Genomic DNA, 56,367 nt, shown 5'->3' with positions numbered 1-56,367 from the left:
CTGGGCGCGCTGCGCTCCATTCCCAACTACAACACCATGGGCCTGGCCAAGGCCTCGCTGGAAGCTTCCGTGCGCTACCTGGCCGAAGCCGTGGGCCGCACCGCCGACGGCCGTGCCATCCGCGCCAACGGCATTTCCGCCGGCCCCATCAAGACCCTGGCTGCCTCCGGCATCAAGGACTTCGGCAAGCTGCTGGGCCGCGTGGCCGATGCATCCCCCCTGCGCCGCAACGTGACCATCGAAGACGTGGGCAATGTCGCCGCCTTCCTGCTGTCCAACCTGGCTTCGGGCGTGACCGCCGAGATCACCTACGTGGACGGCGGCTTCAGCCAGACCGCAGGCCTGTCGGCCGACCAGGTGTAAGCAGCGTTTTGCCCCCACCGCCAAGCCCCGCAGGTTCACCGCCTGCGGGGCTTTTTCATCCCCGGCACGGGGCCATTAGCCCTTTCAATTCATATGGATATTAGCGTGAACTGCTGGTGATATGCATCAATTTGAATGAGAATAATTCTCAATCAAATTGTTTTTGGAGTATCTCCCATGGCCCAGGAGCACCACGGCGATGCGGATCCCAACGCCCCCCCCGCCCCTCCTACGCCCTTGCAGGCCTGGGAACAGCGCATGCAGCGCGCGCAAGCGCTGTGGCAAAACGGCGAACAGGAATTTGCCCTGGCCCAACTGGTGCAGGCCATTCCGCTGGCCCACCAGCTGCTGCGCAGCCCCTATCTGACCGTACAGCCCGACGACTACCTGGCCGCCTGGGTCGTGACCCACCTGTGGATTGCCGAGCTGCTGGCCGAACGCCAGCAGCTGCCTGCCGCGCTGGACTACCTGTGCGATGCCCACACCGCCTTGCTGGGCCTGGGGGACAGCACCGAAGTGAGCCTGCTGCAGCAGGCCGCCTGGCGCCACCAGCGCGAAACGGTGCAAGCGCTGCTGCGGTGGCAGCGCCAGCACGGGCCCAGCGCCCGCGTGACGCAGTTGCTGCAGTCCACGCTCTGCGCCCCTCCGGCAGCGCCGCCGCCCACGGCTCCCACCGCGGCGGCGCTGCAACCCGAACCGCTGCAACGCTGCCCGTTGCCCGCCGACCGGCTGCACTGACCAGCCCCCACGCACCTGCCTTTTTGCCACCCCTTGACTGGAAAAAACGGAATGACCCAACACACGCTGCCCCCCCTGCCCTATGCCTATGACGCCCTGGCTCCGCACATCGATGCGCACACCATGGAAATCCACCACAGCAAGCACCACCAGACCTATGTGAACAACCTCAACGCCGCCGTGCAAGGCACGCCGTTTGCCGAGGTGCCGGTGGAACAGCTGATCGCCGACCTGGACCGTCTGCCCGAAGCCATTCGCCCTGCCGTGCGCAACAACGGCGGCGGCCACGCCAACCACAGCCTGTTCTGGACCGTGATGGCGCCAGCTGGCCAGGGCGGCGGTGGGACCCCCTGCGGTGCGTTGGCCCAGGCCATTGAGCGCGATCTGGGTGGCATGGAAGCCTTCCAGAAAGCCTTCACCCAGGCCGCGCTGACACGCTTTGGCAGCGGCTGGGCCTGGCTGGTGGTCAACGCCCAGGGCAAGTTGGCCGTGGAAAGCAGCGCCAACCAGGACAGCCCGCTGATGGCCGGCATCGGCTCGGGCAGCACGCCCATCCTGGGGCTGGACGTGTGGGAGCACGCCTACTACCTGCAGTACCAGAACCGCCGCCCGGAATACATCGCCGCCTTCTTCCAGGTCATCCGCTGGGACGAAGTGGCCCACCGCTACCAGCTGGCGCTGGGCTGATCCCCGCCAGCGCACCGCTCTATGGCTTTGCCCCCGCACCAGGACCCCTCCATGAAAAAAGCCAGTGCCAGCCTGTCCTCGGCCCCTTCACCTGCCTCCCGCCTGCATGCCGCCACCGGTGTGCGCCACAGCGCCCGGCTGTGGCTGGGGCTGACCATCACCATGGCCGGTGTCTGGGCCCTGTGCAGCCAGTTCTGGCTGTACGCCCAGCACCACCCGGTGGTGTGGCAGGCCCTGCTGGGCGGCAGCATGGCGGCGCTGGCCACGGCCCTGGGCACCCTGCCCGTCATGCTGTCTCAGCGCATGTCCGAACGCACCCAGGACACGCTGTTCGGCTTTGGCGCCGGCGTCATGCTGGCAGCCTGTGCCTTCTCGCTGATCCTGCCCGGGCTGGAAGCCGCCAAGGCCCAGTCGCTGTGGGGCGGTGGCGGCTGGGGCGCCGGTGGGGTGATGGGCACCTCCATCCTGCTGGGCGCTGCGGCACTGATGGCCATGGACAAGCTGCTGCCACACGAGCATTTCATCAAAGGCCGTGAGGGACTGGACGGCAACGCCGCCCGCAAGCTGCAGCGCACCTGGCTGTTTGTGATTGCCATTGCCCTGCACAACCTGCCCGAAGGCCTGGCCATTGGCGTGGGCTATGCCGGCAATGACGGCCTGCGTGCCAACGCCCTGGCCACCGGCATTGCCATCCAGGATGTGCCCGAAGGCCTGGTGGTGGCCGTGGCCCTGCTGGCCGCCGGCTACCGGCGCCGCTTTGCGGTACTACTGGGCATGGCCAGCGGCCTGGTGGAGCCGGTGGGCGCCGTCATCGGTGCCGCCGTGGTCAGCAGCTCGGCCGTGCTGCTGCCCTGGGGCCTGGGCTTTGCCGCAGGCGCCATGCTGTTTGTCATCAGCCACGAAATCATCCCAGAGTCCCACCGCAAAGGGCACGAGGCCTTTGCCACCGGCGGGCTGATGCTGGGCTTTGTGCTGATGATGGTGCTGGACACCGCCCTGGGCTGAACCAGCCCCGCACCACCAGGACACGCCGCCCCGGCGTGTCCGCTTTCCGAGAACCCTTTGCTGCAGCTCCCTGTGGGTGTCCCGTGGGGCTAGGTTGCATCGTGAAAGATGATGCCCAGCGTATGGCGCCGGCCGGAGCGGATACGGGACACCCCGTGCCGCATGGTGACCCGGTAACTGCCCCGGCTGCCCTGGACAGGCCGCTGCTGCACCGCAAACACGGCGGCATCGCCCTGGCGCAGCGCCAGCACCTCGGCGCGCGACTGCATGCGCGGCCGCTGCTCGGTCAACACCAACTCCCCTCCCGTGAAGTCCTGCCCCGGCTGCGCCAGCAGCACCACCATCTGCAAGGGAAAGACATGCTCGCCATACAGGTCCTGGTGCAGGCAGTTGTAGTCACCGGCCTCGTACTGCACCAGCAACGGGGTCGGGCGCCGCTGCCCTGCGGCATGGCACCGCGCCACAAAGGCAGCATGCTCCGCCGGAAAACGCGGCGACAGGCCCATCTGTTCGTACCAGCGGTTGGCCACCGGTGCCAGGTAGGGATAGACGCTGGTGCGCAGCCCCTGCACCAGATCCGGCAAGGGGTAGCCGAAATACTGGTACTCGCCATTGCCAAAGCCATGGCGCTGCATGACGATGCGGCTGCGGAACACCGCAGGCTGGGCGTACAGGGCTGCCAGGGCACGGCAATCCTGTGGCGTCAGCAGTTGCGGAATCACGGCGCAGCCGCTGTGGTTCAGGCCGTCGCTGACCTCCTGCCAGTCCACCGCCGCCAAGCGCTGTGCCAGACCGCCATGGTCCAGCCCGCTCATGCCTGGGCCTCCCGCTCCAGCAAGGCACGCTTGCGTTCCACCCCCCAGCGGTAGCCGGACAAATTGCCGTCGGTTCGCACCACGCGGTGGCAGGGAATCGCCACTGCCAGTGCATTGGCGGCACAGGCCCCCGCAACGGCACGCACCGCCTTGGGCGCACCGATGCGCCGGGCAATGTCCGTATAGCTGACGGTCTGGCCTGCCGGCACATCACGCAAGGCTTGCCAGACGCGCTGCTGAAACGCGGTCCCGCGCACATCCAGCGGCAGGTCCAGACCCCGCTGCGGCATTTCCACCCACCCGACCACGCGGGCCACCAACTGCTCGAACCCGGCATCTCCGCCAATCAGCTCGGCCTTCGGAAACCGATCCTGCAGGTCCCTCACCAGCGCATCGGGATCGTCTCCCAGAAGAATGGCACAGATGCCCCGTGCGCTGGCAGCGACCAGGATCGCCCCCAGCGCGCATTGGCCGACCGCAAAACGGATGGTGACCTGCGCTCCTCCCCCACGGTAGGTGGAAGGCGTCATGCCCAGCAACTGGTCCGATTGCTCATAGAAACGGCCATGGGAGTTGTAGCCCGCCCCATAGATCGCCTCCGTGACCGAGCCGCCCCGCACCAGTTCCTCCCGGACCTTGTGGGCGCGGTGGGCCGCCGCGTAGGCCTTGGGCGTGACCCCGGTCACGGACTTGAACACCCGGTGCACGTGGAAAGTGCTCATCTGCGCTGCCTCTGCCAGCGCTTCCAGGCTGGGCGGGGTTTCGGCGGAGGCAATGAAGCGACACAGCCTGGCCACCAGTTCGGCATGCTGTCCCAGCCGTGCGGGCTGGTCCGGCTTGCAGCGTTTGCAGGGACGAAAGCCCGCCTGCACCGCCGCCGCCGGCGTCGGAAAAAACCGCACATTCTCCGGGCGCGGCGTACGGGCACCGCAGGAAGGGCGGCAGTAAACCCCGGTCGTCCTGACCGCATAGAAGAACTGCCCGTCTGCCTGGGCATCGTGTGCCACCACTGCGGTCCAGCGGGGATCGGACAACACCGCCTGCGCGTGCGCTTCAGTCTGCTTCGACATGGTGGAGCCTCTCATCAAGGATTGCATGCCCCCAATGTAGGTGCCGCGCCATTTTTTGGCACTCCGTGTCTTGCTCTGGAATTCGGAAGGAAAGAAGCCATTGCGCACACCCTGGCCGGCGCGGACAACGCAGACAGCCTGCCCTCCCCGATGGGGCTCCTCCCCCTTGCATGCGGCTCTGTACAGGTCAAGGCGCTCCACTTCCCGCTTCCGGAGCGATGGCCGCGGGGCGCCCCCCTCAAGCCAGGGCACAAAGCATGCCCACCGGCAGCCATACGGGAACGCAACCCCCGGTCACAAGCACATCGCGGTCATCAGGAGTGACACGGTAGTCGCCTGCTCACCGACAGGTGATGGGGAAGAGATAGTCCGCGGCTGGTCGGCCACGGGCGATTTACACCACCATGGTCGATTCACATACCATTTTTTGATGTGACAACATCAATGCAAGCAAGGCCAAGGCATACAAATTCAAGCCTTGGCCCCAAGTCTTATCGAGCCAGGAAGTTCAAAAGATCCTGGTTCAGACGGTCCTTGTGCGTATCGGTCAAACCATGCGGTGCACCCGGGTAGACGATCAGCTGTGCGCCCTTGATCTGCGCAGCTGCTGCCTTGCCAGCGGCGTCAATCGGCACCACCTGGTCGTCATCGCCATGGATCACCAGGGTAGGCACATCGAACTTCTTGAGGTCCGCACGGAAGTCCGTGGCCGAGAACGCCGCGATCGAGTCGTAGGTGTTCTTATGGCCACCCTGCATGCCCTGCGCCCAGAAGGACTGGATCAGGCCCAGATTGGGTGTGGCGCCTGGGCGGTTAAAGCCAAAGAAGGGGCCGGAGGCAATGTCCAGATACAGCTGCGAGCGGTTCTCCAGCGCGGCCTTGCGGATGCCATCAAACACTTCGATGGGCAGACCGCCAGGGTTATCGGCCGTCTTGAGCATCAGCGGTGGCACGGAACTGACCAGCACAGCCTTCTTGACACGGGCCGTACCGTGGCGACCGATGTAGCGTGCCACTTCGCCGCCGCCTGTAGAGAAGCCCACCAAGGTCACCTCCTTCAGATCCAGTGCATTGATCACGGCAGCCAGGTCGTCGGCATAGTGGTCCATGTCATTGCCATCCCATGGTTGACTGGAGCGGCCATGGCCACGGCGGTCGTGCGCCACCACACGGTAACCTTTGGATGCCAGGAAGATCATCTGTGACTCCCAACTGTCCGAACTCAAGGGCCAGCCGTGGCTGAAGGTGACGACCGGGCCGTTCTTGGGACCCCAGTCCTTGTAATAGAGCTGCACGCCATCGACCGTGGTGATGGTGTTCGCCGTGCGGGCAAAGGCTTCGACCGGCGCAGGCGCGGCGTGGGAGGTAGTGGGCGCAGCCTGGGCCACGAGTTGGGCGGCTGCGGCAAGCAGGGCAATCGCAGAGGTACGGACAATCGCGTTCATGGTGATCTCCTGAAGGTGTGAGGTCAGGGTGAGGACGTAATGGATAGACAGGGAGGCTGCTTAGTCGGCGATCACCAGGGTGACGTCAATGTTTCCGCGGGTGGCATTGGAGTAGGGGCAGACGACGTGCGCCTGCTCCACCAGGTCTTCGATCACGGCACGTTCCATCCCGGGGGCGCGGATGGTCAGCTGTACCTGGATGGCAAAACCCGTGGGGATGGGGCCGATACCGACTTCGCCGGTGATGCGGGTGTCAGTGGGCAAGGCCTTCTTGTTGCGCAGGGACACAAACTGCAGTGCGCCCAAGAAGCAGGCCGAGTAGCCAGCGGCAAACAGCTGCTCGGGGTTGGTGCCGCTGCCGCCGGCACCGCCCAGTTCACGGGGCGTGGACAGTTGCACGGCCAGGGCGCCGTCCGAGGAAACGGCTTGGCCGGTGCGACCACCGGTGGCGGTGGCAGAGGCGGTGTAGAGCACTTTGGCGAGGGACATGGTTTTCAACTCCTGCGTGTGGTGCAGTTCAGTACTGCGTTGCGACAGGAAGAAGTTTCTCGCGTCCAGAGATACGATTTATGATGATTAGTCTTTGATTTTTGACTTTTGGTATTTTTATGGTGGATCGCCTGGCAGCTTTACTCAATCACTTCTCGGTCACGGCCGAGATGTTTCATGCGGGTACCTTGTGCGGCAGCCACTGGCTGGCTGCGAAGGAAAACATGGGGCAGATGCACCTGATACGCCGTGGCCCGCTCACCGTCTACCACGGAAGTGACCAGCTGGAAATCGACACCCCCAGCCTGCTGCTTTACCCACGGCCCATGCCGCACCGTTTTGAAAGCGATGCGTATTCGGGTGCCGACATGGTCTGTGCGAACCTGGTGTTTGCCGGTGGTGTGAACAACTCCATTGCCGATGCATTGCCCAACGTGGTCTGCCTGCCGCTGGGAGACATGCCCGATGCCGCCATGGTGCTGCAACTGCTGTTCGACGAGGCCTTTGACCAGCGCTGTGGGCGCACCACAGTCCTGAACCGTCTGTTTGAGGTGGTGCTGATCCAGGTGCTGCGTCAGTTGATGGAACGCAGTCAGGTGCAGGGAGGCATGCTGGCGGGGTTGGCCCATCCGCGCTTGCGGTTGGCCTTGGTGGCCATGCATGAGGCTCCCGCCAATGCCTGGAGCTTGGAGGAACTGGGCGCGCTGTGCGGCATGTCGCGCAGTGTGTTTGCCAACAGCTTTCGCGACACGGTGGGCTGCACGCCCGGGGTGTATTTGCAGAACTGGCGCATGGTCATTGCCCAGCGCCTGCTGCGCCAGGGTCAGTCGCTGCTGCAGATCGCCGATGCCGTGGGTTACGGCAGCGAGACGGCGTTTTCCCGCGCCTTCCGCGCCCAGATCGGCATGCCACCACGCCAGTGGCGCGAAGCACAAAAGCAGGCGCAGGTGATAACTTAGGCACGTTGCCGCGTCTGCCACCGTGAAATGGTGATCCATGCAGTGATCACGGCGCCCTGAGCATGCACGGCCGTGCGCAACGGAGTCCGTTGAGCCAGGCAACCTGCAGCCATAGTGGGCAGACCGTTAGCCAGGTAGCTATGCAGGTCGAACGTTCCTAGGAGTCCGGCGCCTTCATGCGCCTGTGCCAGCAGCAGCCCAGACGTCCGTCTCGGCCAGAAGCGGTCACTCCGTGCACCGTGGGAGCTTAGGCCTGCAAGACCCATGACAAGCTGACGCTGCAGCGGCCACACGCGGTCTTACCTGGTGACGGTTCTTTCGACGATGACTTGGAGATTTCCAAGCACTTCCTCAAGCGGCTGGCCCATCTGTACATGCACGATAGCGCCATCCACAGCCAGTGAAAGCGGCAGGCCTGCCGAGGTTGCGCTGCGGTCGAACAGCTCATCCAAAACGCCTGCCATCTCTTGTTTGTGCTGACGCACAACTTCCAGAATCCCGGGATCGGTAGATCCCAGCTCTGCAGCAGCATTCAGGAAAGCGCAGCCTCGAAAGTGGGTCTGACCAAACCAGCCCCTGAGAGTACGGAGCAGTGCCTCGGTCGCGCCAGCGCCGTCACGGGACTCCTGCATCAAAGAACTCCTGAACCAGGACATCCACCCTTGGTGTCGGTAATCGAGGTAAGCCCGAATCAACTCGTCTTTGCTCGCGTACTGCCTATAGAACGTGACCTTGCTGACCGACGAGCGCTCAATGATCCGGTCAACACCCGTCGCTCTGATTCCTTCGCTGTAAAAAAGGTCATGGGCTGCTACCAAGATCCGCTCGCGTGGCGGCAGTGCGGCAAAAGATTGTTTGTCTGGGTTCATGCACACATTGTAGACAAGTCGTTCTACATCGAATAGCATTGACCATGTAGACAGATCGTTCTACATACTCACACAGAGGTCAATCATGGAATCACGCCCACCCCTGCCCCCGTTCACCCACGAAACTGCCGTACAGAAAGTTCGCTTGGCGGAAGACGGCTGGAACACACGCGACGCCGCCAAGGTTGCCTTGGCCTATACGCTGGATACGAAGTGGCGCAACCGTGCCGAGTTCGCCACCAGCCGAACCGAAGCCCAGGCTCTCCTTGAGAGAAAGTGGAAGAAGGAACTTGACTACCGGCTCATCAAGGAGCTCTGGCTACATGAGGGGAATCGCATAGCAGTCCGCTACGCCTATGAGTGGCATGACGACGCGGGCAACTGGTTCAGGTCGTACGGGAACGAAAACTGGGAATTTGAGGCCGATGGTCTGATGCGCCGTCGCTACGCTTGCATCAACGACATGCCCATCCAGGAATCGGAGCGTAAATTCCACTGGCCACTTGGACGTCGTCCCGACGACCACCCAGGACTCACCGAACTGGGGCTGTAACGAGCAGCGACGACCCAAAGATGACTTGTCCGCTTTGGGTCGCAAGCTTCTGCTCGTTCGAGGTTACAGCGGACATCCAGTGACCTCTCTGGCTACACTTGATGGCCTCTGTCCGCAGCAACTCCTGCCTCAGCCGCGCTGGCTTTCAATGCCCGCAAACCCGGCTTCGGGATAGCGGGCGCCGGCGACCTGGGCGGGATCGAACAGCTGGTCAAGCTGTGCCAGCTCGGGCGCCGACAGCACCAGATCGGCAGCTGCCACATTGCTCTCCAGATAACTCAGGCGCCGCGTTCCGGGGATGGGGATGACATGGCCGTGCTTCTGCAGCAGCCATGCCAGTGCAACCTGGGAAGGGCTGGCGCCCTTGCGCTGCGCCCAGTCCGACAGCTCCTGCACCAGGCATTGGTTCTGGACGGCCGCCTCGCCCACGAAGCGCGGGTTGTGACGGCGGAAATCGCCTGGCTCCAGCTGGGTGGCGTCCATGGCACCGGTGAGGAACGCACGCCCCAGCGGGCTGTAGGCCACAAAGGCCACCCCCAGCTCGGCGCACGCTTGCAGCATGCCCTGCTCTGGCTCTCGGCTCCACAGAGAGTATTCGCTCTGCACCGCTGCCACCGGGTGCACGGCGTGGGCACGTCTGAGCGTGTCAACGGACACTTCGGACAGCCCGATGGAGACGATCTTCCCTTCCCGCACCAGCTCGCTCAGCGTGGACACCAGTTCCTCGACAGGCACTGCCGGGTCGCGCCGATGGCAGTAATACAGATCGATGGAATCCACGCCCAGACGGCGCAGCGAGTCTTCACAGGCCGAACGGATGTACGCAGGGGAATTGTCGATGCGCCGCTCATACTGCCCCTGCGCACGCACGATGCCAAACTTGGTGGCGACGACCATCTTCTGCCGACGACTGGGCCCGCCTTCGGCAATAAAGCGGCCCAGCAGCGCCTCATTGTGCCCAAGTCCGTAGGTGTCTGCCGTATCGAAAAGCGACACACCCAGCTCCACCGCCCGCGCCAACGTCCGCAGCGATGCGCTGTCGTCGCTTTCACCATAGAACTCGCTCATGCCCATGCACCCCAGCCCGATGGCAGACGTGACAGGCCCCGAGGCCCCCAACTTGCGTTGCTGCATCAAAAACTCCTTGGTCGAAGGTAGGCATCATGACAGCGTCCATGCCCGGGCCTGCAGGGGTCGGGGGCTCCGCGCCACAGCGCTCCCCAAGCCGCCCGGCGCCATCGCACACCGCGCGCACGGTGCACATGTGCGCCCGCACGCTACAGCGTCTGGCCAACGTCGATGCGGTTTCCATCCGGGTCTGCAAAGACAAAACACCGCAGTCCAAAGTCCGCATCGCGCATGGCCTTGATGATCCTGACCTTGTGCGCCTGCAGGTGGTGGTACAGGGCTGCGGCATCGTGCACCAGCAGGTGGGCCACATTCTGGACCGTCGCCTGGTGGCCTCTGTGCTGCGAAAGGTGCAGCTCGGCATCGTCCTTGCGCAGGATGGCGAAGCCCACCGGGCTCCCATTTTCGAAGACCTTGGTGAACCCGAGGATGCCGGTGTAGAAGTGCATCGCCTGGTCGATATCGGAAACCGAAACCGTCGGGGCCAATCGGCCAAAGCGAACCGCGTGGGACGGGAAGACAGTAGATGGCATGTCGCGCGCTCCAACTGGGTGGCGCAGGACCAAGGCGAGGCGGTGCCCGTGGTTTCGGCCTGCGTCAGAGGGCGGAGCGGTGTCCGCAGAGTCAGCGGGTGATTCTAGTGCACGCAGCCAGCAATGGCAGGCCAGTGCGGCCTTGTGCGTCCCTGCGCCATCAGGGGATGGTGCGCAGACACAAGGCGTCGGTGCACGTGGAAAGCCGGCCTGCAACCGCTGTGAATTACTGGCCGGTGGCAGCCTGATGCCCCTCCAGGCCACGGCGGCAGGATGCAACGCATGCATCCGGGACGCCGGAGTCTCTGTCAGATCCGGATCCCTTCCCTCTTTTACCCGGGGCGTCCGTCAATGCGCGGCCGCACGAGCAGCGGCGCGTAGCGCAATGCGTACAGACCGAAACCTGCAGACCACAACGCCGCCGAAACCAGAATGGCATGCAGCGTCTGCCCTGGGACCAGCAGCGGCAGTGCCACGCGCAGCACCGCAGCCAGAAGGACCAGCGCGTACGCCGCCGTGTCACAACGGTCCGCGTGCAGCGGTTGCCCGGTATGGCCCTTGGCGGTACGGGTCATCATGCCGATCACCAGCCCCCCTACAGCCCCCACCGTCAGCGCGTGGACGGACAGCGACGCAGCCACCCACCCGAACTCGCTGCACATGCGCAACAGCAAATGGATAGGCACCCACACATACGCCAGGTGCAACACCCAGACCAGCGGCGTACGCAAGGTCTTCCACGGCTCCCACAGCAGCCACCGGCACAGGTGCGCGATACCGGCCACTACCGCAACCACCGCCACGGGCCAGCCCTGCAGGCCCATCGCGTCGGCAAGCAGCAGCGCCAGCACGGCGCCGAGGGCCAGCTTTTCAACCCAAGGCTTTTTGGCCGCCGATGCGCCTGGCACCCCGTTGTTGGTGAACATCGGTATGACGCGCCCGCCCATGACGACGATGATGAACAACACGATATCCAGAGTAAGCTGCAGTCCCACCCACGGCGGCATGGCCAGGACGCCCAGAGCCGTGAGATGTATAAGCGCCGCCACGGCAGCCAGCAGCACCAGCAGCGCCACAAAGAAGTAGTTGCGCCGGTTGCGCGCCTTGATGAATGGCACCGCAAGCCCGGCGGCGGCAGCCAAAGGAAATGCAATATTGGCCACCGCGGCGGCCTGCGCATACGGCGTCAGTACCAGAATGCGCGCAAGCACCCACAGGGCGGCCAGGGCGCACAACGCCCAGCCGGTGGGCGTTGGCATATTGGTCCAGTTGCGGCCGGCAGTCAGCAGAAAGCCAACGATCACCGCCAAGGTGAAGCCGAACAGCATTTCGTGGGCGTGCCACACCACACCGCTCAGATAAGGCTGCGGCAGCAGACCGGCGAACTGCAGCGCCCACAATGGGACTGACAAGGCGGCAAAAATGCTGGCCAGCAGATAGAAGGGCCGAAAACCAAGGGCAAACAGGGCAAAGCCCTTGGGGGCCGGATGGGACGGTTCTTGAATGTTTTGCAGCAACACCATGGGGCGGCTCCATTGGGGGTTTCGCGCAGGGGGTGTAGGCCGGGCCGCACCAGCCTTCGCGCAAAGGCCGACGGATCTTGCAGGGCATCCATTGCACAAGCGATGCGCCCCGGGTCAAACTGGGCAGACGACCATCCAACGCAAGACAAGAGTGCGCCATGCCTGACAACCAGCCAAACTCTAGATTCCGTTCCCCTGAAGGTCAAACCGCATCGGACGACAAGATGACCGACATCAACCCGCCCCTGCGTGACGCAGAGCTGGTACAGCTGCGGGTGCGCGTCATCGCGCTGGAGAACATCGTCATCGCGCTGCTGGCCCAGTCATCCGAGCGCCAGCTGGAACTGGCCCGCGAGATGGCCGGCCACATTTCTCCCAGACCGGGTTTCACCACGCATCCGGTGACCGTGCACGCCGCCGCCGAGATAAACAGCTTGGTCAAGCGGGCCAGCGCGTTCCGGTCCGGCGACTACCTGCCCAGGGATGATGTGCAGACGGAGTGATCCGCGCCCTGCTCCAGCGCAATAAACAAAGCCTTGTCACCGTTGCTTTTCCCCCGAGGCCGGCTTGTGGCGCATCTCCACCCCAGGCAAACAGCACCTGCCTCTTAAATGCACGGCCGCCATACGCCCTGCCCTCGTCGAGACGCTAAGCGGACGTTCACCAACGCCCGCAGCCTGCCCGCAGGTCACGCAGCCACTGGGTGTGTCCCAGGCCCCAGCATCTGGGCAGCAATGTCATGACGGCCCATGATTGTTTGCTTTTGACATACAAACCAATTCATTTACTTCTATTTATCTTTCAATCCACAGTTTCTACCATTGGGGCATTGCATTCACAGGACCCCTCCATGGAAAAGACCTTGCACTACCTGTTCGACCCGCTGTGTGGCTGGTGCTACGGTGCCAGCGCTGCACTGGCAGCGGTTGCCGACAGCACAGCAGTGCACCTGAACCTTCTGCCCAGCGGCCTGTTTGCAGGGGAAGGTGCCCGAAAGATGGACGATGACTTTGCGGCCTATGCCTGGAGCAACGACCAGCGCATCGAACGCCTGACCGGCCAGCGCTTTACCGAGCGCTACCGCGCGGAGGTGCTGGGTAACCGCCAGCAGCGCTTCGACAGCGCCCCCGCCACCCTGGCGCTATCCGCCGTGGCGCTGACCGCCCCAGGAAAAGAGCTGGACGCACTCAAAGCCTTGCAGCAGGCCCGCTACCTGGACGGCAGGGACATCACGCAGACCGACACACTGGTGTCGATACTGGAGACCCTGGGGCTGGCGCGAGAGGCACTGCGGCTGCAGACCCCGGATACGGAGCTGCTGGACACCAACCGGGCACGGATGAACCAAGCCCAGCGCCTATTGCACGCATCCGGTGCCCGCGGTGTACCCACCTTCATTCTGGAGACCGAAAGTCAACGTGCGCTGTTGCATACAGGCTCCGCGTTTGCCGACCCGCAAGCCTTCGTCCAGCAACTGGAGGCGGCGTAGTTTTTTCCGTTCAATCAGAGGACCACCATGACCACCAACCTGGACATCATCCGCGCGACCTACGAAGGCACATCGGAAGAAAACGGCAGGCACCTGCTGGCCGTGCTGGCCCCCGATGCCACATGGACCGAGGCCGCAGGCTTTCCGTATGCCGGCACCTATGTGGGCGCCGAGCAGATTGTGGCGGGCGTGTTCCAGCGCCTGGGCACCGAATGGGAAGGCTATACCGCCAAGGTCCACACCTACTTGGCGGACGGAAACCGGGTGGCAGCCTTTGGCGCCTACGCCGGTACCTACCGCAAGACGGGCAAGGCCATGACGGCGACCTTCGCCCACCTGTACCACCTGCAGAACGGGAAAATCATCCGCATGGAACAGTATGTGGACAGCCACCTGGTGCAACAGGCCATGCTGCCCTGATAAGGCCGTGCATGCGCAACACCACCACCGAGCTGCGCGACCTGTTGGCGCTCCTGCGTGCCGGCCAATGGAATGCGGCGCACGACCGTGTGCAACAGTACGAAGGCCTGCATGCCGCCTGGCTCCATGGCCTGCTGCATTGGCAGGAAGGGGATCTGGAAGATGCCGAAAACTGGTACGAGCGTGCCGGCCGGCGGTTCCGGCAACGCGGTACGCTGGATGAAGAACTGGCACTGTTCGAAGCAGCGCTGAGCGAGCCGCCGGCCGTGTGACGTGCTAGGCCGAAGTGCCTTTCCTGGCCGATGCATCACATGCTCGCCGGATTGCGCCGGTCGATGGACCGCGGCTCAACGCCAAGTGCTGCGACGAACACGGTCCATTCACCTGCATGCAAGTTGAGGCAGGTGCTGCTTACTTGGATGAAAAAAAGGCTTGTGTATCGGTCGCCCGGTGTACGACGAAAGCGTCCGAGAACGACAACACATAGCTGTTTGCATGGGCGCTGTATTGCAAAAACTGTGGCGGAGAGAAAAGCTGGCAAGGCAGGTTCGAACCCAGCTGCTTCAGATGCGAGGGATAGTGGCCATGCTGCTGCCGGTATGCCGCCAGCTCAACCCGTATGCCCTCTCCATCCGCCACGCACTGATTGAATGCGGCTGCGGCGGAACGGCTGCCGATGAGCCAGGCAAAGACCGTTGCCGCCAGACAGCAGCCTGCAACCAAGGCACAAGTGCGAACGCCAGCCCCCCGCAGCAGATAAAACGACGCAGCAGCAAGCGCGAACACCGGCAACAGCTGCCACACAGGCAGGGCCGAAAAATGGTGCTCACCCAGCCAGTAGCCCAGGGCCATGGCAAAAACGGTCAGCAAGCTGGCGATGGCGGGTTTGGACATGCCTGAAGCGGTGCAGACCGGAGCATACCGCAGGTACTGTCTGGTGCCGGCGGTCTCACGTGGTCTGGAAAAATCTTGGAAAGCCCGCCCACACAAGCACACATAAAAAAGCCCGCTAGCTTGCGAAGGGGGCTTGGCGATATGGACTGTCTGTGGCGATAGGGTGGAACGACCAGGCCCAGCAGACCCTCTACGCATTGGTAGCGCAGAGGCCGCTGGCCTGCAGATGTGGATCGTTAGATGGGAATTTCTTTGAGGTTCGGGCCATATTCATTGGCGCCAGGGGTACTGTCTTGCAGCGTGAAAACAAGCCAGGCGATGGTCCCGATGAGCGGTATCACCCATATGAGCGTCCACCAGCCACTGCGCCCTGTGTCATGGAGCCGGCGCACGCCGACAGCGATAGACGGGATCAGCAATCCAAAAAGTACAAGAGACCCAAACAGCCCTGTTTCAGTCTCCGCGTGATGCACGCCCCGTCACTATATCGACAACGGATGCGCACATGAAAAGAAGAACGTCTTGGTCTCGCTGGCTGTTGGTTTTCTCGGCGACCTGTGACAACCGCTGAACGGTCACCAGCAGTCTTTCATATATTCCACGTTCCCACTGCAGATGGGCCAGTCCCTGCCCTATGCTCGTGGCTTCGCATGTGCGCGCTAATAAATGAGAGAGCGGTGATCCATGTCTGCCAATTCGCCCGATTCCCTCGCCGATATGGGTGCCGCAGTGCAGCGGCTGGTACAGCTGTATGAAACGCTGACCCCGGCCAATATCCAGCAACTGGGGGCCTGCTACGCAGCGGATGCACACTTCAAGGACCCATTCAACGATGTATCGGGGGTGCCCGCCATCACCCGCATCTTCGAGCACATGTTTGTGTCGTTGCAGGATCCGCGTTTCGTGGTGACCCAAAAGCTGGTGCAAGGCCAGCAGGCTTTTCTGGCATGGGAGTTTCATTTTCGGCTGCGACGCTGGCGGCCCGATACCGCGCAATGCATCAACGGCGCCACGTTGCTGACCTTGGATGCCCAAGGCCGGGTTAGCATGCACCGCGATTACTGGGATACGGCTGAAGAGCTGTATGTGAAACTACCTCTGCTCGGAGGCCTGATGCGCTGGCTGCGCGCAGCAGGCTCCGCTTCTGGGAGCACCATCGATGCTGACCGTTCACCACCTTGACACCTCGCGCTCGCAGCGCATTCTCTGGCTGCTGGAAGAGCTGGGGGTGCCTTACGAGTTGCGCCTTTACAAACGGGATCCACAGACCCGCCTGGCCCCGCCCGAACTCAAGCGTGTGCACCCACTGGGCAAATCACCGGTGATCACCGATGGCGATACGGTTGTTGCTGAATCCGGCGCGATCATCGAGTACCTGGTGGAGCGCTATGGCAACCAGGCACCTGTGGAGCTTGCCCACCTGGAGCCGCCACGCGGCACGGCCGAGCACCGACAGTGCCGCTTCTGGATGCACTATGCCGAGGGCTCGCTGATGAACTGGCTGGTGATGAAACTGGTGTTCGACACCATCCCCCGCCAGCCCATGCCCTTTTTCGTGCGCCCGATTGCCCGCGCCCTGTGCGGCAAGGTACAGCACAAACTGATTGCGCCCAATGTCCAGACCGCATTGGCCTTCATGAACGAGCACCTGGCCAGCCACCCCTGGTTTGCGGGCGAGCATGTGACGATGGCCGACTTTCAGATGAGCTTTGCCGTGGAGGCAGCGCTGGCACGCAGCGGCAACGAGGCTGCATGGCCCCATCTGGTCGCCTACCGCCAGCGCATGCATGCGCGCCCGGCTTACCAGCGGGCCTTGGACAAGGGCGGTCCGGTGGTGATGACCTCCTGAACCCCAAGCATGCGTGCCTGGCTGAAACCGGCACCTGCCCCCGACACAGGGGTAGACGCCTGAAAGCCGGTTCGCACAGGTGGCGGGATGGCGGTAACCACAGCAAGGCGGCCTGTCTGGGCCCTTGCAGGCTAGGTGCCGTACTGGCCACCTCGCCAGTCACTTGGTGTCAGCCAGTCCGTCGAATGTGGTGCTTGTCACCCAGTCGATGATCTGCGCATGTGTGTACTGGCCCGACTCCTTGAGCAAGGCCACCACCGGATCGCAGGCCCGCGCGAATAGCGTGTACAGCACCAGTTCCGGGGGCAGCGCAGCCTGCATCTGCCCGCTGGTCTGGGCCTCGGTGATCCAGATGCTGAGGCGATTGCTCAGCGCAATCAGCCGGTCCATGTAGGCGTCATTGGACTGCAGCGAGGCACTGAGGTTGGAATTCTGCGCCGGCAGGGAAGGCATTTCACCCTCCAACTGGGTTTGCATGGCCCAGCGTGTCACCGCCTTGAGCTGGTCCAGCGGGCGCGTGGGCGTACCGGCCTCGGCTGCCAGCCCCGCCTCGTCACGCAGGCCATCCACAAAAGCCAGAGCGCGGTCCAGCACGCCGACCATCGCGGCCCCAGCCAGTTCTTCCTTGGATGTGAAAAGCTTGTACAGGCTGGCCTTGGCCATGCCGGCCTCAGCCGCCACTTCGTCCACCGTCATGGCGTCATAGCCCTTGGTGGCCAGCAGCCGGTTGACGGCCGCCACGATGGCCTGCTCGCGCACGCGCTGTATCTGCTGCTTGATGGAGGAACGACTTGTCATGGGCAAATTTTAAACCTTTAAGGCCACACCAAATACTAAATAGTGCAAATTTGAATTTCTTGGTTTATAGTTTGAACTCATCAGTTCACAGTTTATCCTTTGCGGTGCAAAATCACTGCACCACCAGGAAAGGCACTTCATGCATCGCATTGCTGTCATCGGTTCAGGGGTTGCGGGTCTGGCCGCCGCCCGGCGCTTGGCCACTGCGCCGGGCGGGCATGCCGTGACCCTGCTGGAGGCCGGCAACCATTTCGGCGGGCATGCCAACACCGTCGACATGACCCTGGATGGCGTGAGCCAGGGTGTGGATACCGGCTTTCTGGTTTTCAACCACCGGACCTATCCGCTGTTGTCCCGTCTGTTCGAAGACCTGCAGGTCCCCACGGCGGCAGCCGAGATGTCTTTTTCCGTGCAGGTGCCGCAGGCCAATGGCCGTCCGGGCCTGGAGTGGAGTGGCAGCTCGCTGGACGGCGTGTTCGCCCAGCGCGGCAATCTGCTGCGCCCGCGCTTTCTGAAGATGCTGGCCGAGATCCTGCGCTTCAACCGCCTGGCCACACGCATCGCCCGTGAAGGCGACGAGGCCCGGCTGCACAGCTCCATCGCGGATTTTCTCGACCGCCACGGCTTCGGCACCGCCTTTAGGCAGGACTACCTGCTGCCCATGATGGGTTGCATCTGGTCCTGCCCCACCGACCAGATGCTGCGCTTTCCCGTGGCCACCTTGATCCGCTTTTGCCACAACCACGGTCTGGTCCAGGTCACGAACCGGCCGCAGTGGTACACGGTGCGTGGTGGCTCGCGCCAGTATGTGCGGCGCATGGTGGCCACACTGCAAAGCGATGGCCGGCATGCGGCTCGCCTGAATGCGCCCGTGCTGGGCCTGCGCCGCGTCCCGCACGGCGTACTGCTGCAGATGGCGCATGGCACGGAGCATTTCGATACCGTGGTGCTGGCCTGCCACAGCGACCAGGCCTTGCAGCTGTTGGGTGCCGATGCCACCCCCCAGGAACGCAGCGTGCTGGGCGCCATCCGCTACCAGCCCAACCAGGCCGTGCTGCACACCGATACCAGCGTGCTGCCGCAGCGCAAAGCAGCCTGGGCCGCGTGGAACTACGAGCGCGCAGCCGATGCGGGTCGCGACCAGGCCGGCGTCTGCCTGCACTATCTGATCAATCGCCTGCAGCCCTTGCCGTGGCAACAGCCCGTGGTGGTGTCATTGAACCCGGTGCGTCCCATTGATGACCGCCAGATCCATGCGCGCGTGGCCTACAGCCACCCGGTTTTCGACCTGGCCGCCATCGAAGCCCAGGCGCAGGTGGACGCGCTGCAGGGCCAGCACCGGACATGGTTCTGCGGCGCATGGTGTGGCTACGGCTTCCATGAAGATGGTCTGCGCTCCGGCCTGGATGCCGCCGACCATCTGCTGAACGCCTTGCCGGGCCTGCCTGCCAGCCCAGCCATTCAGGGGGCGGCATGACTGCTGCACGTCCCCTCATCGGCTTTGGCCAGGTCTGGCACCGCCGCCTGCGGCCGGTGGAGCATGCCTTTCGCTATCCCAGCTACTTCCTGCTGCTGCCGATGCGCAGCCTGCGCACCCAGCCCGACGCCGTGCTGCAGCGCAACCGGCTCGGCTGGCTGAGCTTTCATGACTGCGACCACGGCGAAGGCGGATCCGATGCGCTGGCCTGGTTCGAGCAATTGCTACACAGCGAAGGCATTGACGATGCCGATGGCGAAATCTGGCTGCACACCTTCCCGCGTGTGCTGGGCTATGTGTTCAAGCCGGTGAGCTTCTGGTATGCCCACCGCGCCGACGGCTCGCTGGCCGCCGTGCTGGCCGAGGTCAACAACACCTTTGGCGAGCGCCATGCCTATCTGCTGGCTGGCCCCGACCTGGCCTGGGGCCGCGAGCAGGCGGCGCACAAGCAGTTCCATGTCTCGCCGTTCTGTGAGGTGCGGGGCGAGTACCGCTTCCGTTTCGAGCGCGACGACAACCGCACTCTGGCGCGTGTGGACCTGCATGACGAGCACGGCCCGCTGCTGCAGACCAGCGTAGGCGGCGTACTGCGCCCACTGGATGCGCCTGCCGTACGCCGCGCTTTCTTCGGCACCCCCTTGATGACCCTGGGCGTGGTCGCCCGCATCCACTGGCAGGCGCTGCGCCTTTGGGCCAAGCGTGTGCCGTTCCATGGCAAACCTTCCGAGCCCAAGCGCTTTGTCACACGATGAATACCACCGCCGCCCCCCTGCTGAGCCCCTCCGCCGCCGCACCGCACCGCATGCCTGTACGGGCACGCCGTGTGCTGAACCTGCTCGAACGCCTGCCGCACGGGCAGCTGGATCTGGAACAGCCCGACGGCCGCCTGCTGCACCTGCCCCGCCCCCAACCCGGCCCTGGCCCCGCCGACGCGCATTGCGTGCTGCACAACTGGCAGGCGCTGGAGCGTACCCTCAAGTCGGGCGATATCGGGCTGGCGGAAGGCTATATAGCAGGCGAATGGGACAGCCCCGACCTGACCGCGCTGCTGCGCCTGTGCATGAGCAACCGCGACCATGTGCAAAACCTGGTCTATGGCAGCTGGTGGGGGCGGCTGGGTTACCGCCTGCGCCATCTGTTGCAGCGCAATACGCGGGCCGGCAGTGCCCGGAACATCCATGCCCATTACGACCTGGGCAATGACTTCTACCGTCTGTGGCTGGACCCCGGCATGAGCTACAGCGCCGCCTGGTTCGAGGGGCGCACCGGCGATGCGCTGCACCAGGCCGATCTGCAGAGTGCCCAGCAGGCCAAGCTCAGGCGCACACTGAACGAGGTGCAGCTGCAACCCGGCCAGCGTCTGCTGGAGATCGGTTGCGGCTGGGGTGGACTGGCCGAAGCGGCGGCAAGCGAGTTCGGGGCCCAGGTCACAGGCGTGACACTGTCGCGCGAGCAACTGGTCTGGGGGCAGCAGCGCATGCTGCAGTCCGGCCTGGCCGACACCGTGGACCTGCGTTACCAGGACTACCGCGACCTCCCTGCCCTGCATACGGGCCAGCCCTTCGATGCCATCGTCTCCATCGAGATGTTCGAGGCTGTGGGCCACGCGTACTGGCGCGGCTATTTCGAGACACTGCGCGCCTGCCTCAAACCCGGCGGTCTGGCCTGCATACAGACCATCACGCTGCGCGAGGACCTGTTCGCACGCTATCTGCGCTCGACCGACTTCATCCAGCAATACATCTTCCCGGGCGGCCTGCTGCCCAGCATTTCCGCATTCGAGCAGGAGGCGCGGCGCGCAGGCCTGGTGGTGGAAGGCCGCATGGCCTTCGGCCGCGACTATGCAGAAACGCTGCGGCGCTGGCACCAGTCCTTCGCGGCCCAGCTCGAGGCCGTGCGCGCCCAGGGTTTTGACGAGCGATTCATACGCATCTGGACCTTCTACCTCGCCTACTGCGAGGCGGCCTTCGACACAGGCAACACCGATGTCGTCCAGTTCACGCTGCGCAGGCCCCTGCCATGAAGCCCCTCCCGCCCTTACAACCCCGCGCGCGCCGCCGCCAGGCCCTGGCCTGGGGCGCTGCCTGTGCGCTTGCCCCCTCTCTGATCGCCATGTCCAAAGCCCTCCATGCCATGACCCCGGCGGCAGCCCACGCTGCAGACCTGCCGACCGAACTGCGCAGTGCCCAGCCTGCCAGCCGCCTGGTGGGTACCGGGGTGCTGCGCTTCTTCGGCCTGCGTGTCTACGAAGCACGGCTGTGGGCGGCCCCCGGGTTCCTGCCCGAGGACTACGCCCGCCACCCGTTTGCGCTGGAACTGGTCTATGACCGCAAGCTGGAAGGCGCGGCCATTGCCGAGCGCTCCATTGCCGAGATGCGCCGGGTGGGCAGCTTCACCGAAGCGCAGTCCCGGCAATGGCTGGAGCTGATGCAGCAGGCATTCCCCGACGTTCAGCCCCGGGACCGGCTGCTGGGCCTGAACAGCGGCCAGGGCGAGGTGCGCTTCTTCCACAACAGCCGCCCGACTGCGCAGATACGCGATGCCGAGTACGCACGCCTGTTCTTCGGTATCTGGCTGGCACCGCAGACCTCGGCGCCCGCCATGCGCACCGCCCTGCTGGGCCTGGGCTAAGCACCACAGAACCAGGCCATGGATTCGCACCCCGCCACCGCCCCCCAACTGCCCTGGCGTACAGGGCTGGCCTATGGCGGCCTGGCGGCGCCGCTGGCCTTCGTGTCCCTGCCGCTGTATGTGAACCTGCCCTACCACTACGCCAGCGTCGCAGGTGCACCGCTGGCCGGCCTGGGCGCCGTGCTGCTGGCCACGCGCGCATTGGATGCCCTCGTGGACCCCGCCATCGGCCGCCAGGCCGACCGGCTGCTGCGCCAGGGCACAGCCAGCGCCGCAGCTGCGGCCGCGCTGGCAGGCCTGCTGATGGTGCTGGGCTTCGGGGCCCTCTGGCATCCGCCGTTCGGTGCGCAAACGCAGGTGGGGCTGCTGGGATGGCTGGCCTGCAGCCTGCTGGTGTGCACGCTGGCTTATAGCTTCCTCACCATCCTCCACCAGGCGTGGGGCACCCGCTGGGGCGGAGCCCCCGCATGGCGTGCACGCGTCACCGCCTGGCGTGAGGGAGCCACCCTGGTGGGCGTGCTGCTGGCCAGTGTGCTGCCTTCCTGGCTGGGACTGGATGCGACCACTGCCGTGCTGGCCCTGGGCCTGGTGCTGGGCCTGACCGGGCTGTACCGGCTGCAGGCGCCGGTGGCGCAGCAACAGCCCGCCGACGGCCCTGCCGCTTCACCGTGGGCGGATGCCGGCTTTCGCAGGCTGTTGGCCATCTTCATGCTCAACGGGGTAGCCGCCGCCATCCCCGCCACCTTGCTGCCCTTTTTCGTGGCCGACAGGTTGCAGTCACCCGCATTGCAGCCGGTACTGCTGTTGTGCTTTTTCGGCGCGGCGGCCATGGGCCTGCCGCTGTGGGTGAAGGCCGTTTCCCGCTGGGGTCTGGCGCCCAGCTGGCGCGCGGGCATGTTGGCCAGCGTGCTGGCCTTCGGTTGCACGCCCTGGCTGGGCGCTGGCGATGGCATGGCCTTCGCAGCGATCTGCCTGGCCAGCGGGTTGGCCCTGGGAGCGGACCTGGCCTTGCCAGGCGCCCTGCTCACGGGCGTGATCCACAACTCCGGTGAAGGCGGTCGGGGTGAAGGCCGCTACCTGGGCTGGTGGACCTGCGCCACCAAACTCAACCTCGCCCTGGCGGCAGGCCTGGCTTTGCCGCTGCTGTCACTGGCGGGCTACCGCAGCGGCGGCACCGATCCGGACGGCCTGCAGGCACTGGCCTGGGCCTATGGCGGGCTGCCCTGCCTGCTCAAGCTGGCAGCGGCGGCGCTGCTCTGGCGCGCCGAGCAACTGCATTCTTCCTGGAGGCACACATGAGCCACATCTCCCACTCCATTTCGTTTTCGCCACTGCGGCGCATCTGCCTGGGGGCAGCATTGGCACTGTCTGTGGCAGGCTGTGCCGGACCCTCGGTACAGGACTACGCCAATGAGCAACCGCAGTTGGATCTGCGCCAGTACTTCAACGGACCGCTGACAGCGCATGGCATGTTCACGGACCGCTCGGACAAGGTGGTCAAGCGCTTCACCGTGCGCATGACAGGCCGGTGGAATGGCGACGAAGGCACGCTGGAAGAACACTTCGTCTACAGCGATGGCAGCACGCAGCAGCGAACCTGGCATCTCCGCCACCTGGGCAACGGACGCTACAGCGGCCGGGCCGACGACGTGGTGGGCGAGGCACAGGGCCAGAGTGCAGGCAATGCTATCCGCTGGAGCTATGTGCTGGCCTTGCCCGTGGACGGTCGGGTCTGGAACGTCCGCATGGACGACTGGATGTACCTGATGGACGGGCGCACCCTGCTCAACCGGACCGCCATGAGCAAGTTCGGCCTGCACCTGGGTGATGTGACGCTGGCCATCACAAAGGAGTGACTGCCATGCCACTGTTCTCCCACCGTCTGAACCCGCCGCTGCGCGACTGGCAGGGCCGCACTGCATGGATTCTGGGAGCCTCTTCGGGCATAGGCCGGGCCACGGCCGAAGCACTGTACCAACAGGGAGCAGGCGTGATCGTCTCTGCGCGGCAGGGCGATGCGCTTCAGGACTTCGTGCAGGGCCATCCGGGCTGCCTGGCCCTGCCGCTGGACGTGACCGATGCCCCAGCCGTGGCCGCAGCCGCCCAGGCCGTGCAGGTCCATGCGGGCAAGGCGCCCGATCTGGTGCTCTACTGCGCAGGCCACTACCTGCCCCAGCGCGCCACGGCCTTCGATCTGCCCGAGATGCAGCGCCACCTCGCCGTGAACTATGGCGGGGCGCTACACCTGCTCGATGCCGTGCTGCCCATGCTGCTGGCCGCAGGACAGGGCCATCTGGCCCTGGTCGGATCGGTGGCCGGCTACCGCGGGCTGCCCATGTCCCTGGCCTACGGCCCGACCAAGGCGGCGCTCAACAATCTGGCAGAGAACCTTTATCTGGATCTGCACGACCTGGGACTGGGCGTATCCATCATCAACCCCGGCTTTGTCGATACGCCGCTGACGGCGCAGAACCGCTTCAGCATGCCGGCCCTGATTAGTGCCGACGAGGCTGCCCGGCACATGCTGCACGGCTGGGCACAGGGGCGCTTCGAGATGAATTTTCCGCGCCGCTTCACGCGCTGGATGCGCCTGCTGCGCTGCCTGCCCGACGCCTGGTATTTCTCGGCCGTGCGCCGCTTTACACGGGCCTGAAATGCGGGTGCTTTCGGTGCCCGCATGGGAGCAATCATTGCGCGCGGCCTGGCACTGCGCGAGCGCCAACCTCGCGCAGCAGTCGGGCGCCACAACCGCTGGGCCATGACCCGCACATGAAAAAAGCCCGCACCTTGCGGAGCGGGCTTGGCGATAGCAGCTACCGGCCTGTCAGGGCATCCCCTGGGCACGGCACCTGAAGCTCATGCCTTCGTTGCCTTGACGGTCTTCACAGCGGGCTTCTTCGCCGCTGCTGCAGGCTTCTTGGCGGCAGGCTTGACTGCCACCTTCTTGACCGCAGCCGCCTTCACGGCAGGCTTGGCCGCCGGTTTGGCACTGGCGGTGCGGCTGCGCGGCGCGGCTGCCGGCTTGGCCACCGGTTCTGCCACGCAGTCGGCGTAGTAGCGGATGTTGCCGTTCTCGTCTTCCAGTTCCACCAGACCGTGGATATCGGTCTCGAAGCCCGGGCATTCCTTGGCAAATTCGCGGGCGAACACCAGGTAATCCACGATCTTCTTGTTGAAGACTTCTCCGGGAATCAACAGCGGAATGCCGGGTGGGTACGGCGTGACCAGACCCACAGTGGTGCGGCCCACCAGGTGATCGATCTCCACACGCTCGGTCTTACGCTGGGCAATGTGGGCGTAGGCATCCGAAGGCTTCATTGCCGGCTTCAGATCGGACAGGTACATCTCCGTCGTCAGGCGGGCGATGTCGTACTTGGCGTACAGCTCGTGCACGTGCTGGCACAGATCCTTCAGACCCATGCGCTCGTAGCGGCGGTGCTGCTGCACGAACTCGGGCAGGATGCGCGCCAGCGGCTGGTTGCGGTCGTAATCGTCCTTGAACTGCTGCAGCGCAGTCAGCATGGTGTTCCAGCGGCCCTTGGTGATGCCGATGGTGAACATGATGAAGAAGGAATACAGGCCGGTCTTTTCCACCACCACGCCGTGCTCGGCCAGGTACTTGGTGACGATGGACGCGGGAATGCCGGTGTCGGCAAAGTCGCCATCCAGATCCAGGCCCGGCGTGACGATGGTGGACTTGATCGGGTCCAGCATGTTGAAGCCGTCAGCCAGGTCGCCAAAGCCGTGCCAGTTGTCGAATTCCTTGCCACTCTTGCCCTTGGCCTTGTGCTTGCGCGAGGCATCGGGGCCACGGATGATCCAGTCCTGGGCCGAGCCCACGCCTTCTTCGGCCAGGGCTTCGGGGCCCCAGACTTCGAACCACCAGTCGTCGTCACCGAACTCGTCGTCCACCTTGCGCATGGCACGGCGGAAGTCCAGCGCTTCCAGGATGGACTCTTCCACCAGCGCAGTGCCTCCGGGCGGCTCCATCATGGCTGCCGCCACGTCGCAGCTGGCGATGATGCTGTACTGCGGGCTGGTCGAGGTGTGCATCAGGTACGCCTCGTTGAACAGCGGGTGGTCCAGCTTTTCGGTCTGGCTGTCCTGCACCAGCACATGCGATGCCTGGCTGATACCGGCCAGCAGCTTGTGGATGGACTGGGTGGCATACACCACGGAATGCTTGGGACGCGCACGCTTCTTGCCCATGGCGTGGTAGCTGCCATAGAAAGGGTGGAAGGCGGCGTGGGGCAGCCAGGCTTCGTCGAAATGCAGGTTGGCCACATAGCCGTCCAGCATGCCCTTGATGGTTTCGGTGTTGTACAGCACGCCGTCGTAGGTGGACTGCGTCAAGGTCAACACGCGCGGCTTGACGGCCTTGGCATCCACGCCCTTGAGCAGCGGGTTGGCCGCAATCTTGGCCTGAATCGACTCCACGCTGAACTCGCTCTGCGGGATCGGCCCAATGATGCCGAAGTGGTTGCGCGTGGGCTTCAGGAACACCGGAATCGCACCCGTCATGATGATGGAGTGCAGGATGGACTTGTGGCAGTTGCGGTCCACCACCACCACATCGCCGGGGGCCACGGTGTGGTGCCAGACGATCTTGTTGGAAGTCGACGTGCCGTTGGTCACGAAGTAGCAATGATCAGCATTGAAGATGCGCGCGGCATTGCGTTCGGACTCGCCGATGGCGCCGTTGTGGTCCAGCAGCTGACCCAGTTCTTCCACGGCATTGCAGACGTCGGCGCGCAGCATGTTCTCACCGTAGAACTGGTGGTACATCTGGCCCACGGGGCTCTTGAGGAACGCCACGCCACCCGAGTGACCGGGGCAGTGCCAGCTGTACGAACCGTCTTCGGCATAGTCCAGCAGTGCCTTGAAGAACGGGGGCTGCACGCTTTCCAGGTAGCTCTTGGCTTCGCGGATGATGTGCTTGGCCACGAATTCGGGGGTGTCCTCGAACATGTGGATGAAGCCGTGCAGCTCGCGCAGGATGTCGTTGGGCAGGTGGCGGCTGGTCTTGGTCTCGCCGTAGATGTAGATCGGCACCTCTTCATTCTTGCGGCGCACTTCACCAATGAAGTTGCGCAGGCTGTGAATGATGGGGTCCTTGTCGCTGCCCAGCGTGAACTCTTCATCGTCGATCGACAGAATGAAGGCGCTGGCCCGGCTTTGCTGCTGCGCGAACTGGCTCAGGTCGCCGTAGCTGGTAACGCCCAGCACCTCGAAGCCCTCTTCCTCGATCGCATGCGCCAGGGCGCGGATACCCAGACCCGAGGTGTTCTCGGAACGATAGTCCTCGTCGATGATGACGATGGGAAAACGAAATTTCATGCGCAGCCCCGTGCAACCGGGCCTCATAAATAACGAAACAGGCGCGAAGTGTAAGTAATATCGAGGGCATTCCCTGCGGTTTGCCCGCAATTCATGGCAAAACGGGGTTTTGTTACCAACATACTGCGCCGCACGACGGCGCCGAAAGGACTGCAGACAATGGAGGCAAGCACCTGGTGGTGGATTCTGGCGGGCATGGCCGTAGTGGCCGAACTGCTGACGGGCACCATTTATCTGCTGATGATCTGCCTGGGCCTGGCAGCCGGCGCGGTATCGGCCCACCTGGGTCTGGGCATGCCACTGCAAATCGTGGTGGCCGCCGTGGTGGGCGTGCTGTGCGTGCTGGTGGCGCGCCGCATCCGCCGCGTCCGCAGCTCTGGCCTGCCGGCTTCGGCCGATCCGGCCATGAGCCTGGACATAGGTGAAACCGTCACCGTCAACCAATGGGAAGCCGATGGCACGGCCCGTGTCGCCTACCGCGGCGCACAATGGACAGCCGTTCTGCGCGCCGGCTCCATGCCGGCACCCGGCCAATACCGCGTGGTCGAGCTGCAAGGCAACCGCCTGGTGGTGGACAAGGCCTGATCCAGGCTTGCCGCTTACAGACCTCTTGCACTCGATATCCTGATCCCTATTGGCTGCCCATCCAGCGCTGCTGCAGCGCGGGCAGCCCACTTTTTTGCAACTCCCCTTTCATGCTGAAGGAGCATCCATGGAAATTGCCATCGTCCTGTTCGTCATCGCCATCATCTTTGTGGCGCAATCCGTCAAGGTCGTCCCCCAGCAGCACGCCTGGGTCAAGGAGCGCCTGGGCAAGTACGCCGGCACCCTCACGCCCGGGCTGAACTTTCTGGTGCCCTTTGTCGACCGCGTGGCTTACAAGCACAGCCTCAAGGAAATCCCGCTGGATGTGCCCAGCCAGGTCTGTATCACGCGCGACAACACCCAGTTGCAAGTCGACGGCATCCTGTACTTCCAGGTGACCGACCCCATGCGTGCCAGCTATGGCTCGTCCAACTACATCATGGCCGTAACCCAGCTGGCACAGACCTCGCTGCGCAGCGTGATCGGCAAGCTGGAACTGGACAAGACCTTTGAAGAACGCGACATGATCAACGCCCAAGTGGTGTCCGCCATCGACGAGGCTGCGCTGAACTGGGGCGTGAAGGTGCTGCGCTACGAGATCAAGGATCTGACGCCGCCCGCTGAAATCCTGCGCTCCATGCAGGCCCAGATCACCGCCGAACGCGAAAAGCGCGCGCTGATCGCTGCCTCCGAAGGCCGCCGCCAGGAACAGATCAACATCGCCACCGGCGAACGCGAAGCCTTCATTGCACGCTCCGAAGGTGAAAAGCAGGCCGTCATCAACAAGGCCCAGGGTGAAGCCGAATCCATCAAGGCCGTGGCCGAAGCCACTGCCACCGCCATTGAACGTGTGGCCACTGCAATCCGCCAGCCGGGCGGCGAACAGGCCGTGCAGTTGAAGGTGGCAGAAAAGGCCGTGGAAGCCTACAGCCAGGTGGCAGCGGACTCCAACACCACCCTGGTGGTGCCCAGCAACATGACCGAAGTCTCGGGCCTGATCACCTCCGCCATGAAGATGGTGCAGGTCGGCAAGAACGTCTGATTTGCGACCCCGCTCCCGCGTGCCTGCACAAAAAAACAGGCACTTCGCCGGGAGCGGCGGAATTTCAGGCTAGAATTGCAGCTTCATCACACGGAGCGGTGGATGAGTGGTTTAAGTCGCACGCCTGGAAAGCGTGTGTGGGTTAATAGCCCACCGCGGGTTCGAATCCCGCCTGCTCCGCCAAATGAATTTTCAAAACCAAGCTGCCAGTAGAGCTTGGTTTTTTGTTTCCCTCCAGGGAAACAACGCCGGTTATCAATGTGGAGCGGTGGATGAGTGGTTTAAGTCGCACGCCTGGAAAGCGTGTGTGGGTTAATAGCCCACCGCGGGTTCGAATCCCGCCTGCTCCGCCACATTGACCCCAAAGCCCCAGCTGCGCAAGTAGCTGGGGCTTTTCTCATTGCCCCGCACCCTCCCACCATCGGCATCAACCCGCGCCACCCATACTCGGTCCACACGCTCACCGGCAGCACGCGCCAACGCAAACAGCGCTACGCCAACAAGAGCGTCGCAGCGCCACAGTTCATGTTGTGACTGTCACGATCGCCGCCCTGGTGTGCAGCCTGCTGTCCAGGGTCTTTCTGAGCGCCATGGCGATGAAGCTCAAGCAAAAAGAAATGGCCGCGGTCATGCACAAGTAGCACCGTGCCACCGCCATGGTGGCCTGCCTCCGGTTTATGCGTTCTGCGCCTTGCCGCCTGGATCACCGGGCAATAACCACAGGTGCGGCGCAGAGGCACACCAACATGCACCGGGCCCCATCCCAGCCATCGCCCTGGCAGCCCTGCTGGGACTACCCATAGCCTCCAATGCTACTCCCCGCGTGCAGAAGGATCTCGCCCGGGGGAGACGGCGCGGCAACGGGCGCTCAGCACCCTCACCTGCGCCCAGGCCAGTATTCAGAAATGGCCTATACCCGGCAACACAACGTGCAGATGCGCATCGTGGTGGACAGCAAACGCAACACTGACAAAGCCCGCCAGGCCGCAATGGATCGGCGGTACGCAACCGCATGGCACTGCGCACCAACGCGCCGTTTTCACATTCACCGCGATAAGCGCCGCTAGAAAGATGAAAAGAACTCAATGTTTCATCTCACTCTCAAGTTTTCTCATGCGCTTCCGAGAACAAGGGTTGTTGTGCATCTTGTTTCACCACCTGTTGAGTGCCTCGGATTCCGTATGTTCCATACCCTTCGTTCAAAAATCCTGGCCATCAGCACGGCCACCGTGGTCGGCGCACTGGCGATCACCGGTGCTGCCAGCTACACCATCGCCCGCACCAGCAGCTTCCAGACGCTGGCGCAGGACCTCAATGCCATCACGGCTGGCAATACCATGGCCGTCGACCAGTGGGTGGCCGCCAAGGCGCAAGCCGTGACGGCAGCCGCAGCCGCCATTGAACACGGTGACCCGCGCGACCTGGCAGCCCATATGGGCCAGGCTAGTGGTTTCCCCATCACCACGGTGGGCTGGGAAGACAAGACTTTTAAGTCCACCACGCAGACCGCCGCTGGCTACGACCCTACGGCTCGCCCCTGGTACAAGGCGGCCGTGCAAGCCGGCAAGCTCACGGTGACCAAGCCTTACGGCGACTCCAGCACCGGCATACCCTATGTGGCCTTTGTCGCCCCTTTGCAGGCCGCCGGTGTGCGTGGTGTGCTCAGCGGTGCCGTGCCCCTGGACGGCGTGCGCGCCGTAGTGGCAGCCATCCACCCCACGCCCAACAGCAGCGGCTGGGTGGTCAATACCGAAGGCCTGATCTTGGCGCATGCAGACGCCGAGTACGCGCTCAAGCCAGCCACCTCGCTCTCTACCGAGCTGACGCCTGCGGCGCTGGCTGCGCTGGCCGGTGCCCAGACTCCCATGCGATTGAACCTGGGCGGCCGCCCCCAGTTGCTCAAGGCCCAAACCGTGGCCGGAACCGACTGGCTGCTGGTGGTTGCCCTGGACGAGGCGGAAGCCACGGCCGGTCTGTCCAGCCTGCTGCAGACGCTGATCGCCGCCATCGTGATCCTGGCTCTGGTGGCCGCAGCGGTGGCTGCCGCGCTCACTGCGACATCCTTCCGCCGCCTGTCTCAGGTGCGCGACGCCATGCACAGAATCGGCTCGGGCGGCGGAGACCTTACCCAGCGCCTGCCCGTGATCGGCAAGGACGAGGTGGCACAGATTGCCGTGGCCTTCAACAGCTTTGTGCAGCAGATCGGTGTCGTGTTGCAGGACGTGCGCAATCGCGTGGACTCCATGACCACCGCCACGGACGAGATCAAGGCCGGCAACGTGGACTTGTCCACCCGCACCGAGGACTCGGCCAGCAGCCTGCAGGAAACCTCGGCAGCCCTGTCCCAGCTCACGGTCCATGTGCGCCAGTCGGCCGATGCCGCTGCGCAGGCAACGCGCTTGGCCGATGCAGCCAGCGAATCGGCCAACCGTGGTGGCACCACCGTGAGCAGTGCGGTCGCCACCATGGATGAGATCGCCCAGTCCTCGACCCGCATTGGCGAAATCATCAACGTGATCGATGCCATTGCCTTCCAGACCAATATCCTTGCACTCAACGCCGCAGTCGAGGCCGCCCGTGCAGGCGAGCAGGGCCGCGGCTTTGCCGTGGTCGCCAGCGAGGTTCGCTCCCTCGCCCACCGCAGTGCCACCGCCGCGAAGGAGATCAAGGCACTGATTGACGCCTCAGGAGCCAGCGTACGCACAGGCACGGAGCGGGTGCGCGCCTCGGGCGCCACCATGGGCGAGATCGTGGACAGCATCCAGCGGGTGGCCCGCATCATCAATGAGATCCACGGCTCCATGGCAGAGCAGAGCACGGGCATTGATCAGATCAACCAGGCCGTGGCAGAAATGGATCGATCCACCCAGCAAAACGCCGCCCTGGTCGAGCAGTCCACGGCAGCCTCGGGCGTGCTCAATGAACAGGCCCACCACTTGTCCGATGCTGTGAGCCGGTTCACGCTGTCAACAGAGGATTCCAGCCAATCTTCCAAGCTCTTGCAGTTGTCTCGATAGCCGGCCCTGCCCCGCGTACCGATCGAAGCCGCACATGTCGGCATCGAAGGCCGGGCAGCAGGCGCTGGTGTCTAAAACGAAAGCGCCGCGGCGCCTGAAACACAGCTGCACCGCACGACCGGAGCGTGACAGCTGAGAAAGGCCGCCGCGTACTTTGACAAGCACAGTTCGAGAAAGTACGCCCTCATCACGCCGTACAAGGCACAGCGCAGCTGTGCACAGGATGTGCCTCCTCATGCAGGTGCACCACACCCATGCTGTGCGTCATTGCAGCAGATGCCCCAGTCTCGCGCCGGATGCGCTCATCAAACTAGCCAGAGACTCCATCAACACATCGGTGCAATTCATGGTGCGGCAAGGAGATAGGCTCATGCCCACTCGCTTTGCATGGCCGTCATCCGTCGCTCGCTTTCGATTCCGGTGAAACCCGCCTCAGGGTAACGTTCGCCAGCCACACGCCTTGGTGCGAACATCTCATCGAGTTCTTGAATTTGCTTTGAGGTGAGTGTCACGCTGGAAGCGCTGACATTACTCTGTAGATAGCTCACTCGTCGCGTACCAGGAATTGGAATGACGTTCTGATGCTTGTTCAAAATCCACGCCAAGGCAACTTGGGAGTTTTTCAGCCCATAGCGTGAAGAAAGCTCCGTCAGCTCGCTCACGAGTTGCTGCTTCTGCAAGCCGGCATCACCGTTGAATTTCGGGTTGGAACGCCTGAAATTATCGGACGCCAGTGCGTCAACATTGACTGGTCCGGCGAGAAAAGAGCGGCCAAGCGGCCTATAGGCAACAAAGGTCGTTCCTCACTCGGCGCAAGTGTCACGCATCGAGTGCTCAGGCTCTCTGTTCCAGAGAGAGTATTCACTCTGAATTGCTGCAATGGGGTGGATGGCATGGGCCCGCCTGAGCGTTTGCGGGGAAACTTCTGACAGGCCGATTGCAGCAACCCTTCCTGCTGCGACAAGAGCGGCCATGGAGGACACGACTTCCTCGATTGGAACAGAGCGGTCTCGCCGATGGCACTAGTACAAGTCGATTCTTTCGACGCCGAGCCGCTTCAGCGACGCTTCACAGGCCTGCCGAATGTAGGCAGGCGAGTTGTCGATGTGGCGCTCATACTTCCCTTCAGAGCGAACAATACCGAATTTGGATGCAAGGACTATTTGGTCGCGCTGTGCTTTGCCAAGGTGAGCAACAAACTGACCAAGGAGCAGTTCGTTGCGGCCAAAGCCGTAGGTGTCTGCGGTGTCGAAGTGGGTGACGCCTGCCTCCAGTGCTCGCGCCAGGACTCGAAGCGAATCTGCGTCGTTGCTTTCTCCATAGAACTCGCTCATTCCCATGCAGCCATAGGCCTATGGCTGAAGAGAGCTTTCCGTTGTCTCCCAGTTTGCGCTGCTCCATCTCCATGCTCTCCTCTCAAAGTAAACGGCCGCCCATGAATGCTACAAGTGTGCGGCCCCATCAAGCGGCAGCTCTGGGTCATCAGTCCCCCGCAGTCAAAGCACCACAGCACGGAACCGCCAGGAAGCCCGCCAAAAATACAGGCTCAGTAACTGCCAGCATGCGCTGATGACATAGGAACACTGCTCCTGGCCAGGCACCACCCCGCGCGCCCCCGCGTCCGGCAATGTGCGGTCCAGCCGGATTCGCTCGTACCCTTGGGTATTGACGCGGATGACAAATTCATCGTGAAAATGCGGAGCGAACGCCTGCCCGCCAAAGTCGAAACAGGCGACCGTCTACACCAGGCAGCCAACATCGGGCCAAAGAATGCATGGCGGCAATGCCACTGCGGTTCCGGAGGCAAAAAAACGCCATCGGGCCGCCCCATTGCAGTCATGCAGCTGGCCGCCGCTCTGCCCCTGCTCAATGACAAAGCCTGCTGAGTGCCTATCATTTACCTTAGCGTTCTCCACGGAAGCCAGCTAACCGGGCACAGATCCGGCTCACACACGTTTCAGTTTCAGTTGAATCGTCAGGGAGTCTCAGATGCGTGAACAGACCCGCGTTGCCGATTGGCACGCGTTGCCGACCGATGCCGTTCTCACCCAATTGCACACGACCGCCGCTGGGCTGGACTCCGGCCAGGCCGATGAGCGTTTGCAGCAGCAGGGGCCCAATGCCCTGCCCGCTGCCGCGTCACGCAGCATGCTGGTCCGCTTTCTGTCGCAGTTCAACAATCTGCTGATCTATGTGCTGCTGGGCTCGGCCGTGGTCACGGCGCTGCTGCAGCACTGGGTCGATACCTGGGTCATCCTGGCAGTCGTGCTGATCAATGCCATCTTCGGCTTTGTCCAGGAAGGTCGTGCGGAAAAAGCGCTGGACGCGGTGAAAGCCATGGTCTCCAGCCGCGCCAATGTGCTGCGCGATGGCCTGCGCACCTCCGTGCCTGCCGAAGAGCTGGTGACGGGCGACTGCGTGCTGCTGGAGGCCGGCGACCGCGTCCCTGCCGATGTGCGCCTGCTGCGCGCCAGCAGCCTGAAGCTGGATGAAGCCATGCTCACCGGTGAATCGGTCGCGGTCGACAAATCGGTCGACCCTGTGGCCGCCGATGCTGCCTTGGGCGACCGTTTCTCCATGGCCTACTCGGGCACCCTGGTCGCCGCCGGGCAAGGCCTGGGCGTGGTGGTGGCCACCGGCCCGCGCACCGAGCTGGGCCGCATCAGCACCATGCTCAGCACGGTAGAGGCCCTGACCACCCCACTGACACGATTGATGGACCGCTTTTCACGCCAGCTCACCATCACGGTGCTGAGCCTGTCCGCGTTGATGTTCTGCTTTGCGCTGTGGGTGCGCCATTACGACCTGGCCGATGCATTCATCGCCGTCGTGGGCATTGCGGTATCGGCCATCCCCGAAGGCCTGCCGGTGGTCATGACCATTGCACTGGCCCTTGGCGTGCAACGCATGGCCGCGCGCTACGCCATCGTGCGCAATCTGCCGGCGGTGGAAACGCTGGGTGCAGTCTCGGTCATCTGCTCCGACAAGACCGGCACCCTCACCCGCAACGAAATGAGCGTGCGCGCCGTGGTACTGCCCGGCGCCAGCTTCGACATAAAAGGTGAAGGCTACGCGCCCCAGGGCCGCTTCAGCCTGGCGGGCCAGCAGGTGGACCCCACAGCCCACCCTGCGCTGTTGCAGTTCGCCCGGGGAGCAGCACTGTGCAACGACGCCCATGTGCGGCGTGCCGACGACGGCACCTGGACTGTGGAAGGCGATGCCATGGAAGGCGCCCTGGTGGCATTGGCCAGCCGCGCCGGCCTGGACGTGGAAGCCTTGCGCCTGGACTGGCACCGCCTGGATGAAGTGCCGTTCGATGCCGTCCACCGCTTCATGGCCACCCTGCACCGGCCTGCCGACGCCCCTGCCGTGGTCTTTGTCAAAGGCGCGCCCGAGCAGATCCTGGCCATGTGCGTGGACCAGCAGGGCCCCGAAGGCCTGCAAGCGCTGGATGCGCCCTACTGGCTGCAGCAGATCGACGCTCTGGCCGCCCAGGGCTACCGCGTGCTGGGCCTGGCCAGCCGTGCCCCGGCGCACGGCGCAGACAGCGTGGACATGGACGATGTGAAAGACCTCACCCTGCTGGGTGTGCTGGGCATGATCGACCCGCCACGCGACACCGCCAAGGAAGCCGTGCGCGAATGCCGCAGTGCCGGCATTGCCGTGAAGATGATCACCGGCGACCACGCCACCACCGCCGCCGCCATTGCCAAGGAACTGGCCCTGGCCGACACCATCCGCGTCACCTCGGGCCATGAACTGGACGGCCTCAACGATGACCAGCTGATTGACGTGGCCCGGGCCTCCACGGTCTTTGCCCGCACCAGCCCCGAACACAAGCTGCGCCTGGTGCAGGCCCTGCAGGCAGACCGCAGCGTCATCGCCATGACCGGCGACGGCGTCAACGACGCTCCGGCCCTCAAGCGTGCCGACATCGGCGTGGCCATGGGCATCACCGGCACCGCCGCCGCCAAGGAAGCAGCAGGCATGGTGCTAGCCGACGACAACTTCGCCACCATCGTGGCCGCCGTCAAGGAAGGGCGCACCGTCTACGAAAACCTGCGCAAGGTCATTGCCTGGACGCTGCCCACCAATGGCGGCCAGGCCATCATCATCGTCGCGGCCATCCTGCTGGGCTTGTCGCTGCCGGTGACGCCAGTGCAGATCCTCTGGGTCAACCTGGTCACGGCCGTGGCCCTGGGCCTGACACTGGCCTTCGAGCCGCCGGAGCCCACGCTGATGCAACGCAAGCCCCGCTCACCCGACGAGCAACTGCTGCAGCCCTACCTGCTGTGGCGCGTTGCACTGGTGTCGCTGCTGTTCGCTCTGGGCTGCTTCGGCATGTTCGAATGGTCGCTGCAGCGTGGCGACTCGGTCGAGCTGGCACGCACCATCGTCGTCAATGCCCTGGTGATCATGGAAATCTTCTACCTGTTCAGCGTGCGCTACATCCAGGGCACGTCGCTCAGCCTGCGCGGCGTGCTGGGCACCCCGGCCGTGCTGCTGGGCGTGGGCGGGGTCATCCTGGCACAGCTGCTGTTCACCTACACCCCGCCCATGCAGGCGCTGTTCGACAGCCGCCCTGTCGACATGACCGCAGGTCTGCTGTCCATCGGGCTGGGCGTGCTGCTGCTGGTGCTGCTGGAAGTGGAAAAACTGGTGGTGCGCCTGATGAGCCTGGATATCCGTGGCTAGGGCGAGAGGTGCATTACTGGCGGGGAGTCAGCCACCAGCTTGTCCCGCTGCTCGAAGCAGCAATGCATCCTCACGGCTCCCTATTGGTCATCTGGGCGTCGATGCGGTTGACGGCCCAATGACGGGTTTCAGGTATGCGGCGAACAGGCGCTTGCGACCTATAGCGTTTACTCCTGGGCGCTTCACGTGGGCAGTGGTGTCTCGGGCGAAACTACAGCTTTCAGCTCAAGCGTCAAAATGCTCAAAGCCTCAGCCTGCCTCATCGCTGCATTCGTGTTGTTTTCAGCGCCCATCTCACACGCAGGAGAGTTGTGCACCCTGGTTGTGGACGCGGCAACCGGCGATACCGTTGTCCACAGTGGCGCCAGTTGCGCACAGCGCATCACGCCTGCGTCCACGTTCAAAGTCGCCATCAGCTTGATGGGGTTTGACTCTGGAGTGCTCCAAAGCAGTCACCGCCCAGCATGGCCCTATCGAGATGGCTACCCTGACTGGGCAGGAGATGCATGGAAGAGAGATATTGATCCAGCTGGCTGGATGCAAAAATCCGTTTTCTGGTACTCCCAACAGGTGGTGAAGCAACTCGGCCAGACTCGCTTCAAGTCTTATGTGGCCTCCTTCGACTATGGAAACAAAGACACCTCAGCTGTCCAGGTGCAACATCCTGGAAACCAGGGTGTCTGGGTCATATCGTCGCTCCAGATTTCACCCATCGAGCAAGCTGCATTCCTGAGAAAGCTGGTCAATCGCCAACTCCCCGTGAGCGCTGGTGCGTATTAGATGACCTAAGAGATCACCCGGCAGGAAGATCTGAATGGTTGGCGTGTCTACGGAAAAACAGGCACCGGATCACCGGGGCAGGACAACAAATACCAAGCAGATCAAGCCTATGGCTGGTATGTCGGGTGGGCCAGAAAAGGCGCGCAAGCCATGGTGTTTGTCCGCCTTATTCAAGATGAAAAAGTGCAATCCTCCAATGCAGGTTTACGGGCCCGTAGCCAAATGTCCGAGCAGCTGCTTTCGGTCACCGCAATCAACCCAAAGCGCTGAGGGCAGCGCCTGCAACTGGCCGGCGACCGCGGTAGGCGACCCGTTGCAGCCGTACCGCACTCCTGGTGCAATCAGCATTGCGTGATTTTCAAGCCGCTCGCCAGCCCAAGGCAGGCGCCTTGCCCTGACGTTCAGTCCTCGCTCGCACGCGGGTAGCCTGCATCTGCCCACTGCTGCGCAGCAGCGCGGGTGAGCCTGTAGTCGGGACGGGTTCGTACCTTGGCCAATTGGCTGCCGTCCGCTGCCGTCGCACTGAGCGTGGCAGTGGGGTTCTCCTCATCGGGCTCGATATCGAGAGCCACCGTCACGCGCAATCCGTGCACGTCAATCTGTATAGCTTGGTGCAACAGCGCTGCCAAGTGCTGCTCATGCCGACGGATGACCTCGTTGGCAGTCTTCACCAAGGTATTGAAGGCCGACACGTCAAGTGGCTTGGGATTTTTCTTGTCGCGGCCCATGGTCCATGGGCCGACCAGGGCGGGTTCCGATTGGCCGTCTTGGGTCATTGACACAGCCCAGCCATCGTCGTCCTCGCTCTTGATGACGCGGGCTTCCCAGCCCTTGTGATGCCAAAGGCGGTCTTCGAAGATGGAGACGTCTTCCTGTTCGGGTTGTACGGACATGCTTGGCTTCTTTTTTGGAGCGATCAAGTCCAAAGTTTACTGTTTCTTTATACAGCCCACAGCCTTGTGAGGCAGAGGGCACCGACCGCACCGCGGCATTGGCCAAGTCGCACCGGCGTTCGGGCCCACATCTCCACACAAGCTCTCGGCGGTTCACAACCCGCCCCCAACCTGCATTTCGAGGTGAGGCCTTCCACAAATTGAGAATAGGTATCATTTATGTAGAATCGCCGCATTTCCAATGCACCTGAACCTCCCGTGTCCACTCTCGCCAACAGCATCGCCAGTGACGCACTTGGCGGCATGTACACACTGCACAACCGCTGGCTGATTGCCTGGCTGCAGCGCAAGCTGGGCGACCGCCACGACGCAGCGGACATTGCACAGGACACCTTCGCGCGCATCTGGAGCACGGCCAGGACACAGGCCATTGAAGACATCCGCGAGCCCAGGGCCTATCTGACCACCGTCGCGCGGCGGCTGATGATCAACCATCTGGAGCGCCGGTCGCTGGAACAGGCCTACCTCGGCTCCTTGCAGCTGCTGCCCGAAGCGACTGCCCTGTCTGCCGAAGACCGGGCCATTCTGCTGGAGACGCTGGAGGAGCTGGATGCCTTGCTGGGCGAGCTCCCCGCCAAGGTGCGCACGGCATTTCTGCTCTCTCAGCTCGAAGGGCTGGCCTACGAAGAAATTGCCCAGCAGATGCAGCTGAGCGTGCGCACCGTTACCCGCTACATGGCACAAGGCTTCCGGCAATGCCTGCGCGTGATGTGGAATGCCTGAAGACCATCCCATGGATGCACGCATACTCGACGAGGCGGCCCAATGGATGGCGCGCCGGTATGCCCCCGGCTTCGGCGCTGCGCAGCAGGCAGAGCTGGCCCAGTGGCGCGGCCTGAGCGCCACCCATGAAGCCGTCTGGCAGCGCATAGAACAGCTGCAACTGCGTATGGATGGCGTCCCCCCATCCATGGGCATGGCCGTGCTGAACCGTCCGCGGGCAGGCAGCCGTCGGCACGTGCTGCGGGCCACGGCGCTGGCCCTGGCCACCCCCATGCTGGGCTGGCTGTCCTACCGCCACCTGCCGTGGCAGGTCTGGAGTGCAGACTTCAGCACCGCCACCGGCGAAACGCGCGATGTGACGCTGGCGGACAACAGCCGTGTGCTGCTGAACACGGCCTCTGCCATCAGCACCCGCTTTGACAGCGAAGCACGCCGGATCCGCCACTATGCGGGCGAGATCATGGTGGAAACCGCGCACGACAGCGCCTACCAGGCTCTGCCCTTCCTGGTGCAGACGGACGACGGCCTGCTGCGCGCCCTGGGCACCCGGTTCACCGTTCGCAAGCATGCGCACGGCACCACGCTGGCCGTGCTGCAGGGAGCCGTGAAAGTCACGCCCGCGCAGTCCGGCCAGTCCCTGGTGGTGCAGGCGGGGGAACAGGTCAGCTTCAACAGCCACCAGACTGGTGCCGTCACACCACTTCCTCCCCATACCGATGCCTGGGTGCGGGGCACGCTGTACGCCCAGGACATGCGCCTGGAAGACTTCCTGGCCGAGCTGCAGCGCTACCGCCCCGGGGTGCTGCAGTGCGCCCCCGGTGTGGCCAACCTGCGCGTCTCCGGGGTGTTCCAGCTGCGCGACACAGACCGCATTCTGGAACTGCTGGCGCAGACCCTGCCCGTGCGCACGCAAGCACGCACCCGCTACTGGGTGACGCTTACCCCCGCCTGATGCTGATGGGACTGCGCTGTTCCTCTCCGGCTGCCGTCTGCTTTTGCTTTCCACCGACCTCGCCCGTCATCTTTCGCCACCGACCATTCCTGGCTTCCAGGCAGGAATGCCAATTTTTTGTCCAACGCTGTCCGGTTTTTCGATCTCGCCTGTCAAGCACATCAAGACCCATTCATTGACAGACAACGAGGACTGAACACCATGCCCGCCACGCGCTCACGGCCCATCGCCCCCCACTCCCCTGCGGTGCCACTGCACCCGCTCACCCTGGCCGTCCGAGGCGCGTTTGTGGCCATCGTCGGCAGTGCCGCACTGGCCCTGCCCACGGCGGTGCACGCGGCAGAGCCTGCTGCCCAGTCCGCACAGAAGGCCTACCAGATCAACGCCGGCCCGCTGGGCCCCGCGTTGATGGACTTTGCCGGCCAGGCCGGCATCAATCTCAGCATGGACCTGGCCCAGTTCAAGGACCTGCGTACCCCCGGCCTGTCCGGCCCCCACACCGTCGACAGCGGCTTGGCACGCTTGCTGGAACACTCGGGGCTGCATGCCCGCCGCCTGGGCGCAGGCAACTACGCGCTGGAAGCTGCGCCGGCCACCCAAACGCCCGCAGCCCCTGCCGCGTCCAAGACCGGCGCCGCCGCATCGGCAGATGGACAAGCTGCAGCGGAACTGGCCGCCGTCACCGTGTCCGCACGCACCCAGAACAATCTGGTGGCCCCGTCGCGCCAGGTGACCATTCTGGAAGGGGAAGAAGTCCAGCAATTGCGCCAAGGCTCCGACAGCCTGGCCACCATGCTCAGCAAGGTGGTTCCCGGCATGGCGGATTCCAGCCACACCATCACCGACTACGGGCAGACACTGCGCGGCCGCAACATGCTGGTGCTGGTGGACGGGGTTCCGCTGAACACCAACCGCGACTCCTCCCGCAACCTGGCCAACATCAACCCCGCCGACATCGAACAGATCGAAGTGCTGCGCGGCAGCAGCGCCATCTACGGCAGCGGCGCGGCCGGGGGCATCGTCTCCGTGCGCACCAAGCGCCCTTCGGGCGAGACCAAGGCAGAGACCATCGTGACGGGATCGGCCCCTCTCTCGCAACTGCGGGGCGCCGGGCTGGGCGGCGAAATCCAGCATTACCTGTCTGGCGGCGGCGACGTGGTGGACTACTCGGTCAGCCTGGGCGCCAAGCACGTCGGCGGCTCCTACGATGTCAAGGGCAAACGCATCGCCCCCGAACCCAGCCAGGGCGACCTGTTCGACTCCAACATCTACAACGCATCGGCCAAGATCGGCTTCAAGCTGGACGCGAACCAGCGCCTGCAGCTCTCCGTCAGCCACTACAACGCCAACCAGGACACGGACTATGCGTCCGACCCGTCCGTGGCCCGCCTGCCTGCAGGCACGGCAGCGGCCAGGTCCATCCGCGGTCTGGAGCTGGCCGACCAGAACCAGATCAAGAACACCATGCTGGGCCTGGACTACGAGAACCGTGACCTTGCGGGCAGCATTGTGGCGGCGCAGTTCTACTACCGGGATTTCTACACGCGCTTTGCCCCGTTTGATGCGCGGGCCGTGCCCGTGCGGGGTGCCAACGTCGACCAGTCCATGCAGAACTCCGATGTGTTCGGCGGCCGCCTGACCGTCAAGACACCGCTGGGGGCCGAGAAAAACACCCTGCTGATCTGGGGCGCGGACTTCAACCACGAGCGCACCGACATGCCGATCGATATCTTCGATCCCGCCGCCTATGACGCCAGCAGCGGCCTGGTGTTCAACAAGACCGGGCGCCTGACCTACATGCCCCCGGTCACCACGCGCAGCCTCGGCGGCTTTGCCCAGCTGCAGCACAAGTTCAACGAACAATGGTCGGTGGAAGGCGGCGCGCGCTACGACCGCGCCCAGGCCAGCTTTGACGACTTCACCCCCCTGTCGCAGTCCAAACTGTCCAACCCCCAGCCCGTGGCAGGCGGCACCGTCAAGTACAACGCCTGGACCTACAACCTGGGCACGGTGTTCGCACCCACCCAGGGGCATGAACTCTATGCCTCCTACAGCCAGGGCTTCGAGCTGCCCGATATCGGTGTGGTGGTGCGCAATGCCACGGCGGCCTTCAACATCGGCAACTCCAACCTGCAGGCGGTCAAGACCAACACCATCGAAATCGGCTGGCGCGGCAAGTTCTCCAACGTCATCGCCAACCTGGGCGCCTTCCAGTCCGAGTCCGATCTGGGTGCGGTGCAAAGCTTCAACAACGGCCTGACCCTGCTGCGCACCAAGGAAAAAATCCATGGGCTGGAAGGCAGCCTGGATTACTTCAGCGACGACGACCACTGGAGCACCGGCGGCAGCTTCACCTGGATGAAGGGGCGTGAACTTCCCCAGAATGCGGCCCAGTACCAGGACATGACGGGCTACCGCATTCCGCCCCTCAAGCTGACGGCCTATGTGGAGTACCGCCCCAGCGCTAGCTGGAGCCACCGCCTGCAGGCCAGCTCCTATTCCTCCAAGGACTACCGCCTGGATGGCAAGACCAGCTTCGGCCGCTACAACACCAAGGGCTACACCACGCTGGACCTGATCAGCCAGTGGAAGATCGACCCCAAGAACCGCATCTCCCTGGGTGTGGAGAACCTGCTCAACCGCAACTACTACCCGCTGTACAGCCAGCTGCTGCGAAGCAACAACAACACCAGCCGCCTGCCCGCAGCAGGCACGGTGCTGCGCATCAGCTACGCACACACCTGGTAAGCCGGCCTGAGCTCGGCTGACCCGCCCATGGCGGTAGCTGCCAGCGGCCTGCAGTCACCTGCAGCGCCCTGCGGCCACCATAGTGGCGGTGTTTGCATTGCCAGAACGGGTGTCCACAACCGCTCTGGCATACCGCCCTGCAAACCGCTGCAACCCGCCGCGCGCGGCACTGGTGCATGCGGGTGTGGAAGGGCAATTGAACGTACCAACGCTGCAAACCCGGCCCTGCAACGCCAGCGTTGCGGACTTGGCGTCAGCCCGTGGTGAATGGCACACAGCACGGCACCGGGTCGGATTTTTCCGGCCACCGTTTCCGGTTTGGCTGCACTGGCTTGCATAATGCAGGCCATGCAAGCGCTGCGCTCCTCCCTGTCAATGACCCGCCTGGTTCTGGCGTGGTTCATGCTGACCCTGGGCATTGCAGTGGCCTCGCCCATCGTGCACCCCCGCGCCATGGAAGTGGTCTGCACCTCTGGTGGCAGCATGCAGGTGATCATGCTGGATGAGGACGGTCAGGCCATCCCGGGCCCGCACCATTCGCTGGACTGCCCCTTGTGTCTGGCTATCACCACGCCACCAGTGTATGAGTACCAGCATGTGGCGCAGCCGCAGCCCCTGGGGCTGGCGCTGCAACCCATTGTCGCCGCGCGCATTGCCGCGCTGGTGGGGGCGCCGCTCCCACCCCGGGGACCTCCCGCTCTCGTGTAAGTCCCGTGCGTCCGGCATGGCTGCCGGCGCGCGCCATCGCCGCCGGGCTGTGTCCTGCGCGGCTGGTTTCACTTGCACGCAGATCGTTCATGACCCGTCCTTTTTTTGCTGCAGCGCCCCAAGGCGCTGCCCGTTTCCGCTCGTCCATCCCCTTGCAGCGCCAGCGCACAGCCCTAGCCATGGCCCGGCTGCCCTGGCTGCTGTCCCTGGCATGGGCGGCTTCGCCCGGCTGGGCCCAGACTGCAGCCATGCCCGCCGCCACGCTGGATACGGTGACCGTCCACTCGTCCGGCAATACCACGCTGGAACGCCCGGTCAGCACTGGCAGCCGCCTGGACCTGAGCCTGCGCGACACCCCGGCCAGCGTGGAAGTCACCACCCGCGAACAGCTGGAGGCCAGGGGCGACAGCACGCTGATTGACGCCATTACCCGCTCCACCGGCATCACCAGCCTGGGCCACCCCGGCAACAGCGGCAGCTCCTTGTCCGCGCGCGGCTTCACGGACACCACCTCCGTCATGCGCCTGTATGACGGCACCCGCCAGTACGGCGGCGTGGGCGTCAGCTTTCCGTTCGACACCTGGTCCATCGACCGCATCGAAGTGCTGCGCGGCCCCGCCTCGGTCATCTATGGCGACGGCGCCATTGGCGGCGTGGTGAACGTGATCCCCAAGAAGCCCACGCGCGGCGCTGTGCGCAACGAAGTCCAGGCTACCATCGGCACGGACGGCAAGCGCGCCCTGGCCTTTGGCAGCGGCGGCGCCATCAATGAACAATGGTCCTATCGCCTGGATGTCAGCGGCGACCAGTCGGACGGCTGGGTGGACCGCGGAGATTCCAGCAACCGCACAGTCAGCGGCGCGCTGCGCTGGGACCTGACGCCGGACTTCAGCCTCCAGCTCTCGCACGCGCAAGGCCGGCAAAAACCCATGCGCTACTTCGGCACGCCCCTGGTCAACGGCGCACAGGACCCCGCCCTGCGCGAGCGCAACTACAACGTGGCCGACAGCCGCATCCGCTACCAGGACCGCTGGACCGAGCTGATGGCCCAGTGGACCCCCGGCAGCAACACCGTGGTGCGCAGCAAGCTCTACCACATCCGCAGCGACCGCTACTGGCGCAACGCCGAAACCTATGCCTACAACGCCAGCACGGGCCTGATCGACCGCTCCGGCAACACCGAGATCGGTCACGACCAGACCCAGACCGGCAACACCACCGATGTCACCTTCACCAGCAGCCTGTTCGGCCGCCCCAACCAGGTGTCCGTGGGCTTTGACGTGAACCGCGCCACCTTCCAGCACAGCAACAACACCTACACCGGCAGCTCCGGCTCCGTGGACCCCTACCACCCCGACCCCGGCTACTACACCAGCGCGGTGCCCTACATCCCGCGCTACCGCAACCAGGCCGACCAGTACGCACTGTTCGCCGAAGACCGGCTGGAGCTGACGGAGCGCTGGTCCATCGTGGCAGGCACCCGGTTTGACCATGCCGACCTCACCCGCCAGGACCTGGTGGCCGGCAACCAGGCCTTCCAGCGCAGCTACTCCAACACCGGCTGGCGCCTGGGCACGGTCTACAAGCTCCACCCTGACCTGTCGCTGTACGCCCAGGCTGCCAAGGCGGCCGACCCGGTAAGCGGCCTGCTCATGCTGTCGGCAGCGAATGCGGCGTTCGACGTGTCCACCGGCAAGCAGTTCGAAATCGGCCTCAAGCAATCGTTCTGGCAGGGCAAGGGGGACTGGACCCTGGCCGCCTACACCATCAGCAAGAACAATCTGCTGACACGCGACCCCAGCAACCCCGCGCTGCGCATCCAGGTGGGCGAGCGTTCGTCCAAGGGGATCGAGGGCACGCTCTCGCTGCAGGTCACGCCGTCCGTGCAAGTCGATGCCAATGTGGCACTGCTCAAGGCCCGCTATGACGACTTCCGCGAATCCGTGGGCGGCGTCGCCGTATCACGCAACGGCAATGTGCCCACCGATGTACCCGAACGCGTGGCCAATGTCTGGGTGGGCTGGAAGTTCATGCCCGGCTGGACGCTGTCGGGCGGGCTGCGCCATGTCGGCCAACGCTATGCCGACGCGGCCAACACGCTCCGGCTGCCGGCCTACACCACCACCGACCTGGCACTGCAATGGCAGGCCACGGCAGACACCACGCTGACCCTGCGCGGCTTCAACGTCTTCGACAGGCACTACTTCACCACCGCCTACTACACCACCAACCAGTGGTTCGCTGGTGAAGGCCGGCGTGTCGAGCTGACGGTGAACCACCGCTTCTGATCGGGCTGCGTATGTGGTCTATTTCCCACGCCAAACGCCTGGTGTTTCTGGTGCACCGCTGGACCGGGGTGGCCGCTTGCGTGCTGATGGCCCTGTGGGTGCTCAGCGGCATGGTGATGCTCTTTGTGAGCTACCCCAAGCTGCAGCCCACAGAGCGTCTGGGCGCGCTGCCGCCTCTCCCCCTGGCCGCCGCGCAATGTTGTGTGCCGGTGGAAGCCGCCCTGCAGCACAGCCCCGCGCCGCAGGCCGTGCAGCAGATCACGCTCACCACCATTGCCGGGCGGCCCAGCTACCGGCTCAAGGAAGGCGACGGCACCTGGCACGTGGTGGATGCCACCACCGGCGCCGCCGCGCCCCCGGTCGATGCGGCCATGGCACTGCGCAGCGCCCAGGCCTTCCTCCCCGGCGCAGCCGGGCAGGTGCTGGGGCGCACCCAGGGTGACCGGTGGTCCCACGCGGGCCTGCTGGATGCGCACCGTCCGCTCTACCAGGTCCAGATGCACGATGCAGCGCAGACCCTGTTGTACATCTCCTCCACCACGGGTGAAGTGGTGGTGGATGTGCCGCGCTACCAAGGCTACTGGAACTATGTGGGCGCCTGGCTGCACTGGGTCTATATGTTCCGCGACGGCGCCAAAGACCCGGTCTGGAGCTGGCTGGTCATTGGCCTGTCTGCGCTGGGCACCCTCTCGGCCCTGGCCGGGGCCCTGGTAGGCATCTGGCGCTGGCGCTTCAGCGGGCGCTACAAGTCGGGCGCCAAAACCCCGTACCGCGAATTCCAGATGCGCTGGCACCACATCACCGGCCTGGTGTTCGGGCTGGTGATGGTGCTGTGGATCTTCAGCGGCCTGATGTCCATGAACCCGCTGGGCATCTTCAGCCCCACCGGCGCGCGCCCGGACCTGCGGGCTTACCAGCAAGCCCTTCCGGGCACCACCCGCCCCGCGGTGGCGGTGGAGGACGCGCTGCAACTGCTGCAGGCCGACGGATTCAGTGCCCGCGAGATCGAATGGAAAGTGCTGGCCGGCCGGCCCTACCTGCTGGCCCTGGATGCGGCGGGCGCAAGCCGCGTGCTGTCCGGCACTGCAGGCAGCTTCCAGGTCCAGCGCGGACTGGAGCCCGCGCAACTGGAACGCGCCGCACCCCTGCTGCTGCCCTACGGCATCCATTCCGCCACCTTGCTGGACCACTACGACGCCTACTACTATCGGCGCGGACAGGCATCCATGTACGCCGCTGCCGTTCGCGACCTGCCCGTGCTGCGGGTGGAGTTCCAGGACCCGGGCCGCACGGTCGTCTACCTCAGTCCCGCATCCGGGGAAGTGGTGCTCAGCCTGGACCGTGCGCAGCGCGCCAACCGCTGGCTGTTCAACTTTCTGCACAGCTGGGACCTGTCATGGATGCTGCAGCACGCCTGGCCGCGTGACATCGTTCTGGTGCTGCTGAGCATCGGCGCGCTGGCCCTGGCCGCCACCGGCACGGTGCTGGGCTACCGGCGGCTGGTGCGGTCCACCGGCCAGCAGTTGCGCGGGCAGGCCTGGGGCGCTGCGGCCAAGCCCCACAGCGGATAAACGCGCACACCTGGCAAAGGAACGCAGCTGATGAATGTGCACGCCTGACAGCTCACTCCACCGGGCCGGCCGCAATAGCAGGACAGTGCTTGAGCGATCAGCCCTGCTGCACGCACGGCCCGGGAAAGGTGGACCATGCAGGCTGCGCATCCAGGTGCACATGCTTTTGCTTGGCCGCCTCCAAAGGGGTGTCCAGCGTGCCAAGCGCCACACAGACCCAGTCGCTCCAATCCCCAGCTTTTCTGGACCAGAACAGGGACGAACCGCAATGCCGGCAAAACTGCCGCAGCACGGATTCCGATGAGGCATAGGACGTGATGTCCGCCTCCCCCGAAACGATGCACACCTCCTGGCGCGGCACCGCACCGTAGGTGGCGAACGCCGCACCATGGCTTTTGCGGCACTGCGAGCAATGGCAATGGGTCACTGCCTTGGGTGGTGTCAGCAAGCGGTAGCTGACTCTTGCGCATAAACAGCTTCCCATATAGCTCTCCAGCACGGCTTCGTCTCCCGAATTCCAAACCTCTATCGTAAGCGCCAGGGGTACGCATTCAGGGCTGCTTTGGGCATCGCCCTCACAATGCCCATCGTGGCCTAGGCATTGCATAGCGGCCTTCTGGAGCATGTGCTTGCGGACTGGACGGCATCAGAACGCCTGATCCACCTCGTGTATCCGCCACCACGTGGAATGCTGCCCTCGGTTCGCAGCTTGATCGACTACCTAGTCACACATCTGCCACCGGCCATCCAACACGCACGCCCTTAATCCAGCGCAGCTTTAGGGCACATGGCTGTGCTGGCCAAGACGCTCCTGAAGAAACTCGATGAAGCGCTGCACCTTGGCGGGCAACAGGCGTGTTTCCGTCAAGGCGTACACCGGCGTCGACTTGCCCTCCCATTCCGGCAAAATCCGCTGCAGTCTGCCTGCTACGACGTCCTCGGCAACGATTTCCGTGGGCAGCAGGACAATCCCCATGTCGAGCGTGGCCAATCGTCGGAACATGCCCACACTGTTGACCATGAATCGTCCGCCCACTTCAACTTTCATGGTCTTCTTGTCGTGATGAAGCTCCCAGGTGCCCGCTTTCGCGAATCCCAAGCATTCGTGTTGGGCCAGCTGTGAAGGCTCCTGCGGCATTCCAGCTATGTTGAGGTAGCCGGGCGAGGCGTAGGCCTGCACTTTGAGACGGGCCAACAGCCTGGCGATCAGGTTGGAACTGTTGAGTTCGCCCATGCGGATCGCCACATCAAAAGGCTCTGACACCAAGTCCACCCGTCTGGGTGTAAGGTCAAAGTCAAAGGTGATACCAGGGTAGCGGCGCGCGAATTCAGCCACTAACGGAGCCATGTAGATCGTAGCGAAATCGACCGGCAGCGAGGCTCGCAGCACACCGCTTGGCTGCGCCAACATCTCTCCCAATTGCTCATGTGCGATACGGGCTTCGTCCACGATCCGCCGACAGCGCTCGTAGTAAATCTGCCCCGCCTCCGTAAGTTCGACCTTGCGCGTCGTGCGATGCAAAAGCCGCAGACCCACGGCCTTTTCCAAGGCACTGATTCTGCGAGACAGGGTTGAATTCGGTACCCCGGTCACATCCGACGCACCTCGAAAACTGCGCGCGTGAGCAACCTCCACAAACAGCGCCATGTCATTGAGCAGCTCCATCTAATTGTTCCATTTTTGAATCAATGATTGCCATTTTGATGTATTTATCTCTTTTGAGGAATGATCAAAAATTCAGTCATCGCTTTCAATAACAGGAGAAATTCGATGGCTGAAGGAACTGCAGTTATCAGCGGCGCCGCCAATGGAATCGGGCAAGCCTATGCACAACGTCTGGCTGCTGACGGCTTTGACATTGCCGTGGCAGATGTCGTTGACGCATCGACCACGAAGGGCCTCGTTGAGGCCGCAGGTCGCAAGTTCTTCTCTGCCTTGGTGGATGTGACGTCACCTGAATCCACGCAGAAATTTGCTGCCGACGTTGCAGCGAACCTTCCTCCTGTGGTGGCACTGGTCAACAACGCTGGCATCTATCCTTGGAAGTCGTTTGCTGACACCGACTACGCCCTGTGGCGCAAGGTGCTGGGCGTCAACCTGGATGGTGCTTTCCTGATGAGCAAGGCTTTCATCCCCGGCATGGTTGAACGCAAGCTGGGCAGCATCGTGAACGTGGCCAGCAGCAGCCTGTGGCTGAACGTCCCTGATATGTCCGCCTACATCGCCAGCAAGGGAGGCGTCATCGGACTGACCCGCGCCCTGGCCAGCGAGTTCGGCGCCTCGGGCGTAACCGCCAACGTCATCGCTCCGGGCTTGACCAACACCAAGTCGATGCGCGGCACCAACGAGGACATCTTCGATTTCCTGCCCAAGCAACAAGCCATTCCTCGAACGATTGAACCAAGTGACCTGGTCGGCGTGGTCTCGTTCCTGTGCTCACCAGATTCTGCTTTTGTGACTGGTCAGACCATCGTCGCTGACGGTGGCCAAGCACGCCTCTGACACCCATTGAAATGACTCGCCTTGCAAAAGCTGGCCTTCATGAAGACGCACAACGCACTCCAACCAGTGCGCTGGATTTCTCGCTTTCACTGACCTTTGCAGTGCTCAACCCCAACGTTTAAGGAATAGAAATGAACAAACTGCTTTCTCCCGTCCGCATCGGCCGTCTGGTCGCCCCGAACCGCGTTCTTATGGCCCCCATGACCCGCTCGCGCGCCAGTGAGGATGGCGTTGTTGGTGACATGACGGTGACGTATTACGCACAGCGCGCTAGCGCCGGCCTGATCATCTCTGAAGGGGTGTTCCCGTCTGCAGGCGGTAAGGGATACATCTCCACACCCGGGATTGAAACCGAAGCCCAGGTAGCAAGCTGGAAGAAGGTCACCGAGGCAGTTCATGCTCGTGGTGGCCGCATCTTCATGCAGATCATGCACTGCGGTCGTGTCTCCCACCCCTCGCTGCTGAACGGCGAAACCCCCGTGGCACCTTCCGCCATTCAGCCTGCAGGGCAAGCTTGGACTCCGGTCGGGCAAGTCGACTTCGTCACTCCCCGCGCGCTGACAGTGGAAGAAATCGCCGGCATCGTAGACGACTACCGCCAAGCCACCCGCCGTGCCATCGAAGCTGGCTTTGACGGCGTCGAGCTGCACGCAGCCTCGGGCTATCTGCCCGAGCAGTTCTTGTCCTCGGGCAGCAACCAGCGCACCGACCTGTATGGCGGCTCGGTCGAGAACCGTGCCCGTTTCATCCTGGATGTGGTGGATGCCATGGCTGCCGAAGCCGGTGCCGACCGTGTCGGCATCAAGATTTCGCCTGAGATGAACTACAACAGCATCACCGATGCCGCTCCCGAGGAGACCTACACCTACCTCGTGGGCCAGTTGAGCGAATGGGGCCTCGCATACCTGCACGTTTCGCTGTTTGGCAACCCTGCTGTGGACTACCACACCGTGCTGCGCCCCCTGTTCAAGGGCACCTACCTCATCGGCAGTGGCTTGACACAAGAAAGCGCCGAAAAGCTGCTGCAGGACAACAAGGCTGACGCCGCCGTGTTCGGCGCCCCCTTCCTGGCCAACCCGGACCTGCCAGAGCGTTTCCGCGTGGGTGCCGAACTCAATGCACCTGATCGGAACACGTTCTTTGCACCACCTACCGCCAAGGGCTATATCGATTACCCCGCGATGGTGCCTGTGGAAGTCGAATAAGGCGGCCTGACGCCGAAAGGAGAAATCACCATGACCACTATCGCTCGCATGCAACGCGCCAACCGAGGAACCCAGTTCCGCGCCTACCGCCTGCACGGTTCCGACCCCTCGCTGCTCGATCCCTTCATGGGGGTAGACCACGCCTGGATGAGCGCACCGACGTTCCCACCGCATCCGCATGCAGGGTTTTCTGCCGTGACCTACCTGTTTCTTGATTCAGAAACTGGCATTGCAAACCGCGATTCCCAGGGCAATCGGACACTGATCGAACCCGGTGGCTTGCATTGGACAGCAGCGGGACGCGGGGTGGTTCATGAAGAGAACCCTGCGGTGCTCGGGAGCACGACCCATCTGCTGCAGATTTTCATCAACCTGCCCGCAAATCGCCAGAACGCGGCACCTTTTTCCCTGACTTTGCAGCCGCGAGATGTGCCAGTGGTGCAGCGGCCTGGTGCACGTGTGCGAGTTCCGTTGGGCGCCTTTGGCGACGCTCGCTCGCCGCTAAGCCCTCCCACCGAGGTCACGTTGCTGGATGTCACCTTGGAGCCGTTTGCAGAGCTTGAAGTGCCAATCCATGCCGGGCAGCGCGCGTTCTTCATGCCTATCTTTGGCAGTGCCGAAATCGACGGCAAGGCCTTCGGGCTGGACGACCTCGGTGCTCCCGTTATGCCGACCGCTGTCGACGCGACAACACACAAGCTGGTGGCAAAAGCAGACGGCATCAAAGCCGCGGTTTTCATCGGGAAACCGCTGTATCAACCCGTGTTATCGAATGGACCAATGGCATTTGCGACTAAGGAAAACCTTGTCGCAGCGGCCGCTGCTTATCACCGTGGCGATATGGGAAGCCTGTAAGGGCCGCCACGCACTCTCGGGGCAAGTGACCCAGTCGCCTCATCACACTCTAGGAGCTACGTCATGAAGTCTGAACAATTCACCGCTGAAAACTCTGCTTTGCTGCTCATCGACCACCAGGTCGGCACCATGCAGCTGATCAAGAACATCGACAAGGATCTGGCCGCGAAGCAGTCAATCGCACTGGCCAAGATGGCCAAGATCCTGAACATGCCCGTGGTCATCACTTCCAGCCAGGAAGACCGCGCCCAGGGCCCCATCCTGCCCGAAATCGCCCAAATCCTGCCCGAAGCACATGCGGCTCGCATCAAGCGTCCTGGCGTGGTCAATGCCTGGGCCTACCCTGATTTCCACAAGGCCGTCTTGGCCACGGGTCGCAAAAACCTGATCATGGCCGGTGTCACCACCGACGTGTGCCTGATCTTCCCCGCCATTGATGCAGCTAAAGAAGGTTTTGGCGTGCAGGCTGTGATGGATGCCTCAGGCTCTCCCAGCGACCTGTCCGAAGAGTTCTCGCGCCAACGCATGCACGACGCTGGCGTGGTACTCACAGCCACCAACACGTTGATGGCAGAAATCGCTCAGGACTGGTCCACTCCCAACGGTGAAAAGCTGATCACGCTGCTGTTCACCGACGTGTTCCCGGCCCTGGGTGCAGGCATCGCCTAAGGGCAATCGCAACCCTGTGGGTCGGCATACCTGCCCACAGACTGCTTACTTCTGATCCCTGGAAATCGTCCTGTGATGTTGAAAAAGGAACCTCAAATCGTTGTGGTGGGCGGCTCTCTTGCCGGTCTCACGGTGGCGCTGGCCAGTGCCTCAAAGGGCGTACCGGTTCAAGTGGTGGAGCGGGCGATAGAAAGAACCCAGGGGGGAGACAGCTTGAGTGTCGACCTGGCAGCTATTGCAAACACCACAGGCCATGATCCCCGCGGTGTCCACAAGCTGCCCGTTGTACCGGCATACCGCGACCGCCATCTGACCACTTGGCCAGCCCTGTACGGCTGGCTGCGCGACCGGGTTAGTGAAACTCCAGGCATCTTGCTGCAAGAAGGCAAGTCCGTTGCGTACGTAAGAGCATTTGGCGACAAGGCAGAACTGTCATTTGAAGATGGAACTCAGTTGGTGGCGGACGCCGTTATCGGCGCAGACGGCTATCACAGCGTCGTCCGCCGAGCGATGGCACCCGAGACCCCCTTTGCGCGCTATTCAGGCTACCTCGTGTGGCGTGGCCTTGTGGATGAGCAGAAACTGACAAAACCCGTTCCATGGCCCTCCAATGGTGGCTTATGGATCGAATTCGTGCAGGGTTACCGCCTGGTAGCCGCCGTGCTGCCAGGGCGTGATGGCTCGGTGGAAGTCGGCAAACGCCAGATCACTTTTGCGTGGTTTGACGCCCACCGCAGCGAACTGCTTCGGAGCATGAACCGCTTGAGCGCCAATGGCGATCTCGTGGGCACATTGGGTCGATCAAGCATCGGCAAGGAGTTGCGCGATGAGCTTGTGGCCAAAATTCCAGAGCTTTGGCCAGAGATGTGGGCCGAAGCCGTGACCGTCGGTGTGCAGTCGAAGGACACCCTCAGCGGAGCCCCAATCGCGGAGTGTCTGCCCGATAGGCTGGCTGACGGACCACTCGCGCTTGTGGGCGATGCCGCGCATGTGGTGTCACCCATGACAGGCAGTGGCTTTGCCACGGGGGTGGACGACGCCACCGTTCTGGCCTGGCTACTCGCAACTCGCTCGGAAAACGAGTCTATGAGTGCCATCCTGCAGCGCTACGAGGCTGCTCGCCTGCCGTACGTCCGCGCATTGGTCGCGCACTCGCTCCGCCTGAGCGCCGAATACGTCAGTCACGCAGCCAAAGTCAGTTCTACCTAAAGCACTGCCTGGCGCCTCCATCAATACCGCGCACTCCCATTTTTCAGCCAATTGACTAGCGAGTCCGGGTTACGCCTAGCGATTACCGCTGTTCAATGTCTGAATTTGATTGCGAATGCTGCCGTCCACATGGACTGTAACGACTGACCGCGATCAGCCTGAAGCCGTCATCCCCAGAGATGCACCATTGGAAATGGTCCTAGCTGAGCAACCGCCGTAGTCAAGCTCTCCCCCTCCCAGCTGATTACCCGCCATATCCACAAAGAGTGTTAGCTTGGCCACTGCTCCCCGTCTTCTCCGTCGCGTTGATCATCGACCCTGGGCAGCTCCCCTTCCCCCCCTCTGCCTTCGCCCTTCATCGCCAAGCCTGTCTCGCGACTTGCCTTCCGCTGAATCCCGCATCTCAGGCATCTCAGGCATCGCCTGCAACAGTGCAAAATTTAGCTGGTAGCCATCAAACCCGGTCGATATCGACGAGCAGAGAATCTCCTCCACGCGGGTGCCCGCAAAATAGATATTGCAGTCGGCCTGCAGTGAACGCCTCGGCGATCACTGCACGTTGGCTCACCGGCATATGCCTTCGCCCCCATTGCACAAATCAGAGCATCCGGTTTCTGCCCCTTGGCTCCAGAGGCATGACCGGACCGGGGCTTCCACTGGTATTTCGGCAAGACCTGCTGCGCCAGCCGGCCGATTCGCAGCGCCCGATCTGGCTCACACCGCGGGATTGCGCCGCTGTGCCCCCTGCCAGAGCACGGCCAGCCAGGACAGCAACGCCATGCCGGACAGCCAGGCCAGTTGTGCCAGGCCGGAAAGCAATGGCGCGCCCAACTGATTGAAGCGCAGCGAGGCCTCTATGCCCGCCGTGCTGGGCGAGAGCCACCGCAACCACTGCAGCGGCTCAGGCAATGCCTCGGGCGGCCAGGTGAAGCCGCCCAGAAAAGCCAGTGGAATCGAGGTGAAAAGCACCACCTGCAAAGCCCGCTCGCGGTTCGCCAGCCACCAGCCCAGCAGGCAGCCGCATCCCACCACTGCTGGCACAAAACAGGCCAGCAGCGCCAGAGCGCCCCATGGATTGCCGCCATGCGGGAAGTCCTGCCAGACAAAGATCCAGCCAAAATAAAAAAGCCCCGCCAGCCATCCTGGCACGCACAGCGCCAGAAGCCGTGCAAACCACTGGCGAGCGCCGACATGCGCCTGTGCCTGCTCCCGCCAGGTTCCCGCCAGCAGCGCACTACCCATCAACAGCGTCTGCTGGAGGATCAGCACGGCCACGGCTGCCACGACAAAGCTGCCATAGCCTTCCGTGGGATTGAACAGGGCCACGGTCTGCAAGTTCACCGGGGAGCGGCCCACGGCTGCTTGTGGCGCACTTTGACCGCCTGCCTGCAGGCGCTTGATCTCGACACCGGCAGACACCGTGCCAAACGCCTCGGCAAAACCGTACTGCACCTGTTTGCTGACCAGCGGATAAGCGCCGTTGGCATAGACCGGCACCACCACATCCGTGCGGCGCAGCACATCGCGTTTGAGATCACGCGGCAGCAGTGCATAGCCCATGACCTCACCGCGCAGCACCGCCTCGCGGGCCTCCGCCTCATCGGAGGTCACCAGTTTCAGATCAATGCGTGGACTGGCCTGGGCAAACCGCAGCATCTGCCGTGCAAGGCCGGAGTTGTCATGTACCACCAAGGCGACCGGCACCTGCTGCACCACCTGGGTGCTGTAGAACCAGGGATAGAAAAAACCATAGAGTATCGGCGCGCCCACCAGCAGCAAAAGCGCTCCCTTGTCGCGCAGCATCAGGACCAGGCTGTCCAGCCACAGCCGGGGGAAACCGACATCGGGATGGGGCATGGCTCAGCGCCCTCCCCATTTCTCGGGCTTGCGCAGGCCACGCGACAAACCTGCCGATGCCAATGCAAACAGCAGCAGCGCCGCCAGCAGCAAGCCTGCCACCACGGGCAGCGTCTGGACCACGGGCGCGCCCATCTGCCACTGCTCGACCTGCAGCCTGGCGTAGTGGGTGTAGGGCATGGCCAGTGCCCAGCTTTGGGCACTGCCCGTCATCGCCAGCAAGGGAAAGCCCATGCCACTGAATGCGAATGCGGGCGCCGACAACAGGCCGGCCCCCGAAAGCGCCGTACGCAACGACAAGGTGATGGCCGCCAACGCCGCGCCACACGCCAGGCTCACTGCAATCAGTGCTGCAAGGCCCACCGCAATCCAGGCCATGCTGCCAGCAACGGTCCAGCCTCTCAGCAGCGCAAGATGCAGCAAAGCCGCCATGCCGCTGCCCCACAGCAGCACCGCAGGCGGCAACAGCTTTCCAAGCAGCGCCGCCGCCACCAATGCCGCGCTTGCAGTCGGACGATCCGGGCTCAGCCAGTCCCCCAGCGTACCGTCCCGCAGCTCCCGCCCCACGGACCACGCGCCTGCCGTCATTGCCAGGATATGGATGAGCGCAGGTATCAAGGCGGCAGCCAGAAACTGCTCGTAATTGGTGGATACATTGAACAGCGCCAGCAACTGGGTCTTGATCGGTTCCATCTGCACCTGCAGCACCTGGTGCGGCGTTCCACGCTTGGCCGCAGTCTGCATTTCCACCGCGGCCGACAGCGTGCCCACCACCTGCTTCAGGTCACGCTGCAGCAGGCTGGATGCCGTGGCCAGCTGCGCGTTGTGCAACAAGGTCACCGCGCCGCCAAGCCCCTGCTTGACATGGGTCTCCAGATCCGGAGGAATATGGACCACACCGTAGACCTCCCTGCGCAGCAGCGCATCCGCCGCCT

General features: G+C 63.5%; 52 protein-coding genes, 2 tRNA genes and 2 pseudogenes (2 of these 56 only partly in view). 38 read left to right on the top strand and 18 right to left on the bottom strand.

Going from position 1 to position 56,367, the window contains the following annotated elements:
• The 4 genes from fabI to B3349_RS19935 form a co-directional block, all read left to right on the top strand.
• Nucleotides 1-363 carry the end of an enoyl-ACP reductase FabI gene (gene fabI / locus B3349_RS19950; RefSeq protein WP_066535028.1) on the top strand. Its footprint begins 438 nt before the window's first position, so only the last 363 of its 801 coding nucleotides appear in the window; the start codon falls outside the window, past its left edge; its stop codon occupies nt 361-363.
• Nucleotides 364-540: 177 nt separating this feature from the next.
• Nucleotides 541-1,101, top strand: a complete 561-nt coding sequence (locus B3349_RS19945; RefSeq protein ID WP_291591392.1) for a DUF2753 family protein — start codon at nt 541-543, stop codon at nt 1,099-1,101.
• A 51-nt stretch (nt 1,102-1,152) separates the two neighbouring features.
• Entirely contained in the window at nt 1,153-1,788 is a 636-nt protein-coding gene (locus tag B3349_RS19940; RefSeq protein WP_291591390.1) for a superoxide dismutase, read from the top strand.
• 162 nt (nt 1,789-1,950) lie between these two features.
• The gene (locus B3349_RS19935; protein ID WP_414646951.1) at nt 1,951-2,793 is read left to right on the top strand and encodes a ZIP family metal transporter; all 843 of its coding nucleotides are present in this window, start codon (nt 1,951-1,953) and stop codon (nt 2,791-2,793) included.
• Between the two features lie 89 nt (nt 2,794-2,882).
• On the opposite strand, the gene B3349_RS19930 is transcribed toward B3349_RS19935, so the two are convergent.
• From B3349_RS19930 to B3349_RS19915, 4 genes are all read right to left on the bottom strand, one after another.
• Nucleotides 2,883-3,608, bottom strand: a complete 726-nt coding sequence (locus B3349_RS19930; protein ID WP_291591387.1) for a 2OG-Fe(II) oxygenase — start codon at nt 3,606-3,608, stop codon at nt 2,883-2,885.
• Nucleotides 3,605-4,678 (bottom strand): bifunctional DNA-binding transcriptional regulator/O6-methylguanine-DNA methyltransferase Ada, encoded by a 1,074-nt coding sequence (gene ada, locus B3349_RS19925; RefSeq protein ID WP_291591386.1) that lies wholly within the window; start codon nt 4,676-4,678, stop codon nt 3,605-3,607. Before ada ends, B3349_RS19930 begins: the two co-directional genes overlap by 4 nt.
• A gap of 491 nt (nt 4,679-5,169) precedes the next feature.
• On the bottom strand, nt 5,170-6,123 hold the full coding sequence (locus tag B3349_RS19920) for an alpha/beta fold hydrolase (RefSeq protein WP_291591384.1): 954 nt from the start codon (nt 6,121-6,123) through the stop codon (nt 5,170-5,172).
• Between the two features lie 60 nt (nt 6,124-6,183).
• The gene (locus tag B3349_RS19915; RefSeq protein ID WP_291591383.1) at nt 6,184-6,612 is read right to left on the bottom strand and encodes an organic hydroperoxide resistance protein; all 429 of its coding nucleotides are present in this window, start codon (nt 6,610-6,612) and stop codon (nt 6,184-6,186) included.
• A gap of 119 nt (nt 6,613-6,731) precedes the next feature.
• Between B3349_RS19915 and B3349_RS19910 the strand changes: the two genes are divergently transcribed.
• A complete protein-coding gene (locus B3349_RS19910; protein ID WP_291591382.1) occupies nt 6,732-7,571 on the top strand; it encodes an AraC family transcriptional regulator in 840 nt (279 codons plus the stop codon).
• A gap of 299 nt (nt 7,572-7,870) precedes the next feature.
• Here B3349_RS19910 and B3349_RS19905 read toward each other — a convergent pair whose 3' ends face one another.
• Nucleotides 7,871-8,440 (bottom strand): TetR/AcrR family transcriptional regulator, encoded by a 570-nt coding sequence (locus B3349_RS19905; protein ID WP_291591380.1) that lies wholly within the window; start codon nt 8,438-8,440, stop codon nt 7,871-7,873.
• Nucleotides 8,441-8,525: 85 nt separating this feature from the next.
• Between B3349_RS19905 and B3349_RS19900 the strand changes: the two genes are divergently transcribed.
• Entirely contained in the window at nt 8,526-8,993 is a 468-nt protein-coding gene (locus tag B3349_RS19900) for a nuclear transport factor 2 family protein (protein ID WP_291591379.1), read from the top strand.
• 129 nt (nt 8,994-9,122) lie between these two features.
• Here the strand turns inward: B3349_RS19900 and B3349_RS19895 are convergent, their stop codons facing one another.
• The 3 genes from B3349_RS19895 to B3349_RS19885 form a co-directional block, all read right to left on the bottom strand.
• The gene (locus tag B3349_RS19895) at nt 9,123-10,127 is read right to left on the bottom strand and encodes an aldo/keto reductase (protein WP_291591378.1); all 1,005 of its coding nucleotides are present in this window, start codon (nt 10,125-10,127) and stop codon (nt 9,123-9,125) included.
• A 143-nt stretch (nt 10,128-10,270) separates the two neighbouring features.
• The gene (locus B3349_RS19890; protein ID WP_291591377.1) at nt 10,271-10,654 is read right to left on the bottom strand and encodes a VOC family protein; all 384 of its coding nucleotides are present in this window, start codon (nt 10,652-10,654) and stop codon (nt 10,271-10,273) included.
• A 332-nt stretch (nt 10,655-10,986) separates the two neighbouring features.
• Nucleotides 10,987-12,177, bottom strand: a complete 1,191-nt coding sequence (locus tag B3349_RS19885; RefSeq protein ID WP_291591376.1) for an NnrS family protein — start codon at nt 12,175-12,177, stop codon at nt 10,987-10,989.
• Nucleotides 12,178-12,401: 224 nt separating this feature from the next.
• On the opposite strand from B3349_RS19885, the gene B3349_RS19880 reads away from it, so the two are divergent.
• From B3349_RS19880 to B3349_RS19865, 4 genes are all read left to right on the top strand, one after another.
• On the top strand, nt 12,402-12,680 hold the full coding sequence (locus B3349_RS19880; protein ID WP_291591375.1) for a hypothetical protein: 279 nt from the start codon (nt 12,402-12,404) through the stop codon (nt 12,678-12,680).
• 347 nt (nt 12,681-13,027) lie between these two features.
• Nucleotides 13,028-13,666: a DsbA family protein gene (locus tag B3349_RS19875; protein WP_291591373.1), complete on the top strand. Its 639-nt coding sequence runs from the start codon at nt 13,028-13,030 to the stop codon at nt 13,664-13,666.
• A 27-nt stretch (nt 13,667-13,693) separates the two neighbouring features.
• On the top strand, nt 13,694-14,086 hold the full coding sequence (locus B3349_RS19870) for a nuclear transport factor 2 family protein (RefSeq protein ID WP_291591372.1): 393 nt from the start codon (nt 13,694-13,696) through the stop codon (nt 14,084-14,086).
• An 11-nt stretch (nt 14,087-14,097) separates the two neighbouring features.
• Entirely contained in the window at nt 14,098-14,358 is a 261-nt protein-coding gene (locus tag B3349_RS19865) for a hypothetical protein (protein ID WP_291591371.1), read from the top strand.
• 139 nt (nt 14,359-14,497) lie between these two features.
• Here B3349_RS19865 and B3349_RS19860 read toward each other — a convergent pair whose 3' ends face one another.
• On the bottom strand, nt 14,498-14,980 hold the full coding sequence (locus B3349_RS19860; RefSeq protein ID WP_291591370.1) for a hypothetical protein: 483 nt from the start codon (nt 14,978-14,980) through the stop codon (nt 14,498-14,500).
• A 236-nt stretch (nt 14,981-15,216) separates the two neighbouring features.
• Entirely contained in the window at nt 15,217-15,453 is a 237-nt protein-coding gene (locus B3349_RS19855; RefSeq protein WP_291591369.1) for a DUF805 domain-containing protein, read from the bottom strand.
• Between the two features lie 211 nt (nt 15,454-15,664).
• On the opposite strand from B3349_RS19855, the gene B3349_RS19850 reads away from it, so the two are divergent.
• Both B3349_RS19850 and B3349_RS19845 read left to right on the top strand, forming a co-directional pair.
• Complete coding sequence (locus B3349_RS19850) at nt 15,665-16,162, top strand: nuclear transport factor 2 family protein (protein ID WP_291591368.1); 498 nt, start codon at nt 15,665-15,667, stop codon at nt 16,160-16,162.
• Nucleotides 16,140-16,829, top strand: a complete 690-nt coding sequence (locus tag B3349_RS19845; protein WP_291591367.1) for a glutathione S-transferase family protein — start codon at nt 16,140-16,142, stop codon at nt 16,827-16,829. The genes B3349_RS19850 and B3349_RS19845 overlap by 23 nt, the downstream gene beginning before the upstream one ends.
• A 159-nt stretch (nt 16,830-16,988) precedes the next feature.
• Here B3349_RS19845 and B3349_RS19840 read toward each other — a convergent pair whose 3' ends face one another.
• Nucleotides 16,989-17,627 (bottom strand): TetR/AcrR family transcriptional regulator, encoded by a 639-nt coding sequence (locus B3349_RS19840; protein ID WP_291591364.1) that lies wholly within the window; start codon nt 17,625-17,627, stop codon nt 16,989-16,991.
• A gap of 139 nt (nt 17,628-17,766) precedes the next feature.
• Between B3349_RS19840 and B3349_RS19835 the strand changes: the two genes are divergently transcribed.
• Genes B3349_RS19835 through B3349_RS19805 form a run of 7 tightly spaced genes read left to right on the top strand, consistent with a single transcriptional unit; the run spans nt 17,767 to nt 24,388 of the window.
• Nucleotides 17,767-19,104 carry an NAD(P)/FAD-dependent oxidoreductase gene (locus tag B3349_RS19835; protein ID WP_291591362.1) on the top strand — a complete coding sequence of 446 codons (1,338 nt, stop codon included), beginning with the start codon at nt 17,767-17,769 and terminating at the stop codon, nt 19,102-19,104.
• Nucleotides 19,101-19,856 carry a DUF1365 domain-containing protein gene (locus B3349_RS19830; RefSeq protein ID WP_291591360.1) on the top strand — a complete coding sequence of 252 codons (756 nt, stop codon included), beginning with the start codon at nt 19,101-19,103 and terminating at the stop codon, nt 19,854-19,856. Before B3349_RS19835 ends, B3349_RS19830 begins: the two co-directional genes overlap by 4 nt.
• Nucleotides 19,853-21,127: an SAM-dependent methyltransferase gene (locus B3349_RS19825; protein WP_291591359.1), complete on the top strand. Its 1,275-nt coding sequence runs from the start codon at nt 19,853-19,855 to the stop codon at nt 21,125-21,127. The genes B3349_RS19830 and B3349_RS19825 overlap by 4 nt, the downstream gene beginning before the upstream one ends.
• Nucleotides 21,124-21,735 (top strand): chalcone isomerase family protein, encoded by a 612-nt coding sequence (locus B3349_RS19820; RefSeq protein WP_291591358.1) that lies wholly within the window; start codon nt 21,124-21,126, stop codon nt 21,733-21,735. The genes B3349_RS19825 and B3349_RS19820 overlap by 4 nt, the downstream gene beginning before the upstream one ends.
• Before the next feature lie 18 nt (nt 21,736-21,753).
• Nucleotides 21,754-23,034 (top strand): MFS transporter, encoded by a 1,281-nt coding sequence (locus tag B3349_RS19815; RefSeq protein WP_291591357.1) that lies wholly within the window; start codon nt 21,754-21,756, stop codon nt 23,032-23,034.
• Nucleotides 23,031-23,591 carry a DUF3833 domain-containing protein gene (locus tag B3349_RS19810; protein ID WP_291591355.1) on the top strand — a complete coding sequence of 187 codons (561 nt, stop codon included), beginning with the start codon at nt 23,031-23,033 and terminating at the stop codon, nt 23,589-23,591. The genes B3349_RS19815 and B3349_RS19810 overlap by 4 nt, the downstream gene beginning before the upstream one ends.
• 5 nt (nt 23,592-23,596) lie before the next feature.
• Nucleotides 23,597-24,388 carry an SDR family NAD(P)-dependent oxidoreductase gene (locus B3349_RS19805; protein WP_291591354.1) on the top strand — a complete coding sequence of 264 codons (792 nt, stop codon included), beginning with the start codon at nt 23,597-23,599 and terminating at the stop codon, nt 24,386-24,388.
• 203 nt (nt 24,389-24,591) lie between these two features.
• Here B3349_RS19805 and B3349_RS19800 read toward each other — a convergent pair whose 3' ends face one another.
• Entirely contained in the window at nt 24,592-27,072 is a 2,481-nt protein-coding gene (locus B3349_RS19800; RefSeq protein WP_291591352.1) for an arginine/lysine/ornithine decarboxylase, read from the bottom strand.
• Between the two features lie 159 nt (nt 27,073-27,231).
• Between B3349_RS19800 and B3349_RS19795 the strand changes: the two genes are divergently transcribed.
• The 5 genes from B3349_RS19795 (at nt 27,232) to B3349_RS19775 (ending at nt 31,716) form a co-directional block, all read left to right on the top strand.
• Nucleotides 27,232-27,657 (top strand): NfeD family protein, encoded by a 426-nt coding sequence (locus B3349_RS19795; protein WP_291591351.1) that lies wholly within the window; start codon nt 27,232-27,234, stop codon nt 27,655-27,657.
• A 127-nt stretch (nt 27,658-27,784) separates the two neighbouring features.
• Nucleotides 27,785-28,699 (top strand): SPFH domain-containing protein, encoded by a 915-nt coding sequence (locus tag B3349_RS19790; RefSeq protein WP_291591349.1) that lies wholly within the window; start codon nt 27,785-27,787, stop codon nt 28,697-28,699.
• Between the two features lie 92 nt (nt 28,700-28,791).
• A tRNA-Ser gene (locus tag B3349_RS19785) sits at nt 28,792-28,882 on the top strand.
• A 79-nt stretch (nt 28,883-28,961) separates the two neighbouring features.
• Nucleotides 28,962-29,052: transfer RNA gene (locus B3349_RS19780), tRNA-Ser, on the top strand.
• A gap of 828 nt (nt 29,053-29,880) precedes the next feature.
• A complete protein-coding gene (locus B3349_RS19775; protein WP_291591348.1) occupies nt 29,881-31,716 on the top strand; it encodes a methyl-accepting chemotaxis protein in 1,836 nt (611 codons plus the stop codon).
• 368 nt (nt 31,717-32,084) lie between these two features.
• Here the strand turns inward: B3349_RS19775 and B3349_RS19770 are convergent.
• A pseudogene (locus tag B3349_RS19770) lies at nt 32,085-33,050 on the bottom strand (aldo/keto reductase).
• A 324-nt stretch (nt 33,051-33,374) separates the two neighbouring features.
• Here B3349_RS19770 and B3349_RS19765 point away from each other — a divergent pair.
• From B3349_RS19765 to blaOXA, 3 genes and pseudogenes are all read left to right on the top strand, one after another.
• On the top strand, nt 33,375-33,602 hold the full coding sequence (locus tag B3349_RS19765; RefSeq protein WP_291591347.1) for a hypothetical protein: 228 nt from the start codon (nt 33,375-33,377) through the stop codon (nt 33,600-33,602).
• 103 nt (nt 33,603-33,705) lie between these two features.
• Entirely contained in the window at nt 33,706-36,411 is a 2,706-nt protein-coding gene (locus tag B3349_RS19760; RefSeq protein WP_291591345.1) for a cation-translocating P-type ATPase, read from the top strand.
• Nucleotides 36,412-36,648: 237 nt separating this feature from the next.
• Nucleotides 36,649-37,461 (top strand): annotated as a pseudogene (blaOXA, locus tag B3349_RS19755) (class D beta-lactamase).
• Nucleotides 37,462-37,592: 131 nt separating this feature from the next.
• On the opposite strand, the gene B3349_RS19750 reads toward blaOXA, so the two are convergent.
• Complete coding sequence (locus tag B3349_RS19750; protein WP_291591343.1) at nt 37,593-38,084, bottom strand: hypothetical protein; 492 nt, start codon at nt 38,082-38,084, stop codon at nt 37,593-37,595.
• Nucleotides 38,085-38,387: 303 nt separating this feature from the next.
• On the opposite strand from B3349_RS19750, the gene B3349_RS19745 reads away from it, so the two are divergent.
• The 6 genes from B3349_RS19745 to B3349_RS19720 all read left to right on the top strand — a co-directional run bounded on the left by B3349_RS19745 (nt 38,388) and on the right by B3349_RS19720 (nt 47,134).
• Nucleotides 38,388-38,867, top strand: coding sequence for a sigma-70 family RNA polymerase sigma factor (locus B3349_RS19745; RefSeq protein ID WP_291591520.1), 480 nt, complete (start codon nt 38,388-38,390; stop codon nt 38,865-38,867).
• A 10-nt stretch (nt 38,868-38,877) separates the two neighbouring features.
• The gene (locus B3349_RS19740; protein ID WP_291591342.1) at nt 38,878-39,819 is read left to right on the top strand and encodes a FecR domain-containing protein; all 942 of its coding nucleotides are present in this window, start codon (nt 38,878-38,880) and stop codon (nt 39,817-39,819) included.
• A gap of 201 nt (nt 39,820-40,020) precedes the next feature.
• Nucleotides 40,021-42,567, top strand: a complete 2,547-nt coding sequence (locus B3349_RS19735) for a TonB-dependent receptor (protein ID WP_291591340.1) — start codon at nt 40,021-40,023, stop codon at nt 42,565-42,567.
• Between the two features lie 348 nt (nt 42,568-42,915).
• Entirely contained in the window at nt 42,916-43,275 is a 360-nt protein-coding gene (locus tag B3349_RS19730) for a DUF2946 family protein (RefSeq protein WP_291591338.1), read from the top strand.
• Between the two features lie 89 nt (nt 43,276-43,364).
• Nucleotides 43,365-45,563 (top strand): TonB-dependent receptor, encoded by a 2,199-nt coding sequence (locus B3349_RS19725; protein ID WP_291591336.1) that lies wholly within the window; start codon nt 43,365-43,367, stop codon nt 45,561-45,563.
• A gap of 11 nt (nt 45,564-45,574) precedes the next feature.
• Nucleotides 45,575-47,134 carry a PepSY domain-containing protein gene (locus tag B3349_RS19720; RefSeq protein ID WP_291591334.1) on the top strand — a complete coding sequence of 520 codons (1,560 nt, stop codon included), beginning with the start codon at nt 45,575-45,577 and terminating at the stop codon, nt 47,132-47,134.
• A gap of 97 nt (nt 47,135-47,231) precedes the next feature.
• Here B3349_RS19720 and B3349_RS19715 read toward each other — a convergent pair whose 3' ends face one another.
• Both B3349_RS19715 and B3349_RS19710 read right to left on the bottom strand, forming a co-directional pair.
• Nucleotides 47,232-47,633 carry a GFA family protein gene (locus B3349_RS19715; protein WP_291591333.1) on the bottom strand — a complete coding sequence of 134 codons (402 nt, stop codon included), beginning with the start codon at nt 47,631-47,633 and terminating at the stop codon, nt 47,232-47,234.
• A gap of 279 nt (nt 47,634-47,912) precedes the next feature.
• Nucleotides 47,913-48,800: a LysR family transcriptional regulator gene (locus B3349_RS19710; protein WP_291591331.1), complete on the bottom strand. Its 888-nt coding sequence runs from the start codon at nt 48,798-48,800 to the stop codon at nt 47,913-47,915.
• A gap of 105 nt (nt 48,801-48,905) precedes the next feature.
• Here B3349_RS19710 and B3349_RS19705 point away from each other — a divergent pair, with 105 nt between their 5' ends.
• From B3349_RS19705 to B3349_RS19685, 5 genes are all read left to right on the top strand, one after another.
• Nucleotides 48,906-49,637, top strand: a complete 732-nt coding sequence (locus B3349_RS19705; RefSeq protein WP_291591330.1) for an SDR family NAD(P)-dependent oxidoreductase — start codon at nt 48,906-48,908, stop codon at nt 49,635-49,637.
• Between the two features lie 131 nt (nt 49,638-49,768).
• Complete coding sequence (locus B3349_RS19700; RefSeq protein ID WP_291591328.1) at nt 49,769-50,842, top strand: alkene reductase; 1,074 nt, start codon at nt 49,769-49,771, stop codon at nt 50,840-50,842.
• A 30-nt stretch (nt 50,843-50,872) separates the two neighbouring features.
• Nucleotides 50,873-51,697, top strand: a complete 825-nt coding sequence (locus tag B3349_RS19695) for a pirin family protein (protein WP_291591326.1) — start codon at nt 50,873-50,875, stop codon at nt 51,695-51,697.
• 63 nt (nt 51,698-51,760) lie between these two features.
• Nucleotides 51,761-52,366 carry an isochorismatase family protein gene (locus tag B3349_RS19690; RefSeq protein ID WP_291591324.1) on the top strand — a complete coding sequence of 202 codons (606 nt, stop codon included), beginning with the start codon at nt 51,761-51,763 and terminating at the stop codon, nt 52,364-52,366.
• 75 nt (nt 52,367-52,441) lie between these two features.
• Nucleotides 52,442-53,575, top strand: a complete 1,134-nt coding sequence (locus B3349_RS19685; RefSeq protein ID WP_291591323.1) for an FAD-dependent monooxygenase — start codon at nt 52,442-52,444, stop codon at nt 53,573-53,575.
• A 714-nt stretch (nt 53,576-54,289) separates the two neighbouring features.
• On the opposite strand, the gene B3349_RS19680 is transcribed toward B3349_RS19685, so the two are convergent.
• The gene (locus tag B3349_RS19680; protein ID WP_414646950.1) at nt 54,290-55,378 is read right to left on the bottom strand and encodes an ABC transporter permease; all 1,089 of its coding nucleotides are present in this window, start codon (nt 55,376-55,378) and stop codon (nt 54,290-54,292) included.
• 57 nt (nt 55,379-55,435) lie between these two features.
• Nucleotides 55,436-56,367, bottom strand: partial view of an ABC transporter permease gene (locus B3349_RS19675; RefSeq protein ID WP_291591319.1) — the 3' portion only. It continues 253 nt past the right edge of the window; only the last 932 of its 1,185 coding nucleotides appear in the window; its start codon lies beyond the right edge, outside the window; its stop codon occupies nt 55,436-55,438.

Origin of the sequence: Comamonas sp. UBA7528 (assembly GCF_002479375.1) — a bacterium.
Lineage (GTDB): Bacteria > Pseudomonadota > Gammaproteobacteria > Burkholderiales > Burkholderiaceae_C > Comamonas.
This window is presented reverse-complemented; position numbering and strand designations above follow the sequence as displayed.

Excerpts from the sequence above, each read along its gene's own strand:
- B3349_RS19945 (WP_291591392.1), top strand. The coding sequence starts at position 541 with ATGGCCCAGGAGCACCACGGCGATGCGGATCCCAACGCCCCCCCCGCC.
- B3349_RS19940 (WP_291591390.1), top strand. The coding sequence starts at position 1,153 with ATGACCCAACACACGCTGCCCCCCCTGCCCTATGCCTATGACGCCCTG.
- B3349_RS19935 (WP_414646951.1), top strand. The coding sequence starts at position 1,951 with ATGGCCGGTGTCTGGGCCCTGTGCAGCCAGTTCTGGCTGTACGCCCAG.
- B3349_RS19930 (WP_291591387.1), bottom strand. The coding sequence starts at position 3,608 with ATGAGCGGGCTGGACCATGGCGGTCTGGCACAGCGCTTGGCGGCGGTG.
- ada (WP_291591386.1), bottom strand. The coding sequence starts at position 4,678 with ATGTCGAAGCAGACTGAAGCGCACGCGCAGGCGGTGTTGTCCGATCCC.
- B3349_RS19920 (WP_291591384.1), bottom strand. The coding sequence starts at position 6,123 with ATGAACGCGATTGTCCGTACCTCTGCGATTGCCCTGCTTGCCGCAGCC.
- B3349_RS19915 (WP_291591383.1), bottom strand. The coding sequence starts at position 6,612 with ATGTCCCTCGCCAAAGTGCTCTACACCGCCTCTGCCACCGCCACCGGT.
- B3349_RS19910 (WP_291591382.1), top strand. The coding sequence starts at position 6,732 with ATGGTGGATCGCCTGGCAGCTTTACTCAATCACTTCTCGGTCACGGCC.
- B3349_RS19905 (WP_291591380.1), bottom strand. The coding sequence starts at position 8,440 with ATGAACCCAGACAAACAATCTTTTGCCGCACTGCCGCCACGCGAGCGG.
- B3349_RS19900 (WP_291591379.1), top strand. The coding sequence starts at position 8,526 with ATGGAATCACGCCCACCCCTGCCCCCGTTCACCCACGAAACTGCCGTA.
- B3349_RS19895 (WP_291591378.1), bottom strand. The coding sequence starts at position 10,127 with ATGCAGCAACGCAAGTTGGGGGCCTCGGGGCCTGTCACGTCTGCCATC.
- B3349_RS19890 (WP_291591377.1), bottom strand. The coding sequence starts at position 10,654 with ATGCCATCTACTGTCTTCCCGTCCCACGCGGTTCGCTTTGGCCGATTG.
- B3349_RS19885 (WP_291591376.1), bottom strand. The coding sequence starts at position 12,177 with ATGGTGTTGCTGCAAAACATTCAAGAACCGTCCCATCCGGCCCCCAAG.
- B3349_RS19880 (WP_291591375.1), top strand. The coding sequence starts at position 12,402 with ATGACCGACATCAACCCGCCCCTGCGTGACGCAGAGCTGGTACAGCTG.
- B3349_RS19875 (WP_291591373.1), top strand. The coding sequence starts at position 13,028 with ATGGAAAAGACCTTGCACTACCTGTTCGACCCGCTGTGTGGCTGGTGC.
- B3349_RS19870 (WP_291591372.1), top strand. The coding sequence starts at position 13,694 with ATGACCACCAACCTGGACATCATCCGCGCGACCTACGAAGGCACATCG.
- B3349_RS19865 (WP_291591371.1), top strand. The coding sequence starts at position 14,098 with ATGCGCAACACCACCACCGAGCTGCGCGACCTGTTGGCGCTCCTGCGT.
- B3349_RS19860 (WP_291591370.1), bottom strand. The coding sequence starts at position 14,980 with ATGTCCAAACCCGCCATCGCCAGCTTGCTGACCGTTTTTGCCATGGCC.
- B3349_RS19850 (WP_291591368.1), top strand. The coding sequence starts at position 15,665 with ATGTCTGCCAATTCGCCCGATTCCCTCGCCGATATGGGTGCCGCAGTG.
- B3349_RS19845 (WP_291591367.1), top strand. The coding sequence starts at position 16,140 with ATGCTGACCGTTCACCACCTTGACACCTCGCGCTCGCAGCGCATTCTC.
- B3349_RS19840 (WP_291591364.1), bottom strand. The coding sequence starts at position 17,627 with ATGACAAGTCGTTCCTCCATCAAGCAGCAGATACAGCGCGTGCGCGAG.
- B3349_RS19835 (WP_291591362.1), top strand. The coding sequence starts at position 17,767 with ATGCATCGCATTGCTGTCATCGGTTCAGGGGTTGCGGGTCTGGCCGCC.
- B3349_RS19830 (WP_291591360.1), top strand. The coding sequence starts at position 19,101 with ATGACTGCTGCACGTCCCCTCATCGGCTTTGGCCAGGTCTGGCACCGC.
- B3349_RS19825 (WP_291591359.1), top strand. The coding sequence starts at position 19,853 with ATGAATACCACCGCCGCCCCCCTGCTGAGCCCCTCCGCCGCCGCACCG.
- B3349_RS19820 (WP_291591358.1), top strand. The coding sequence starts at position 21,124 with ATGAAGCCCCTCCCGCCCTTACAACCCCGCGCGCGCCGCCGCCAGGCC.
- B3349_RS19815 (WP_291591357.1), top strand. The coding sequence starts at position 21,754 with ATGGATTCGCACCCCGCCACCGCCCCCCAACTGCCCTGGCGTACAGGG.
- B3349_RS19810 (WP_291591355.1), top strand. The coding sequence starts at position 23,031 with ATGAGCCACATCTCCCACTCCATTTCGTTTTCGCCACTGCGGCGCATC.
- B3349_RS19805 (WP_291591354.1), top strand. The coding sequence starts at position 23,597 with ATGCCACTGTTCTCCCACCGTCTGAACCCGCCGCTGCGCGACTGGCAG.
- B3349_RS19800 (WP_291591352.1), bottom strand. The coding sequence starts at position 27,072 with ATGAAATTTCGTTTTCCCATCGTCATCATCGACGAGGACTATCGTTCC.
- B3349_RS19795 (WP_291591351.1), top strand. The coding sequence starts at position 27,232 with ATGGAGGCAAGCACCTGGTGGTGGATTCTGGCGGGCATGGCCGTAGTG.
- B3349_RS19790 (WP_291591349.1), top strand. The coding sequence starts at position 27,785 with ATGGAAATTGCCATCGTCCTGTTCGTCATCGCCATCATCTTTGTGGCG.
- B3349_RS19775 (WP_291591348.1), top strand. The coding sequence starts at position 29,881 with ATGTTCCATACCCTTCGTTCAAAAATCCTGGCCATCAGCACGGCCACC.
- B3349_RS19760 (WP_291591345.1), top strand. The coding sequence starts at position 33,706 with ATGCGTGAACAGACCCGCGTTGCCGATTGGCACGCGTTGCCGACCGAT.
- B3349_RS19750 (WP_291591343.1), bottom strand. The coding sequence starts at position 38,084 with ATGTCCGTACAACCCGAACAGGAAGACGTCTCCATCTTCGAAGACCGC.
- B3349_RS19745 (WP_291591520.1), top strand. The coding sequence starts at position 38,388 with ATGTACACACTGCACAACCGCTGGCTGATTGCCTGGCTGCAGCGCAAG.
- B3349_RS19740 (WP_291591342.1), top strand. The coding sequence starts at position 38,878 with ATGGATGCACGCATACTCGACGAGGCGGCCCAATGGATGGCGCGCCGG.
- B3349_RS19735 (WP_291591340.1), top strand. The coding sequence starts at position 40,021 with ATGCCCGCCACGCGCTCACGGCCCATCGCCCCCCACTCCCCTGCGGTG.
- B3349_RS19730 (WP_291591338.1), top strand. The coding sequence starts at position 42,916 with ATGCAAGCGCTGCGCTCCTCCCTGTCAATGACCCGCCTGGTTCTGGCG.
- B3349_RS19725 (WP_291591336.1), top strand. The coding sequence starts at position 43,365 with ATGACCCGTCCTTTTTTTGCTGCAGCGCCCCAAGGCGCTGCCCGTTTC.
- B3349_RS19720 (WP_291591334.1), top strand. The coding sequence starts at position 45,575 with ATGTGGTCTATTTCCCACGCCAAACGCCTGGTGTTTCTGGTGCACCGC.
- B3349_RS19710 (WP_291591331.1), bottom strand. The coding sequence starts at position 48,800 with ATGGAGCTGCTCAATGACATGGCGCTGTTTGTGGAGGTTGCTCACGCG.
- B3349_RS19705 (WP_291591330.1), top strand. The coding sequence starts at position 48,906 with ATGGCTGAAGGAACTGCAGTTATCAGCGGCGCCGCCAATGGAATCGGG.
- B3349_RS19700 (WP_291591328.1), top strand. The coding sequence starts at position 49,769 with ATGAACAAACTGCTTTCTCCCGTCCGCATCGGCCGTCTGGTCGCCCCG.
- B3349_RS19695 (WP_291591326.1), top strand. The coding sequence starts at position 50,873 with ATGACCACTATCGCTCGCATGCAACGCGCCAACCGAGGAACCCAGTTC.
- B3349_RS19690 (WP_291591324.1), top strand. The coding sequence starts at position 51,761 with ATGAAGTCTGAACAATTCACCGCTGAAAACTCTGCTTTGCTGCTCATC.
- B3349_RS19685 (WP_291591323.1), top strand. The coding sequence starts at position 52,442 with ATGTTGAAAAAGGAACCTCAAATCGTTGTGGTGGGCGGCTCTCTTGCC.
- B3349_RS19680 (WP_414646950.1), bottom strand. The coding sequence starts at position 55,378 with ATGCTGCGCGACAAGGGAGCGCTTTTGCTGCTGGTGGGCGCGCCGATA.